The sequence below is a fragment of the Bradyrhizobium betae genome (genome assembly GCF_050632175.1).
Taxonomy (GTDB): Bacteria; Pseudomonadota; Alphaproteobacteria; order Rhizobiales; family Xanthobacteraceae; genus Bradyrhizobium; species Bradyrhizobium betae_B.
In genome coordinates this window covers 2,207,773-2,262,897 of record NZ_CP192576.1, presented here as the reverse complement: position 1 = coordinate 2,262,897, position 55,125 = coordinate 2,207,773, and the positions used below count along the sequence as shown (strand labels likewise).

Genomic DNA, 55,125 nt, shown 5'->3' with positions numbered 1-55,125 from the left:
CTGCACAAATCAATGACAGACCTTCCAAGAGAGGGGCTGCGGCATCACCGCAGCCCTTTTTCGTTGGAGGCAGGTGCGGACGGGAAGCGGTTTCCCGATGCCGCAAAACACTTTATGGTGGTCCAAAGCCTCTGGCTGTTGACTAGTAATTTCATAAAATCAAAGGCTTACCGATCTGGCTCAGGCCCGGCCGGCCTTTGGAGGGCAGTTTGACTCGTTATATCTCGACCCGGGGCGAGGCCCCCGAACTCGGTTTCTGCGACGTGATGCTGACCGGGCTTGCCCGCGATGGCGGCCTGTATGTGCCGGCCAGCTGGCCACAGCTCTCGGCCGACACCATCGCCGGCTTCTTTGGCCGCCCGTATTGGGAGGTCGCGGTCGATGTGATCCGCCCCTTCGCCGGCGGCGAGATTTCGGACGCCGAGCTCGGCCGCATGGCCAACGAGGCCTATGCCACCTTCCGCCACCCCGCGGTGGTGCCGCTGCGCCAGATGTCGCCGCACCAGTTCGTGCTGGAGCTGTTTCACGGTCCGACGCTCGCCTTCAAGGACGTCGCGATGCAGCTGATCTCGCGGCTGATGGACCACGTGCTCGCCAAGCGCGGCCAGCGTACGACCATCGTGGTCGCGACCTCAGGCGACACCGGCGGCGCTGCTGTCGATGCGTTTGCCGGGCTGGAGAACGTCGATCTCATCGTGCTGTTCCCGCACGGCCGCATCTCCGAGGTGCAGCGGCGCATGATGACGACGGCGGGCGCAACGAACGTCCATGCGCTCGCCATCGAAGGCAATTTCGACGACTGCCAGGCGCTCGTGAAAGGGATGTTCAACAACCATCGCTTCCGCGATGCGACCTCGCTCTCCGGCGTCAATTCCATCAACTGGGCACGCATCGTCGCGCAGGTCGTCTACTACTTCACCTCGGCCGTTGCCGTCGGTGCGCCGGCGCGCGCGGTGGATTTCGTCGTGCCGACGGGCAATTTCGGCGACATCTTCGCAGGCTATGTCGCAAAGCGCATGGGTCTTCCGATCCGCACCCTGCGCATCGCCGCCAACGTCAACGACATCCTGGCGCGGACGCTCAAGACCGGGATCTACGAGGTGCGCGAGGTGCACGCCACGGCGTCGCCGTCCATGGACATCCAGATTTCCTCAAATTTCGAACGGCTGATGTTCGAGGCCGGCCGGCGTGACGCCGCCGGAGTGCGCCGCCTGATGGATTCTCTGAAGCAGTCCGGACGGTTCGTGCTACCCGACGCGACGCTGGCCGCGATCCGCGAGGAGTTCGACGCAGGTCGCGCCGACGAGACCGAGACCGCGGCTGCGATCCGCGCCGCCTGGCGCGAGGCGGGCGAACTGGTCGATCCACATACGGCCGTCGCGCTCGCGGTCGCCGACCGCGACACCACGGACACGACGGTGCCCAGCATCGTGCTCTCGACGGCCCATCCGGCCAAATTCCCCGATGCGGTCGAGGCGGCCTGCGGTCAGCGGCCGCAATTGCCGGCCTGGCTCGACGGTCTCATGACCAAATCCGAACACATGAAGGTGATGAAGAACGAGCAGGGCGAGGTCGAGCGGTTCGTGCTGTCGGTCAGCCGCGCCGCGAAACAGGGAGTTGCCGGATGAGCGTCGAGATTTCCAAGCTTGCGTCCGGCCTGACCGTCGTCACCGACAAAATGCCCCATCTCGAGACCGCGGCGCTCGGCGTCTGGGCCGGCGTCGGCGGACGCGACGAGAAGCCGAACGAGCACGGCATCTCGCATCTGCTCGAACACATGGCGTTCAAGGGCACGACCAAGCGCTCCTCGCGCGAGATCGTCGAGGAGATCGAGGCGGTGGGCGGCGACCTCAATGCCGGCACCTCGACCGAAACCACGTCCTATTATGCGCGGGTGCTGAAGGCCGACGTGCCGCTTGCACTCGACGTGCTCGCCGACATCCTGGCCAATCCAGCCTTCGAGCCAGACGAGCTGGAGCGCGAGAAGAACGTCATCGTGCAGGAGATCGGTGCCGCGCAGGACACGCCCGACGACGTCGTGTTCGAACACCTCAACGAGCTCTGCTATCCCGACCAGCCGATGGGCCGCTCGCTGCTCGGCACCGCCAAGACCTTGGGTGCCTTCAACCGCGACATGCTGCGCGGCTATCTCTCGACACATTACCGCGGGCCCGACATGGTGGTGGCTGCGGCCGGCGCCGTCGATCACAAGCAGGTGGTCGCCGAGGTCGAGCGGCGGTTTGCGAGTTTCGAGGGGACGGCGGGGCCAAAGCCGCAATCTGCCATGTTCGGCAAGGGCGGCGCCAAGGTGGTGCATCGCGAGCTCGAGCAGGCGCATCTGACGCTGGCGCTGGAAGGCGTGCCGCAGAGCGATCTGTCGCTGTTCTCGCTCCAGGTCTTCACCAACATCCTCGGCGGCGGAATGTCGTCGCGGCTGTTCCAGGAGGTCCGCGAGAAGCGCGGCCTCTGCTACTCGATCTACAGTTTCCACGCGCCCTATAGCGACACCGGCTTCTTCGGCCTCTACACCGGCACCGATCCCGCCGACGCGCCGGAGATGATGGAGGTCGTGGTCGACATCATGAACGATTCGGTGGAGACGCTGACCGAGGCCGAGATCGCACGGGCCAAGGCGCAGATGAAGGCCGGCCTCCTGATGGCGCTGGAGAGCTGCTCGTCCCGCGCCGAGCAGCTTGCCCGCCATGTGCTGGCCTACGGCCGGCCGCAGACGGTGGAGGAGCTGGTGGCCCGGATCGACGCCGTCAGCGTCGAATCGACCCGGGACGCCGCGCGCGCACTGCTTTCGCGGAGCCGCCCTGCGGTTGTCGCATTAGGCAGTGGCAGGGGTCTGGACACGGCGGTGTCTTTTGCGGAAGGATTGACCCGGGCACGTGCCAAGGCGCGGCTGCATTAGGAGCCGCGCGCACGGGCTGATCTGCCCCGGGGAAGCATCACCATGGCCCTGTTTCGCCTGCCATCCAGTGGACCCGCCGCCCTCGCGCCGCGCGGTAACGGACTTCTGCTGCGCGCCCCGCAGATGTCGGACTTCCTGCAATGGGCGCATCTGCGCGAGTCCAGCCGTGATTATCTGACCCCCTGGGAGCCGATCTGGCCGTCGGACGACCTCACCCGGTCCGGCTTCCGCCGCCGTCTGCGCCGCTATTCCGAAGACATCGCCGCGGACCGCTCCTATCCCTTCCTGATCTTCCGCGAGCTCGACGGCGCCATGATCGGCGGCATCACGCTGGCCAATGTCCGCCGCGGCATCGTCCAGGCCGGCACCATCGGCTACTGGGTCGGCAAGCCCAATGCCCATCGCGGCTACATGACGGCGGCGCTCCGGGTGCTGCTGCCCACGCTGTTCGGCGAGCTCAATCTGCACCGGGTCGAGGCCGCCTGCATCCCCACCAATGCGCCATCGATCCGGGTGCTGGAGAAGTGCGGTTTCACCCGCGAGGGCTGGCGCGCCGCTATTTGTGCATCAACGGGGTCTGGCAGGATCATCTGTTGTTCGGCCTGCTGCACGAGGATTTCCGCGGCTGAGCCCGCTGTCCATCGGGCCAAAGTCTCCCGGGGGCTGCCTTATTTTACTTGCCTTGGGTTCGCCGATTTTGGCGATATAAACCGCTGGCCGGCCGGCGATCGGCCGGAGGATTGTCGCCGGAAGAATGTCATGGAGTACGGGCGTTGATGGTGAAGCAGCTTCGATCATTGCGGCATGTGCTGCGGCAGGGCCCGGTGATCGCACTGGCGTTCTCGGTGTCGCTTGCGACCGTCTCGCCGGCCTCGGCGCAGTCGCTGACCGACCGCTTCAAGGGTCTGTTTGGCGGCAAGTCCGACGAGCCGGCCCAGCCCAAGCCGGCACCTGCGCCCGGCCAGCCGGCCGATGACGACGTCGATTGCCCGCAGGTCACGGTGCGCGCCGGAGCCTCCACCTATGCGGTCGGAGCCGCGGGCAAGCCGGCCGTCGGTAACGAGGTCCGCTTCCAGGCCACCATCACCAAGATGGCGCGTGAATGCTTCCGCAGCGGCGGCGACATCACGGCCCGGGTCGGCATCCAGGGACGCGTCATCGCCGGTCCCGCCGGTGCGCCAGCGACGGTCGATGTGCCCTTGCGCATCGCCGTGGTGCAGGGCGGCGTCGGCGAGAAGGTGATCGCCTCGAAGGCCTATCGGACCACGGTCGAGATGGCGGAAGGCGGCAGCGTGCCCTTCACCTTCGTCGCCGAGGATCTGGCCTATCCGGTGCCTTCGGCCGCGATCGCGGATTCTTATATCTTCTATGTCGGCTTCGACCCGCAGGCGCTCGCGCCTGAGCCGAAGGCGCGAAAGAAGAAGTAGCTGTAGGGGCCGTGCCCCGGCTGTGCGGAGCAGCGCTGTACGCTGCACCGCGTCCGGGACACGAGAGCCGCGACCAACAAAAAAGCCGGCGCTCATCGCGCCGGCTTTTTGATGGGTGAGGCGTTCGTCCTCAGTTCAGCTTCTGCCGGACTTCGGTGATGCCCTTCGCGAGCAGATCGTCGGCGACCTGACCCTTGACCGACTGCGACAGGATCGTGGAAGCGGCCTGGATGGCGGCGTCGGCGGCCGCGGCCCGGACATCGGCCAGCGCCTGGGCCTCCGCGAGGGCGATCTTGCTCTCCGCGGTCTTGGTTCTGCGGGCGACGAAGTCTTCCATCTTCGCCTTGGCATCAGTCGCGATGCGCTCGGCTTCGGACCTGGCGTTGGCAATGATGTCGGCAGCTTCGCGTTCGGCCGACGCGGTGCGTGCCTTGTAGTCGGCGAGCACCTTGGCCGCCTCCTGCTTGAGGCGCATCGCGTCGTCCAGTTCGGCCTTGATGCGGTCGGCGCGATGGTCGAGCGCAGTCATCGCTTTCTTGAAGACGCCGAGATAGCCGAACAGGACCATCAGGATCACGAAGGCGATGGCGACCCAGGTTTCAGGATCGAAGAACATATCGACTAACCCTTCAAGGACGCGTCAACGGCGGCATTGACCGACGCTGCATCCGGAACGACGCCCGTGAGTTGCTGCACGATCTGGCCTGCCGAATCGGCAGCGATCGCGCGGACATTGCTCATGGCGCTGGCGCGGGTCGACGCGATGGTCTTCTCCGCCCCAGCGAGCTTGGCCGCCAGCTGTTCTTCCAGCGCCTTGCGCTCGGCGTCCGCCTGCGCATTCGCCTTGTCGCGGGATTCATTGCCGATCGCCTGCGCACGCGCGCGCGCCGAAGCGAGCTCGTTTTCGTAGGCCTTCAGCGCCGCTTCGGACTGATCCTTCAGCTTCTGCGCTTCGGCGAGGTCGCCCTCGATCTTGTTCTGACGCGCCTCGATCGCACCGCCGACCTTCGGCAGAGCGAGCTTGGACACGACCACGTAAAGCACGACGAAGAAGACCGCGAGCGACACCAGCTGCGAAGCATAGGTGCTGCTCTCGAATGGCGGAAAGCCGCCACCGTGGTGACCACCGTCAGCCTCGGTATGGGCGCCCGCCGCTGGACCCTTCGCCCCGCCATGACTCTCAGCCATGGAGTACTCCTGTTGCTGTCAGCCGCGCCGCTTCGGTCGAAGCGGCGCGAAGAACGTCGTCCTCAGAGCGGAACGAACAGCAGCAGCAGCGCGATCAGCAGCGAGAAAATGCCGAGCGCTTCGGTCACGGCGAAGCCGAAGATCAGGTTGCCGAACTGGCCCTGAGCGGCCGAGGGGTTGCGAACGGCCGCGGCGAGGTAGTTGCCGAAGATCACGCCGACGCCGACGCCCGCGCCGCCCATGCCGATGCATGCGATGCCCGCGCCGATAAGTTTTGCTGCTGCCGGATCCATTTTAGACTCCTTGGAAGAAAGATTGGGTTTTGGGTGGAAATTCCCCGGACTGCTCAGTGTCCCGGATGAATGGCGTCGTTGAGGTAGATACAGGTCAGGATCGCAAACACGTAGGCTTGCAGGAAGGCGACCAGAATCTCGAGGGCGTACAGCGCGACCGTGAGCGCGAGCGGCAGGACGCCGCCGACCCAGCCGAGGGCGCCGAGCGAGAAGCCGAGCATGGCGACGAAGCCCGCGAACACCTTCAGCGCGATGTGGCCGGCCAGCATGTTGGCGAACAGACGGACGCTGTGGGAGACCGGCCGCAGGAAGAACGACAGGACCTCGATGAACATCACCAGCGGCAGGATGTAGCCGGGGACGCCGTGAGGCACGAAGATCGAGAAGAATTTCATGCCGTTCTTGGCAACGCCGTAGATCAGGACGGTGAAGAAGACCAGGAGCGCCAGGGCCGCCGTCACGATCAGATGGCTCGAAATCGTGAAGGTGTACGGAATGATGCCGATCAGGTTCGAGACGCAGATGAACATGAACAGCGAGAAGATCAGCGGGAAGAACTTCATGCCTTCCGAGCCGGCGGTCGAGCGGATGGTCGAGGCCACGAACTCGTAGGAGATCTCGGCGACCGACTGCAGGCGTCCCGGAACCAGCTGGGTGCCGCTCGCCAGCATCAGGAGCGAGATGATCGCCACGGCGATCAGCATGTAGAGCGATGAATTGGTAAAGGCGATCGTATGATTGCCGATATGGCCCAGGGTGAAGAGAGGCTCGATGTTGAACTGGTGGATCGGGTCGATTTTCATCAGCGCGGCATCTCTTGGTCTGCCGGGCAATGCCGGCGGGTCTCGGTCTCCGGCCGGGCCGGCCCGTACCGGCGAGGCCGGTACGATCATTCCTCTCCTGTGCGGATCGCTTAAGAACCACCGCGCCTGTTTTGACCCGCGCCTGCCGTTCTCACCACATTCACCACGCCGGCCACGAAGCCCAGCAGCAGGAACACGATAAACCCGAAAGGCGACGTCGACAGCAAGCGGTCGAACCCCCAGCCAATCCCCGCTCCGACAACGACCCCGGCGACCAACTCGGAGGATAACCGGAACCCAAGCGCCATCGCCGAAGCTCTGGCCGCTCTGTCTCCATCGTCACCTGCGGGTTGCTCGGTCTTGACGTGGCGGTCGCGAAGTTCGGACAACCGCTGGTCAAGATTTCCGAGCCGTTCGGAAAGCGCAGCTTCCTCGGACGATCTATCGCGATCTCCATTCCCGCCGTGTCCCGTGCCCTGTGTCATGCAACGAAGACCCGAAACGCCACGGCTGAATGGAAATTACGCCCGCCACCCTCAAAAGCCGCGCGGACCATACTGATGGCCCATAATCAAGTCAAGCCAAGTCACGATTGCGTCGCCTTCTCTTATGTGACTGATTTTCTTGAGGATATTGCTATGTGTGGCAGCGCTGCACACAGCGTGACGCCGCACCGCAGCAGCTCTTCCCACGATCGGCGAGGGTCGTCGCTATTTTGCCGCGCTGCCGGGATCAAAGCGGCCGCGGCGATCGTTGATTCAAGCTACGCGTTTTTGGCGGCGGTTGGCCTCGCCCGGGTGTAGAATTGGGGATGTGCCACCCGCGCGTCGTGGCGGAGAGTGCGATGAGACCTGCAACATCGTCCACAGTATCATGGCTTGCGGCAGCCGCGCTTGCCGCGTTGATGGCAACCAGCGGCGGTCTCGTCGCCGCGCAATCGGCCCCCGATAGCGACAACGGCCGCTACAGCATGACGCCCATCCCCGAAGGCGTGCTGCGGCTCGACACCCGCACAGGCACGGTGTCGACCTGTACCAGGAGCGGCGCCGGCTGGGCCTGCTATGCCGTGCCAGACGAGCGTACCGCGCTCGACGCCGAGATCGGACGGCTCCAGACCGAGGTGGAGAAGTTGAAAGGGCAACTCGCGGCGGGACCGACCGTGTCCGGCAAGGTCGATGAGGCGCTACCGAAATCCGACCCGCTGAAGAAGGCTGAACCGAACGTCGCCGAGGGCGATCGCAAGATCGAGATTCCGCTGCCGAGCGACCAGGACGTCGATCGCGTGATGTCGTTCCTGGAAAAGGCCTGGCGCCGGCTGATCGACATGGCCAATCGCGTGCAGAAGGACGTGTCGGGAAAGATTTGAGAGCTCGAATGAGACCCGAGAAACACCTGACGCGCTCGGCGCCGTCGACTGTGCAGGCCACCACCATCGCATCGTCCCTGCTCACCGTGCAGACACCGGGTCGTGGCTTCACCGATCTCACCAGCGAGTCCACAAAATTCATCCAGGACGTTCACGCGCGCGACGGCGCGCTGACGCTGTTCATCCGTCACACCTCGGCTTCACTGACGATCCAGGAGAACGCCGATCCGTCCGTGCTCGTCGATCTCACCACGGCGCTGTCACGGCTCGCGCCGGAGAATGCCGGCTGGACGCACGACACCGAAGGACCGGACGACATGCCGGGCCACGTCAAGACCATGCTGACGGGGACCTCGCTTCAGATCCCGGTGCTGCATGGCAAGCTTGGACTCGGGACATGGCAGGCGATCTATTTGATCGAGCACCGCATGCGCCCGCACCGGCGCGAGGTGGTGCTGCAGTTCATCGGCAGCAATCAGTAATGTTTCTCTGTTGCCCAAAACGAAACCGGCCGCGGAGACCGCGGCCGGTTGGGTTGTCGATCGTTGCTGTCGATCAGGTCGCCTTGATGTCGACGTCCTTGGTCTCGGGCAGCAGGAAGAAGCCGATCACGACCGTGATGGACGCGAAGATGACCGGATACCAGAGACCCGCGTAGATATCGCCGGTGGAGGCCACGATGGCGAAGGCGGTCGCGGGCAAGAGGCCGCCGAACCAGCCGTTGCCGATGTGGTAGGGCAGCGACATCGAGGTGTAGCGGATGCGGGTCGGGAACAGTTCGACCAGCATCGCGGCGATCGGGCCGTAAACCATGGTGACGAAGAGCACCAGGACGAACAGCAGTCCGACGACCGCCGCCACCTGCGGACGGAAGATGTCGAACGGGTGCGACATCTTCACGATGCCGGCGTCGCCGGCCTTCGGATAGCCGGCGGCCTGCACGGCGGCCAGCACTGCCGGGTTGCCGTCCTTGGCGTTGGCGTAGGCGACTTCCTTGTCATTGACCATCACCTTGACGCCCGAGCCCGCTGCGCCTGACTTGGTCGAGTATTTGACCGACGATTGGGCGAGGAAGGCGCGTGCGGTGTCGCAAGGCGCAGTGAACACGCGGGTGCCGACCGGGTTGAACAGGTCGCCGCAGACCGCGGGATCCGCCACCACCTCGACCTTGACCGACTCGATCGCCTTTTCAAGCGCCGGGTTGGCGTTGGTGGTGATCATCTTGAAGATCGGGAAGAAGGTCAGCGCCGCAATCAGGCAGCCGCCGAGGATGATCGGCTTGCGGCCGATCTTGTCGGAGAGCATGCCGAACACGATGAAGAAGCCGGTGCCGAGCAGCAGCGACCATGCGATCAGGAGGTTGGCGGTATAGCCGTCGACCTTCAGGATCGATTGCAGGAAGAACAGCGCGTAGAACTGGCCGGTGTACCAGACCACGCCCTGGCCCATCACGCCGCCGAGCAGCGCGAGCAGCACAAGCTTGCCGTTCTGCCAGTTGCCGAAGGCTTCCGTCAGCGGGGCCTTCGAGCTCTTCCCCTCGTCCTTCATCTTCTGGAAGATCGGCGATTCGTTCAGCCGCAGCCGGATCCAGACCGAGACGCCGAGCAGCAGCACCGAGACCAGGAACGGAATGCGCCAGCCCCAGGCCGCGAACTCGGTTTCGCCGAGCGCGCTGCGGGTGAACAGGATCACCAGCAGCGACAGGAACAGGCCGAGCGTGGCGGTCGTCTGAATGAAGGAGGTGTAATAGCCGCGCTTGCCGTTCGGCGCGTGCTCCGCGACGTAAGTCGCCGCACCGCCGTATTCACCGCCGAGCGCCAGGCCCTGGGCGAGGCGCAGCGCGATCAGGATGATCGGAGCCGCGATGCCGATCGTTGCCGCGTTGGGCAGCAGGCCGACGATGAAGGTCGACAGACCCATGATCAGGATGGTGACGAGGAAGGTGTATTTGCGGCCGACGATGTCGCCGACACGGCCGAAAACGATCGCGCCGAACGGGCGGACCAGGAAGCCGGCAGCAAAGGCCAGCAGCGCGAAGATGTCGCGGGTCGCCGGCGGATAGGCCGAGAAGAACTGCGCGCCGATGATGCCGGCCAGCGAACCGTAGAGATAGAAGTCGTACCACTCGAAGACGGTACCGAGCGAGGAGGCGAGAATGACGAACCGTTCGTCCTTCGTCATACCTCCCGCGCGTGTTTCAGACACTGCAATTGTCGACATATTGAGTCGCTCCCCGAAAGATCGTTTCCTCGCGCCCCAGATGTCCGGGCGTGCCGGATCAACCTGGGTCTTGACCGCAAAGTAACATCGGCGTGAAACCCTCCCCAATACGACTTTCGGCCTTGCGCACTGACGCGCACCTGAACGTGTGGTATCGGGCGCTGGCGCTGATTCCGAAGGCTGGGGATTAACCCCTTTGCTGCAAAGGGATAATGTGTACTTGCATGCCACGGCCGGTCAGGGAAGAATTGACACACCGCGGCAGCGACTCGCCGGCTGGTCGCGAACCACAGCAAGAGAACGATGAACGCTCCTTCGACCCATCTCGTCATTGCCGATGATCATCCCCTGTTCCGTGACGCATTGCGGCAGGCGGTGGCGGGCGTCCTGACCTCGGCCAGGATCGATGAGGCCGGATCGTTCGAGGATCTGACCAAGCTGCTGGAACAAACATCCGACGTCGATCTGATCCTGCTCGACCTCTCGATGCCCGGCATCTCCGGCTTTTCCGGCCTGATCTATCTGCGTGCGCAATATCCTGCGATCCCGGTGGTGATCGTCTCTGCTTCCGACGACGGCGCCACGATCCGTCGCTCGCTCGACTTCGGCGCCTCCGGCTTCATTCCCAAGCGCTACGGCGTCGAGACGCTGCGCGACGCCATTCTCAAGGTGATGGACGGTGACGTCTGGGTTCCCGCCGACATCGACCTCACGGCAGCTGCCGACCCTGATATGACCCGCCTGCGCGACCGCCTGGTCACGCTGACGCCGCAGCAGGTGCGGGTCCTGATGATGCTGTCGGAGGGTCTCCTCAACAAGCAGATCGCCTACGAGCTCGGTGTCTCCGAGGCCACCATCAAGGCGCACGTCTCCGCGATCCTGCAAAAGCTCGGCGTCGAGAGCCGGACGCAAGCCGTGATCGCCGCCGCGAAGATCGCCGGCGGCCAATGGAAGCAGGGCACCCCGACGGGGTGAGAAGCCATTCGCATTGTCTACGGTGATCGTTCTTGCCGTGGTTATCGTCGTCATTCTGCTGACCTGCGTGCCGTATCTGGCCACGATCGTCTCGGCGCAGACGCCGGCCGAAAGCACCGCCGCCAACGCCTCGCCGATCTTCGGCGTCGCGATTCCCGCGGGCTACAAGCAATGGGAGCTGATCGCACCGTCGGAGGAGGCCCCGCCGCTCGACGAGCTTCGCGCCATCGTCGGCAACCAGACCGCAATCGATGCCTACCAGGCTGGAAAACTTCCGTTCCCGGATGGCACCATTCTGGTCAAGCGCGCCTGGAAGCGGAAGCAATCACCGGAATTTGCGTCCGCGACGATCCCCGGTGCTGCTACGACGGTCCAGGTGATGGTCAAGGATTCCAAGAAATACGCCTCCACCGGGGGCTGGGGCTTTGGCCGCTTTATCAACGGCAAGCCGGTCAACGAAGCACAGCACCGTACCTGCTGGGGCTGTCACGAAGCCCGCGCCAAGAGCCATGATTTCGTTTTCACCCGGTTGGCGCCCTGAGAGTATGCGGAGATCGGCATGAAGACCTGGTTCATCAGCGGCAGCTCGCGCGGACTTGGACGCGCTATCACGGAAGCCGTGCTCGTTGCGGGCGACCGGGTGGTTGCCACGGCCCGGAATCTCGATGCGCTCGAACCGCTGCGGGAGCGTTTCGGGGAACGATTGCGGCTCGCAACGCTCGACGTGACCGACGAGGCTGCCGCGCAGGCGGCGATCGGCCTCGCGGTGGAGGCATTCGGCGGTCTCGACGTCGTCGTGAACAATGCCGGCTATGGTGATCTCGGCTCGGTCGAGGACACCAGCCTCGCCTCGTTTCGTCAGCAGATCGAGGCCAATCTGATCGGCACCATCATCGTCACCAAGGCGGCGATCCCGGTGCTGCGCCAGCAGCGCCGCGGGCACATCATGCAGGTCTCGTCGGTCGGCGGGCGGATCGGCGCACCGGCCCGCGCGCCCTATTCGGCGGCGAAATGGGGCATCGAAGGTTTTTCGGAATCGCTGGCGCGCGAGATGGCGCTGATCGGCGTGCGCGTCACGATCGTCGAGCCCGGCGGCTTCCGGACCGGCTTTGCCCAAGCCTCGCATGAAACCGACGAAGGACGTCCGGAATACGACGCAGTGGTCGGCGCTGCCGTCAGGATGCAGCGCGATTACGACGGCCGCCAGCCCGGCGATCCCACCAAGGCGGCCGATGTGGTGCTGAAGCTTGCGAACATGGAGCGCCCGCCGCTGCGGATCGCGCTCGGCAGCGATGCCGTCAACGCCATCGCGGCGACGGACCGGCAGCGTCTCGACGAACTGGAGAAATGGCGCGCGCTCAGCGTCTCGACCGACTACTGACCGCGTCTTATTCGGCAGCGACCATCTGCTGCGTCCGCCATTGCCCGAGCAGAGCGCGCAGCGAGGCTGGCTTCACCGGCTTGTTAAGCACGGCGATCCTCTCATCGCGCGCGGCGACCTGGACGGCGGGGCTGCGATCGGCGGTGATCAGGATCGCGGGGATGGTGTCGCCGAAGCGGCGGCGGATGTCCCGGATCGCGGCGATGCCGTTGCCGCGGTCGAGATGGTAGTCGACGAGCAGGCCGGTGACGCGGCGGCCGGCGGCCTCCATGGCCGCGATCGCGCCCTCGGGATCCGTGACCGCGATCACCTCGGCGTCCCAGGCTTTCATCAGCGTGCGCATGCCGTCGAGGATCGCGGCGTCGTTCTCGATGCAGACGATCAGGGCGCCCGAGATCGGCGTGCGGGCCAGCGGCGTCGCGCTGGTCACCGCGGCGGTGTGGGTGATCGCCTTTGCCGTCGGCACCGTCACCGAGAAGACCGAGCCGCCGCCGGCATTGGAGTCGATGGCGATGCCGTGGTTGAGCACCCGCGCCAGCCGCTCGACGATTGAAAGCCCGAGGCCGAGCCCGCGCGCGATCCGCGCGCCCTGCTCGAGGCGATGGAATTCCTTGAAGATCTCGCCGCGCTTGACCAGGGGGATGCCGACGCCGGTGTCGTAGACGCAGATCTTGAGCGAGGGACCCTGGCGGCGGCAGCCGACCAGCACGCGGCCGCGCGGGGTGTATTTGATCGCGTTGGAGATCAGGTTCTGCAGCAGTCGCCGCAGCAGCAGGCGATCGGACGCGACCGGCAGCGAGCAGGGCACGAAGGCGAGCTCCAGATTCTTGGCGCGTGCGATCGGCGCGAACTCGATTTCCAGCGAGCGCATCAGATCGGCCATCTTGAAGCTCGAGATCGAGGTCGTCATCGCGCCGGCGTCGAGCCGCGAGATGTCGAGCAGCGCGCCCAAGATCTCCTCGATCGCCTGCAGCGATTCGTCGATGTTCTCGACCAGCCGTGTCTCCTCGCCGCTGTGCTGGCGCTCGACCAGGCTCGTGACGTAGAGCCGCGCTGCGTTCAGCGGCTGGAGAATGTCGTGGCTGGCGGCGGCGAGGAAGCGCGTCTTGGAGATGCTGGCGTCCTCCGCGGCGCTCTTGGCCAAAGCGAGCTCGGAGTTCAGCCGCGTCAGCTCCTCGGTGCGGTCGCGCACGCGCTTTTCCAGCGTTGCGTTGGCGCGTTCCAGCGCTTCCGCGGCCTCGAAGGTGGGCGTGACGTCGGTGAAGGTGATGACGAAGCCGCTTCCGGGCATGCGGTTGGTGAGCACCTCGATCACCATATGGCGTTCCGGCAGGCGTTCGAGATAGGGCTCGCCCTCGGTGGTGTAGGCGCCGAGCCGCCGTTCGATCATCGCTTCGCGCCCGGCCGGATCGTCCGGATCGCTCACGCCCATGAATTCCAGGATTTCGCGCAAGGGCGTGCCGAACTGGATGAAATGCGGGGGCACGTTGAGCAGGTCGCCGAACTGCCGGTTGGAGCAGATCAGCTGCAGATCGGCGTCGAACACCGCGATGCCCTGGCGCACGTGGTTGAGCGCGGTCTGGAGGATCTCTCGGTTGAAGTGCAGCGCCGCATGGGAATCGTCGAGCAGTTTCAGTGCGGCTTTTGCCGAGACCGTTCGCTTGCGCAGCAGCAGCGACATCACGAGGCGCGAGGACGCAGCTCCGATCGACGAGGCGATCAGGTGCTCGGCGTGCTGCAGCAGCTCGAAATCGGCGGGTGCCCCGGGCTCGAGCCGTACGTTGCGTCGCGCCGAGAAGGCCTCGAACGAATGCCGCGCGCGGTCGGGCCCGAGATATTGCGCGACCGTGGTCTGGATGTCCTGCACCGTCACGGTGGTGCGCCAGCGCCGGAAGCTCGGCGAGATCGGCGCGAGCGTGTTGGGCACGAACAGATCGGCCTGTACCAGCTCGATCGATGACGGCCGGCGCGCCAGCGACAACAAGACATAGGTGAGGACATTGAGCGACAGCGACCAGATCACGCCGTGCATCAGCGGCGGCAGATCGGCGCCGAACAGCGCCTGCGGCCGCAGTGCCTCGATCCCGAACGGGCCGTGCTGGAGCAGCAGGATGCCCGACGTCGAGGTGTCCATGAAACTCGGGATGAACAGCGTGTAGAGCCACACCGCGAAGCCGACCAGCATGCCCCCGATGGCGCCGCGCGCAGTCGCCCGCCGCCACAGCAGCCCGCCGAAGAAGCTCGGTGCAAGCTGCGCGATGGCGGCAAAGGAGAGCAGGCCGATCGCCGCAAGCTGGGTGTTGCCGAGCGCGCGGTAGTAGAAATAGGCCATCACCATGATGGCGAAGATCGCAAGCCGCCGCGAGCGCAGCAGGAAGTCGCTGAAATCGGCGCCGCCGGTGCGGCCCTCCGGCCGCCGCTGCAGCACCAGCGGCACGATGAGGTCGTTCGAGACCATGATGGAGAGCGCGACGCATTCGACGATCACCATCGCGGTCGCCGCCGACAGGCCGCCGACGAACACGGCGACGCTGAGCAGATCCGCGCCGCCTTCCATCGGCAAGGCCAGCACGTACATGTCGGGGTCCGCCGCGCCGAACGGAAAGCTGACGAGGCCGGCGATCGCGATCGGGATCACGAACAGGTTGATGGCAACGAGATAGAGCGGAAACAGCCAGCGCGCGCGGCCCACCTCGGCGTCGCTGGAATTCTCGACGACGCTGACGTGGAACTGGCGCGGCAGCAGCATGATCGCGCACAGCGACAGCAGCGTCATGGTCAGGAAATTGCCGATCGACGGCGTGTAGTTGATGGCGCGCACCGCCTCCGGCGTCTTCATCGCGCGCTCGATCAGCTCGTGCGGCGAGAACATCCAGAAGGTGACGAAGATGCCGGCGGCGAGGAAGGCGACCAGCTTGATGATGGATTCGGTCGCGACCGCCAGCATCAGGCCGTGCTGGTGCTCGGTGGCGTCGGTCTGCCTTGTGCCGAACAGCACGGCGAAGGCTGCCATCGCCAGCGTCACCATCAATGCGACGTCGCCGACGATCGGGATGTGGGAGAAGGCCTGGTCCTCGCTCAGGATGGTTTCGAGCGAGGACGCGACCGCTTTCAGCTGGAGCGCGATGTAGGGCACCGAGCCGATGATCGCGATCAGCGCGACGGTCGCCGCCACCGCCTGGCTCTTGCCGTAGCGCGCGCCGATGAAGTCGGCGATCGAGGTGATGTTGTGGGCCTTGGCGAGCTGGATCACGCGGCGGAGCACGCCGGCGCCGAGCCCGATCATCAGGATCGGGCCGAGATAGATCGCCAGGAAGTCGGTCGAGGTGCGGGTGGCGAAGCCGACCGAGCCGAAGAAGGTCCAGGAGGTGCAGTAGATCGCCAGCGACAGCGGATAGATCAGCCCGGACGCACGGCCTCGCCCGGCCGGCGAGCGGCGGTCGCCATGGCTCGCCACCAGGAACAGGAAGCCGATATAGCCGAAGGCGGCGGCGATCACGCCCCAGTCGTGCAGCATGGCGAGCGTGCTTCTCCCAGGGCGCGACGGCGCCCGATCTCATTTTCCCTGCAAATCTAGCGCGTTGGGCAGGTGGAGGCGACAGCGAAATGCCGTGGCGGGGGCGGGAATCGGGGTTGTCGTTAAACGGCGAGTGGGTCGCCGGGCCTGCCGAGTGAGTCCCCGCGTGGCACCCCTCACTCTGCCCCTCGCCCACAAGGGGGCAGGGAACGGAGAGAGCGTCGTTCGTGGCGATAAAGATGTGACCGGCCGCGCGTCAGGTATTTGCACATCGATCGATGTAAGGCAGGCACACTCTCTCGCTCCCTCCCCCTTGTGGCGGAGGGTCGGGGAGAGGGGTAGCTCCGGAGACGGTGAAAGCTAGATCAAAGGAGAAGGCGAAAGAAAAACCTACTCCGCCGCCATCGACTTCTCGCGCAGCGGCAGGCCGAGGCGGTCCCACACTTGCAGCAGGGCGTCGGCGAGCCGATCGATCAGGCCGTCGTCGTGATAGGGCGAAGGCGTGATGCGCAGCCGTTCGGTGCCCTTGGCGACCGTCGGATAATTGATCGGCTGGATGTAGATGCCGTACTCTTCGAGCAGCAGGTCGGAGGCCTGCTTGCACTTCTCGGCATCGCCGATGAACAGCGGTACGATGTGGGTGTCGCTCGACATCACCGGCAGGCCGGCGGCGTTGAGGATCGCCTTGACGCGCGCGGCGCGGTCCTGGTGGCGCTCGCGCTCCCAGCTCGAGGTCTTCAGGTGCTTGATCGCCGCGGTCGCGGCCGAGCAGATCGCCGGCGGCAGCGCGGTGGTGAAGATGAAGCCCGGCGCATAGGAGCGCACGGCGTCGATGATCTGGCCGTTGGCGGCGATGTAGCCGCCGAGGCAGCCGAACGCCTTGGCCAGCGTGCCCTCGAGAATGTCGATGCGATGCATGACGCCGTCACGCTCGGCGATGCCGCCGCCGCGCGGCCCGTACATGCCGACGGCATGAACTTCGTCGACATAGGTCATCGCGTTGTACTTCTCGGCGAGATCGCAGATCTTCGCGAGCGGGGCGACGTCGCCGTCCATGGAATAGAGGCTCTCGCAGGCGATCAGCTTCGGCCGGTTCGCACCCGCAGCCTTCAGTTTCTCCTCGAGGTCGGCGAGGTCGTTGTGGCGGAACACGACGCGCTCGCAGCCGGACTGGCGGATGCCTTCGATCATCGAATTGTGGTTGAGCTCGTCCGACACGATCAGACAGTTCGGAATGAGCTTTGCGATGGTCGCGATGCCGGTCTGGTTCGAGACATAGCCCGAGGTGAACAGCAGCGCGGCTTCCTTGCCGTGGAGATCGGCCAGCTCGGCCTCGAGCTGCACCAGCGGATGATGCGTGCCGGCGATGTTGCGGGTGCCGCCTGCGCCGGTGCCGACGCGCGTCGCGGTCTCGACCATGGCGCCGACCACCTTCGGGTGCTGGCCCATGCCGAGATAATCATTGGAGCACCAGATCACGACATCGCGCTTGCCCTTGGGCGAATGCCAGAGCGCATGCGGAAACCGTCCGGCCAGGCGCTCCAGGTCGGCGAACACGCGGTAGCGCCGTTCGGAGTGGAGACGATCGAGGGCGGAATTGAAGAACTGGGCGTAATCCATCGGCGAAACCTGCAGCGGAACCGGGCCAAAGGGCCGCATCTTTCTAGAGCGTTTCCAGCTCCAATGTCTATGCGCTATCCCACATTTGGCCGTGAGGGGCATCTGGCCAAAATGCCCTATCGTGCGATTTGAAACTTGATCCGGATCAAGTTCGCGCGCGATGCGTGATGCTGCTCTGCACCATCCGTCTCCCTCTTCCGCATTCCTACGGAGAGGCAAAGGCTCACGTCGTCCGGAACTGCAGCACGCCGTCCTTCGTCTCCGCCGTCAGCCGGCCCTCGACGATCATGTAGTTGACGTGGGCGACGAGCTCGCCGGCGGCAAAGCCCATCTGGTGCTCGTCCAGCACGTGCTTGTTGAACACGACAGGCACGAGCGCGCGGGACGTCTGAGGTACTTCACGGCAGGCTTCCGCGATCAGGTGGCAGCGCTCCTCGTGATGATCGGCGAGCTGCTTGATGCGGGTCTTCAGGCCGTAGAACGGCACGCCGTGGCCGGGCAGCACCAGCAGATCATAGGGCAGGGTGGTGGTGAGGCTTGCGAGCGAGGCCAGATATTCGCCGAGCGAGTTCTGGTCGGGCTCGACCGCCCACACACTGACATTCGGCGAGATCTTGCTGAGCACCTGATCGGCGGACAGGAAAAGCTTGTCGTCCGCGCAATACAGCATCACCTGGTCGAGCGCGTGTCCGCCGCCGGTGATCACCTTGAAGCGGCGCGTGCCGATCACGACCTCGTCGCCATGCGAGATGCGGCGGTAGGACGGCGGCAGCACCGAGACACGCTTGAGATAATCCTGGCCGCGGCCGAGGAGCTTTTCGGTGAGCGACTCGTCCATGCCGTGGCGGCGGAAGAACCGCCTCTGGGCTTCCTTTCGCTCCTCGGTGCCGCGGTTCTGGTGATAGACCGATTGCAGATATTCGACCTGCGACATCACCAGCGGGCAATTGAAGCGCTCGACGATCCAGCCAGCAAGGCCGACATGATCAGGGTGCGAGTGGGTGACGATCAGGCGCGTGATGTTGACGCCCTTCAGCGGTCCCTCGAACAGCCTGGTCCAGGCCTCGATGGTCTCCTCGTTGCCGAAGCCGGCGTCGATCATCGCGTAGCCGTCGCCATCGGCGAGCAGGTAGATGTTCACGTGGTTGAGGCGGAACGGCAATTTCAGCCGCGCCCACAGCACGCCGGGCCTGACCTCCACGATCTCTTCGTGGCCGGGATGCTGGTCCCAGGGGTAACGCAGGGCCTCGCCCGAGGACGGCACGGTGTCGGTTTTCGTGTTCATGTTATCGGCTTAAACCCGGCGCGGGCGGGGCGCCAGCCGAAAAAGGATGCTGGCATGCCCTCGCATAGCGGACATTCCGGGTGGTTTTCCGCAGCCCGGATGGAGCTGAGCGCAATCCGGGATTCGTGCCTCGAGCGAAACCGCCCCGGATTACGCTTGCGCTCCGTCCGGACTACGGGACAGCGCCCTTACGCCGCCCGCATGTTGTTGAGGAACGCGTCGATCTCCCCACGCAGCAGGTCGGCTTCGCGGCGGAGTGCGTCGGAGGCGCCCAGCACCTGGCTCGCCGCCGTACCGGCCTCGGCCGATGCCGTGGAGACGCCCACGATGTTGCTCGAAACCTCGCTGGTGCCGCCGGCGGCGTGCTGGATGTTGCGGGCGATCTCGCGGGTGGCTGCGCCCTGTTCCTCGACCGCGGCCGCGATGGTCGTCGTGACATCGTTGATCTCGCCGATGATCCGGCCGATGCCCTGGATGGCGCCGACCGCCGAGGTCGTGACCGACTGCATGCTGGCGATCTGGGTGCGGATCTCTTCGGTTGCCTTCGCGGTCTGGCTTGCGAGGCTCTTCACCTCGGACGCGACCACCGCGAAACCGCGGCCGGCCTCGCCCGCGCGCGCCGCCTCGATGGTGGCGTTGAGTGCGAGCAGATTGGTCTGCGAGGCGATGGTCTGGATCAGGTCGACGACAACGCTGATGCGGCTCGCGCCGTCGGCAAGGCTCTGAACCGTGGCGTCGGTCGCGCCGGCCTCGTCGACCGCCTTCTTGGCGATTGCAGCCGAGGTGACGACCTGCTTGCTGATCTCCTCGATCGAGGACGAGAGCTGCTCGGTGCCTGATGACACGGTCTGCACGTTGACCGAGGTCTCCTCCGCGGCGGAAGCGACCGCGTTCACCAATGCGTTGGACTGGTCTGCGGTATTCGACATGCTCTGCGCGGTCGACTGCATCGAATTGGCCGACTGCGCGAGATTGTCGAGCGCATTGCGCACCGTGCTCTCGAACTCTGCGATCCTGGCTTCCATGCGCGCGGCACGCTCGGCCTTGGCCGCGCGGTCCTTGTCCTGCTCGCTGGACATCGCGCGGGCCTCGATCATGCTCTCGCGGAACACCTGCAGCGTGTTTGCCATCACCGAGATTTCGTCGTTGTGGTTCATGGAGCGGTAGGTTTCGGTCTCGAGGTCGCCGTTCGCGAGGAGCTGCATGGATTGATGCAGCGCGCCGATCCGGCGCAGGATGTTGCGCCCGACATAAAGCCAGACGAACAGTGCCGAGCCGACCAGCATCAAGGCGCCCAGCGCCAGCATCGCGGTGGTGGCGAGCGAAATTTCCTGGCGCGCCTGGAAGGTCGACGCGTTGGTCTCCTTCTGCACACCCTCGACGAGTTGCTGCACGCTGATGCCGAGGCCGACATTGAGCTTGCGGGTCTCATCCAGGATGGTCTGGCCGTAGTCGATGGCGTCGAGCTCCTTCTGGCGGATCTTGAACACGCCGGTCTTGCCTTCGCCGAAGGCAAACAGCTTCTGCACGGCGTCACGCATCGCCTGCATCGAGGCCACCTTGGGCAGGTCCTCGAGGTTCGACTTGACGCGGTCGCGCGTCGCCTTGAATTCCTTCTCGATCACTTCCAGCGTGTCGCTGTTGTTGGCCGAGAGCGCCGCCATCATGTCGGCGGCCATCAGATTGCCGTTGGCGGAGACCATCGAGATCTGGGCGACGGTGCGGGCGGCCTCGGTCGCATCGTCAGCGGAGACTTCCGCCGCGCCGAGGATCGCGTTGAGGCGCGTCTGGGCGTCCAGCATCGCCGGACCGGCCGCGCCGACAAAGGCGAGTTGGGCCTTGCGCAGCGCTTCATATTGCTTGTCGTGCACCGCGCCGGTGTCGAGCCGTTCGCGGGCCGCCGAGACCAGGCTCTGGGTCGCCTCGTCGATGCTCTTGGCGGTCTCTTGCAGCGCGGTCGCAGTCTGCTTGTCGGCGCCGAGCTCGATGATCTCGCCGAGCTTGGCCATGGCGAGCTGCTGGATGTCCTTCACGCTCTTGGTGCGCTCTTTCAGCGACTCATCGGATGGTGATGCCAGCAGGCCCGGGCCCTGGGCTGCGAGCGTTGCGCTCTGCGAGGCGAGCTGGAGGCTGGCGGAGAGGCGCGGGATGTCGCGGCCGCTCAGATCCATCATGGTCGCGCCGAGATGATTGAAGACGAAACCGGCGCCGGCTGCGATCACGAGGCCCATGCCCGCGATCAACGCGAAAGCGGCGAACAGGCTGCCGCGCACGCCCCACCTTGGCATCTTGAAACGAGGCTTGAGACGGCCAAGAAGGCCACCAATACGGATCGCCATCGGAATTCCCCCACTCGTGATCTTTATATTTTCGCGGCGGAGTATCCTCAGCTCGGGTTAAAAAATCGCAAGTTGCACAATCGGTTGCGCCTGTTCCGCACAGCGAAAAGGAAAGGGCCGGCAGAACTGCCGGCCCTTGATGATGCAAGAGATTTTCTTCAGACGCGATCAGTAGCGCGCGACCGCCGAGTTGGCCCAGTTGAAGCGGTAGTTCAGGCCAGCCTTGATGGTGTGGTCGTCCGTGGTGAAGTTGCCGGTGCCCGCCAGCGGGCCCGCGGTGAAGTGCGCGTCGCCGAAATTGTAGTACTGGTACTCGGCCTTGGCCGACCAGTTCGGCGCGAACATGTATTCGAGGCCGGCGCCGACGGTGTAGCCGTTGCGGTGGTCGCCATCGATGATGAAGCCGGTCGGCACGCCGCCGACGGTCACCTTCTCGTTGTTGTCCGAATAAGCGTAGCCGCCCTTCACGTAGAGCAGGCCGGGACCCCAGGTGTAGCCGACGCGGCCGGTGATCGAGCCGAGGCCACGCTGGTCGTTGGTGTAGGCGACGCCGCCCGGGAACACCGCGCCGACGCTGCCGGAAAGCCAGGAATACTGGCCTTCGACGCCGACCACGAAGTTCGGGTTGAACTGCCAGTCCGCACCGACCTGCACGCCGCCGAGGAAGCGGCCGTTGCCGTTGTTGCCGGTGGAGAGGCCGTTGAAATTGTTGTCGCTGGAGAACGCACCGCCGAGATGCGCACCGAGGTAGAAGCCGGTCCAGTTGTAGATCGGCGCGGCATAGGCCGGCGCGGGCGCCTTGTAGTAGTTGCGGTTGCCGAGATCGGCACCGACGGCCGGTGCAGCAGCGCCCGCCACGAGCAGCGCGACGGTCGCAAACAGAATCTTCTTCATGGTCTTGAACTCCAACACTTAGGTCCCCGGCAGGCGCTGTCCGCGCCGCGTTGGTTTTGCAGATAGCTCGCTTTTGACGAAAATGCTGTCACACTCATGGCACAGCGACAGCCAACCTAACTTATTGGGCCGTAAATGATTTTCGTGCTTAATGGCGGCTTAAGAAGTGGTGAAGGAAGGCTTAATTTCGCGCGGCTCGAGTAACCTGCGCGCGCCTTTCGTTAACCAAGACGCCGGCGCGCCTCGTCGCGCATCTGCTCGCGAAAGGCTGCGCGCCTGGCGGGCCGGTCTTCCTCGCGCACGTCGTGACGATCGAAGATGTCGAACTTCTCCAGGATCGGATAGCGCTCGCTCGCCATGGCCAGCACGCGCAACACCTTGGTTGCCTCCAAGGTCGGACCGCTCACCTCCCAGCGCCGGATGGTGTCGGCGCCTCCTTTTTCCGGCAATCCGCAAAGCCTGGCCATGTCGATTGCGGTGAGCTGGCGCCCGAGGGCATCGGAGAGGTCGTTGCGAAGTTGCTTCAGTTCGGGGCCGGTCATGTCGATCGCATTCGGAGGAGTGTTGGAGCCAATGCACTAATGCTGATTCGGGTCCATCCGAAGGCGGGCATGACCGTGCTAGTCTCGCGCTGCCGGTTCAGCGTCAGCGAGGGGATATCCCATGCCCGTGTTCAAGCTGCCCTTGTCGGGGGACGTCGTGCAGTCCATCAACCCGATCACGTCGTTCTTCAGCCCGGCCGGCGGCCAGTTCGGTCTCGTCAACATCACAGTCGGGCAATCCTCGGCGCCTGATGTCGAGAAGGATTTGCTGTCCGATGTCGGCAGCTATGGCAAGCAGATCGGCCAGATCGGAGATGCGCTGTTGGTGGTCATCGAGCATCTGGAAGCGCACGGTGACGGCGCGCTCGGCGAGGACAAGGCGATCGCGGCCTTCAAGGAGCTGATGCATTCGGTGGCGACCGTGAAGGAGCGGCACGGCCGCACGGCCTGCCGCCCCCGGCGGCGTTGATCCCGCAATATCCCTGCGCTCCGGCACATTTCGACGCATACGGAGTTGTAAGCCTGTTGCGTATTGAAACTTTCCGGCCAATGACGACCTTTAGGACGGGGCGCGCAAGGAGAGGTTCAACCATGACAAGAAGCAGACAAGCCCTTGCCGTACTCCTCACCATCGGACTGGCGGCGGCGCCCTTCGCGGCTCAAGCGAAGAAACACCGGTCCGGCAGGTACCACAACACGCGCGTCGTGGACCCGATCTATGGGAGCGCCGGATCATCGGCAACGCAAACCAGGACTTACGGGAGTTCGGGGCAGTCGATCGGGACGGTCACTGCGCCCTCGATCGGAACGTACAATTGGCCCTCGGTCGGTGTGACCAACGCGGTGCCGACCTGGAGTAACACTAACCCGCCGGTCAGGTAGAGGGCGATTGCGTCTTGATCTCAGGCGCGCCGGCCATCCTGTTTGCCGAACACGCAGCGCCATCAAGCCAGGCGCTCGGCCGGATGCTGGTTCATCCATTCGGCGAGCTGCGGCGCGCCCGTCAGGCAGGACTGCATCGAGACGTTCGCGATGTCCGATGTGGTGACGATCTGCTCGTGACAATTCGCCGGCGAGGAAAGGCTGCAGAGCATTGCGATGATCTTGATCACGCCAGATTTCCCACATCGCCGCCGCCCGCGCGGCCGATCGATGCCGTATCCTGGCGCGTGTCGGCCGGCGGAAAGATGCTGTCATAGATCGCGCGTGCCTCCTCGATGAGGCGAATACGCTCGCGTTCGGACTTCGAGACAAACTGAATAACCCGGCCCATGTCGGCTCCAATAGATCAGCAGATCCATCATCAAATGATGGAAATCATTTTATCCGATGTGGGGTGCGAGCTTCGCGTTTGCCGCTGCTCAGGCAGTCACAAGGGATAAAATGCCCGTGACCGTACGACTACGGGTGGAACCAGCACCGCGCAAATGGCCACCTGGTGCGGCCCGTGCGTGCCTTTGCGGCACCGTAACGGAGTGTTGAGATCTACCGCCATGCCTCGATGCGGCACATTCTCGCCTGTGTGACGTTATTGAAAGGCTCATTGCTCGAGCTCGTTCGACAACTGATCGGCCGACGCAATCGGGGACCGCCTCGAAAGGACCAGCCATGACGAGAACGAAACGTTCCATTGCCGTACTCATCGCCATCGGATTGGCGGCATCACCGTTCGCCGCAAGCGCGCAGACGTCTGCGACGGGCGCGCAAACCAGCACGCACAGCACCCCGGGAGCACCGGTACAGCAAGGTACGATTGGAAGCTCCGGGCAGACTGTTGGAACGGTGACGGCGCCGTCGGTCGGAACGTCTACCCAGCCCTCTGTCGGCGTGACCAACTCGGTCCCCACCTGGAACAGCACGAACCCTCCGGCCAAGAAGTAATCGCGGCAGCGCTGCTTCACGCCGCCGGCGCGCGCTCCTTGCGTCCCGGCACCGCGGCTAGCAGTTCGCGCGTATAGGCGTGCTCCGGCGCGGCGAACAGCTGGGCGGTCGGCTTCAGCTCGACGATGACACCGCGCTGCATCACCGCGATGCGGTCGCAGATTTGGGCGGCGACGCGCAGATCATGGGTGATGAACAGCATCGACAGGCCGAGGCGCGCCTTGAGATCCTCGAGTAGCCGCAACACCTGCGCCTGCACGGAGACATCGAGCGCGGAGACGGCTTCGTCGGCGACGATGATCTCAGGCTCGAGCGCGAGAGCGCGCGCAATGCCGATGCGCTGGCGCTGGCCGCCGGAGAATTCGTGCGGGTAGCGGTCGAGCGCGCCGGCGTCCAGGCCAACCATCTTCAGGAGGTCGCGGGCGCGGTCGAAGGCGACCTTCGGGTCGGTGCCGGCCGCGATCGGACCGTCGGCGATGATGTGACCGACCTTGCGCCGCGGGTTGAGCGAGGCGAACGGGTCCTGGAAGATCATCTGGATGCGATGGCGCTCGGCGCGCAGCGCCTTGCCCGAGAGCGCGGTGAGATCGGTCTCGCCGATCCGCACCGTGCCGCGGTCGGCCTCGATCAGCCGCATCACCAGGCGCGCGACCGACGATTTGCCGGAACCGGATTCACCGACGAGGCCGAGCGTTTCGCCCTTGAAGATGCTAAAATTGACCTCGCGCGCGGCATCGACGCGGCGGTCCTCGCGAAACCAGCCGCCTGAGGTGACGTAGGTCTTGTCCAGCCCGATGACCTCGACGGCCCTGGCCTGGTCATCGAGCGGCTGGCGTGCCGGCGGGTCTATCGACGGCACGGCGGAGAGGAGCGCCTTGGTATAGTCGTGCTGCGGATTGTTGAAGACGGTCGCGGCGGGGCCTTCCTCCACGACCTTGCCATGGCGAAGCACCACGACCTGGTCGGCGATGTCGGCGACGACGCCGAAATCATGGGTGATGAACATGACCGCCATGTTGCGGTCGCGCTGGAGGTTGCGGATCAGCTTGAGGATCTGCGCCTGGGTGGTGACGTCGAGCGCGGTGGTCGGCTCGTCCGCAACCAGCACGGCCGGCTCCAGCGCGAGCGCCATCGCGATCATGGCACGCTGGCGCTGACCGCCGGAGAGCTGGTGCGGATAGGCGCGCACGATGCGCTCAGGGTCGGGCAGGCCGACCTCGCGCGCCAGCGACAGCGCCTTGGCACGCCGCTCTCCCGGCGTCAGCAGGCCGTGGGCCTCGAACATCTCCGCCATCTGGTCGCCGATCCGCATCAACGGATTGAGCGCGGTCATCGGCTCCTGGAAGATCATCGCGAGCCTGCGGCCGCGCAAATCGCGCCAGCCGTCCTCGTCGAGCTTGAGCAGGTCGCGGCCCTCGAACATGATCTCGCCGGAGGTGGTGGAGACCGTGTCGGGCAACAGGCCCATCAGCGCATGCGCGCACATCGATTTGCCGGAGCCGGACTCGCCGACGACGCAGACGATCTTGCCGGCCCTCAGGTCGAGCGAGATGCCGTCGACCGCGAACGGACGTTCGGCACCCCTGGGCAGCGCGATCTGCAGGTTCTTGATGGAAACGGTAGCTGGCGCGGTCATGGTCAACGCCCCTCGCGCGACATGCGCGGATTCAGCGCGTCGTTGAGGCCTTCGCCGATCAGGTTGAGGCCGAGCACCGAGATCAGGATCGCGACACCGGGAAACACCGTGATCCACCAGGCCTGCCGGATCACGGTGCGGCCGGCGCCGACCATGTAGCCCCAGGAGATCAGATTGGGATCGCCGAGGCCGAGGAAGGCCAGCGAAGATTCCAGCAGGATTGCGGTCGCGACCATCAGCGAGGCCAGCACGATCACCGGCGACAGCGCGTTGGGCAGGATCTCGCGCATGATGATCCAGGTATTGCTCTGGCCGGTGACGACTGCGGCCTGGACGTATTCGCGCGTGCGTAGCGAGAGCACCTCGCCGCGGACGAGGCGGGCGACCGGAGGCCAGCTCACCACCGCGATCGAGGCGACGATGGAGTAGATCGAGGGCTGCAGGATCGCGACCAGCACGATCGCGAGCGCGAAGCTCGGAATGGTCTGGAAGAACTCGGTGAAGCGCATCAGGGCATCGTCGACCTTGCCGCCGAAATAGCCGGCCATGGCGCCGATCGGCACGCCGACGACCAGCGCGACCAGCGTCGAGACTAGGCCCACGAGCAGCGAAACGCGTGCGCCGAAAATCATGCCGGCGAACACGTCGCGGCCGAGTGCGTCGGTGCCGAGCGGCACGGTCGAAAGCGTGAAGGGCGGCAGGAACGGCCGCTGCACCATGCGCCAGGGCGAGTTCGGGAACAGCATCGGCCCGAACACCGCGACCGAGATCGCGAGAATGAGGATGATGAGCCCGACGACGCCGCTCGGGCTGCGCAACATCGATTTCCAGAACTGTTTCATGAGGCAAATTCGATGCGCGGATCGACCAGGCGGTAGACGAGGTCGGTGATGAGGTTGAAGATCAGGACCATGGCCGAGCAGATCACGAAGACGCCGAGTAGCAGATTGTAGTCCCGCTGCAGCAGTGCGTCGTACATCAGGCGCCCGATGCCGGGCCAGGCGAATACGGTCTCGGTGATGACGGCGCCGCCGATCAGCGTACCCGAATGCACGCCGGCAAGCGTCACGACGGGCAGCAGCGCGTTGCGGAGCACGTGGCGGCGCTGGATCACGGCATCGGTGAGGCCCTTTGCGCGCGCGGTCTTGACGAAGTCGAGCCGCTTCACCTCCAGCATCGAGGCGCGCGTCATGCGGGTGTAGGTCGCCATGAAGAACAGGCCGAGCGTCATCGCCGGCATGATCAGGTGCGCGCCGACGTCGAGCGCGTGCGCGAAGCCGGTGAAGTTGGCGCCGACGGTCTCGTAGCCGAAGCTCGGCAGCCAGTCCATCGTGACCGAGAACAGCAGGATTCCCATCAGCGCCACCCAGAAGATCGGCATGGCGTAGAAGATCAGCGCAAAGACGGTGATGGCGGTATCGAGAAACGTTCCGGCAAAGCGCGCGGCAAAAGTGCCGAACAGCACGCCCAGCATCAGCGAGATCGCGAAGGCCGTCAGCGTCAGCAGCAGTGTCGCCGGCAGTCGCTCGGCGATCAGCTTCACGACCGGCGCCTGCTGACGGAAGGAGAAGCCGAGGTCGAGGGTGACGACGCCCTTGACGTAGATGAAGAGCTGCTCGGGCAGCGGCTTGTCGAGGCCGAACTTTTCCCGGAGCTGCTTGACGAAGACCTGGTCACTGGCTCCGGCCTCGCCGGCCATCACGACTGCGGGGTCGCCTGGCGCAAGGCGGATCAGGAAGAAATTGAGGACGATGATCGCGAGCAGGACGATCACGCCCTTCACGACACGCTGAGCAACGAAGGAGAGCATATCAGGGAGTCATCTTGGTAAGGTGACTTGTAGTCACGGAGACAGTGCACCTCCCTCGCCCCGCTTGCGGGGAGAGGGTTGGGGTGAGGGGAGTCTCCGCGAGGGTATCAGCAGTTGGACTCGCGGAGACTCCTCACCCGAATGTGCGCTATGCGCACATTCGACCTCTCCCCGCACGCGGGGAGAGGTGAAAGAAAAACTCACTTGTCGAGCCATGCGTCCTTGAAGCCGTCATTGACCCCGATCGCGGTGGTGATCAGGTTCTTGACCTTGCAGCGGGTGATGGTCGGGAATTGCAGTTCAAGCATCCAGGCCACCGGCACGTCCTCGACCAGGATCTTCTGCGCCTTCTCGTAGATCTCCTTGCGCTTGGAGTCCGGCGTCGCGACGGCGCCATCGGCAAAGAGCTTGTCGATCTCGGGGTTGGAGTAGCCCTCGACGTTGTTGAACACCTGGCCCTTGGCGATGTTGCTGGAGATGTAGTTGCGGCCGACGCCGAGTGCGGGGTCGCCGTACTGGTAGAGATAGGTGAAGGCGATGTCGTAGTCCCAGTCGCCGATCTTCTGGTTGCCGCCGGCAACGTCGGTGGCGATGGTCTCGATGTTCATGCCGACGTCCATGAGGTTCTGCTTCACGGCTTCACCCCAGCGCTGCCAGGTCTCGCCATAGGCGAGCGGCAACAGGCGGATCTTCTCGCCCTTGTAGCCGGCTTCCTTCAGCAGCGCCTTGGCCTTTGCCGGATCGTACGGATATTTCTTCACGTCGTCGGTGTAGTATTTGATGGCCGAGGACGACGGGCCGGTGGCGACCTTGCCGAGCCCGTTCCAGATCACGTCCTTGGCGAAGTCGCGGTCGATCGCATACATGATCGCCTGCCGCACCCGCTTGTCGGCGAGCGGACCCTGGCGGTTGTTCAGCCACAGCCAGGCCAGCGGCGAGAAGAACTCCCAGCCGGCGCCGGTGACGCAGGTGTCCTTCAGCTTGGACAGGCGCGGCACGTCGAAATTCTCGACCGAGCCGCCGGGCAGCACGTCGACCTTGCCGGTTTCATACGCCACCGAGCGCGCGGCGGCGTCGGGGATGATCTGCCAGTAGATCTCGTCGATATAGGGCTTGCCCTTTTCGTAATAGTTCGGGTTCTTGACCAGGCGGATGAACGAGCCCTTCTGCCATTCCTTGAACATGAAGGGGCCGGTGCCGACCGGCGCGTTGTTGTAGGGGTTGGTCTTCCAGTCGGTGCCTTCGTAGAGATGCTTCGGCACCATCGGCATCGAGCCGACCTCGAAGATGCCGAGGAACGGGCCGAACGGCTGCTTCAGTTTGAAGACCACCGTGTAATCGTCGGGCGCCTCGATCTTGTCGACCTGCGCGAGGTTGGTGCGGGCGCGGGCGTGGGTCTGCTTCAGCATCTCGATCGAGAACAGCACGTCGGCGGCGGTGAAGGGCTTGCCGTCATGCCAGGTGACGCCCTTCCGGAGCTTGAAGGTGTAGGTCTTGGCGTCTTCGCTGACGGTCCAGCTCTCGGCGAGCTCCGGCAGCGGCTCGAGCTTGGGGCTGTAGCGCAACAGGCCCTCGAAGATGTTGCCCGAGACCATCTGGGTCGGACCGTTCTGGATCATCGCAAGCATCAGGCCGGGCGGCTCGGGCTGGATCACCGCGTTGATCACACCGCCTGATTTCGGCTCTTGCGCAAGAACTGGTCCAAGTGCCGAGGCCGCGAGGCCGCAAGCCAGAAGGACACCAAGCAACACTCGTTTTGACATGTCGTATCTTTCTCAAGCGAGACCAGCCGAAAACGCTTCGCACGTCATGGCGCGCAAAGCTACGGCAGGCCCATCCCAGTCCCCATCCGATATCGAGGCTCACACAGTCTCGTTCGGCGCCGCAAGATGAAAGTCTCGACAGCGTTCGCACAAAAAATGTACAGCGCGTCCTGTTTTCACTTGATTCATGATCTTGCCGCGGAGACAAGTCGGCCATGGACAATGCCACACGCTCCGAACGGTCCCGCAACGCCGCGCTCGAGGCGGCGATCGCGATCATCGCGCGTGATGGGCCCGGCAGGTTGACGCTCGATGCGATCGCGCGCGAGAGCGGCCTGAGCAAGGGCGGCGTGATGCATCAGTTCCGCACCAAGGAGGCGGTGCTCAAGGCGTTGCTCGATCGGCAGATGGCGCATTTCGAGGAGTTTTCGAACGATTATCACGCCAAAGTGGGCGCGACGTCTGTGAACCCCGAACTTGCCACCCAGCTTGCGACCGTGCGGGAAGCCGCCAGTGCGCCGAATTCGGCGGCGCTGGCGCTGGTCGCGGCCATGGTCGAAAATCCGGAATTGATGTCGCTGCCGCGCGAGCGCGAAATGAAGCGTGTGGAGGCGATCAAGGCCGAGGCTGCCGATCCGGATCTTGCGCTGTTGCGCTGGGCGGCGGCGAGGGGCCTGCTGCTGAGCGGCCTGTTCGGCATGTCTCCACTCAGCAAGGCAGAGCATGATCGGCTGTTCGCGCGCCTGCTCGACGACAAGCAGTGGACCGGCCTCGAGCAGCCGGCCGACCCGCGCTCCGCAAAATCCGGCGCAGCGAAGGCCGCGACCCCGCGCAAGCGCAGCTGATGTATCGTTAACGAAGTCCTGCCTGCGACTGCCCAAATCCGCGCCTGCGGCCAAATGCGCGGGGCCATTTTTCCTACTCTACAAACCGTCTAGTCGGTTTATAGACGGAGACGCTGAGACGGCCCGAGGCTTCTGACATTGCCCCGGACGACGCCTTGGGCCGGCGTTGGTGAGCGCCGCAGCCGCGTCTGGTCCCTGAACGCGGTTGCGGTCGCCATCGCCTGCCCCCAACGCCGCAAAGAGGAGTCTGGAATGGATCGCTCGATCGCCCTGCGCGGTCTGGGAGCGCTGCTGCTTTGCCTGGCCGCAGCCGGCTGCGCCTCGGTCGCGCCCGTGCCCTATGCCGAGCTGGCGTCCTCGGCCTACATGGCCCCGGACAAGTCCGACGCCTCCGGCCGCGTGCCCTACCGCTATTCCACGCCGGTCGACTGGCGCGCCTATCATAAGGTGATCCTCGATCCGGTCGTGGTCTATCGCGGCAAGGATCATCAGTTTGGCGACATGTCCGACCAGGACAAGGCGACGCTGGCTGCCACTATGCAGACCAGTTTCGCCGAGCGGCTGCGCGGCCGCTTCGCGCTGGTGCGTGAGCGCGGGCCGGAGACGCTGCGGATCAGGCTGACGCTGACCGGGGCCGTCGCCAATACGCCGGTGCTCGGCACGCTCTCGCGCTTCGATGTCGCCGGCGCCGTCTACAACGGCGTTCAGGCCGCGCGCGACGGCGAGGGCACCATGACCGGCTCGGTCATCTACAGCGTCGAGATCTTCGACGCCGCCACCTCGCGGCTGCTCTCGGCCTACGTCACCAAGCAATATCCTGCTGCCTACGACATCAAGGCCAGTGTCGGCGCGCTCGCGGCCGCCAATGCAGGCATTGACAGGGGCGCCGATGCACTCATGGCGCAACTGAACTGACGCCGCGACTCAACCAACGAAAGGTGCTGCCCGTGAACATTCTCCTTCGCTTTCTGCTGCGCGTCGCGATCACGATCGTGATGATGGTTCTGGGAGGGCGCGCCGGCGTGGGCGCGCAGGCCGATCCCAGCGGCACCTGGCTCGTCGAGGACGGCCGCGCCCGCATCCGGCTCGAGCGCTGCGGGCCGTCGCGCGACCGCATCTGCGGCTTCATCGTCTGGATGAAGGAGCCGGCCGACAAGCGCGGCCAGCCGCTGCGCGACAAGGAGAACCCCGATCCCGACAAGCGGGCCCGCACGCTGCTCGGCCATCAACTCATCATGGGCCTGCAGGCGACGCCCGACGGACGCTTTGCCGGCGAAATCTACAATGCCGAGGACGGCAAGCTGTATTCGGTCTCGCTGTGGCGCGACTCCGCCGACCGCCTCAAGCTCAAGGGCTGCCTGATCAAGCTGCTGTGCCAGACCCAGACCTGGCAGCAGACCCTGGACGTCCAGCCCGGCCAGCTCGTCGGCCTGACCGGCGATCTCAACGGCCCGCGCGCGGACAGGGAATGGGCCGCCGTGCCGGCCCCGAAGCCGTTGCAGGCGAAAGCGAAATAGGGCGCGGCTTCAGGACGTCCGCAGCGCTTGCTGCAATTCGGCAAGCGCCTCGACGAGTTGCTCACGGTGCGCGATGTCGTCCTTGGGGAGGGCGGCGACGCTGCCCGCGAGCTCGCGCAGGATGCCGGCGAGCAGGCCGAAATTGAGATGCAGATGCACCGATTTGCGCTCCTCTGCTGCGCCCGGGTGCTGCAGCACCAGCGCAACGCCGCTGCCGTCGAGATGCGCCTCGAACCGGGATGAATGCTCGAACGTGCCGACATAGAACTTGTCGGGATATTCGAGCGCGATCTCTGCCTTGTCGGGAACCGGCTTGGACATGTCAGCCTCATCACTGTCGGACTATTCTGGCGGGGAATGAGCCGGGCCGCCTTGCGATAGGTCAGAGGCGGTTTCGCTACGAATTTGATCCGGATCAAAGCCTGGCCGCCGCTGCTGCGATCTGATGATGAAGCGCGTCAGGCTTCGCGTTCCGGTCAAGTGCGAGTGCGTCGGCGATGGATGTCCTTTCCAGCCTCCCCGAAACGGATTCAGACTCAGACGACCTCGCCATCCCTCCCGCGGACGAGGCCGCGGCGCGTTGCGTGCAACTGCTTCGCGATGCGGGCCTCCGGCCCACCCGTCATCGTCTGGCGCTCGCCCGGATGCTGCTGCTCGGCGGTCACCGTCACGTCACCGCGGAAGGCCTCTATGACGAGGCGACGGCCGCCAACCTGCGACTGTCGCTCGCGACGGTCTACAACACGCTGAACCAGTTCACCGAGGCAGGTCTGCTGCGCCGGATCGCCGCTGACGGGATCAAGTCGTTCTTCGACACCGATACATCGGTGCATCCGCACTTCTATCTGGAGGGTGAGGATATCCTGGTCGACGTCGCCGGCGGGCTCGCCTTCACCAAGGTGCCGGCTGCGCTTCCCGGACACGAGATCACGCGGCTCGACGTCATCGTCCATTTGCGGCGGAAGCGCCTGATGTAGCCGGGGCATGACGGTCGTCTACCGCAACCCCGCGCGCCGGAACCCCTCCAGATAGTGCTCGCGATCGGCTTCATTGGCCCACGGCAGCTGCGTCGCGATCCAGTGCAGCGAGATGTTGGGCTGGGTGCGACGGAGTTCGCCCAGCGCCGTCTCTGCGAGCAGGCTGTCGCCGGTCATGCCGGCGGACACCGCAAGCACGCGATAGGCGCCGGTGAGGTCGCCGCGGTGGCGGATCGCCTCGCGCGCCTGCACGATCGCTTCGAGGTAGCGCTGCTCGGTGAAGCGCGCATAGCCGGCGATGCCGTGATAGATCGCCAGCGACGGATCGCGCGGCGAGAGCCTGATCGCCCGTTGTGCCGCCTCGAACGATTCTGCGGATCGTCCGGCATAGGACAGCGCCAGCGCGTAATAGCCCTGCGCCAGCGAGAAGTTCGGGTTGAGCGCGAGCGCCTGCTCGAACTCGGAGAGCGCGTCCGCAAGCCTTCGCGTCGAAAAGCAGACGCTGCCGAGCGCGGCATGCGCCCAGGCATCCTCGTGGTCGCAGCGGACCGCGGCGAGCGCTGCGGCCTCCGCCACGGGCGCGACCGCGGCAAGCTCGGCCCAGCCGAGGTGCACGCCGAACATGTGATTCGCCGCCAGCACCGCCAGCGCCTGGCCGTAGTCCGGATCGATCGCGATGGCGTGCTCGAGCAGCGCTTGCGCAGCTCCATGATCCTGCCGGGTGACGCGCCAATAGTGCGACAGCGCGCGCATCAGCAGGTCCCAGGCGTCGAGGCTCGCGGGCGGCTTGCGTCGGCTGCGGAAATTCTCCGCCGCATGGATCTGCGGCTCGATGGCCGCGGCGATCGCGTTGGTGATCTCGTCCTGCACGGCGAAGACGTCGACGAGCTCGCGGTCGTAGCGTTCGGCCCAGAGATGGCCGCCGGTGGTGGCGTCGTTGAGCTGCGCGGTGATGCGCACGCGGTTGTCGGCCTTGCGCACGCTGCCCTCGACGACGTAGCGGACACCGAGCTCATCGGCGATCTGCCTGATGTGGACCGCGCGTCCCTTGTAGGTGAAGGACGAGTTGCGGGCGATCACCATGAACCAGCGCTGCTTCGACAGTGCGGTGAGGATGTCTTCGCTGATCCCGTCGCCGAAATAGTCCTGCGCGGGATCGCCGCTCATGTTCTCGAAGGCGAGCACTGCGATTCCCGGGCGGTCCGCCGCGATGCGCGCCGGGGCAGGGGCGGGTTCGGCCGGCGCAAGCGTGCCTGCCGCTTCTTCCCGGACGTCGCCGACGAAACGAAAGCCCTTGCGCGGGACGGTCTTGATCAGCCGCTGAGTCGCGCCGTCGTCGCCGAGCGCCTTGCGCGCGGCGTTGATCCGGCTGTTCAACGCTGAATCCGAGACGATGCGATCGCTCCAGATCTGGCTGATCAGGTCATCCTTGCTGACCACTCGGGCGCGTTGCGCGACGAGATAGAGCAGGAGATCGAACACTTGCGGCTGCAACGGCACGGCTGCGCCGCCGCAGGTGAGCTCCCGCAGGTCGCCGTCGAGGACGTTGTTTTCAAAGACAAATCGCACGTTTCTGTCGTCTCAAGCAAAAATCAAAGTCGTCTCAGGCGAAAATCAACCGTCCGCGAAAGTCTGGGGACGTCCGTTCCGGCATGGTGCGAAGACCAAACAGTGCCGATGCCTCGGCACAACGGAGCGTCTTATGACCCAACTTGATCACCATGTTCATTCCATCGGCCCGGAGGTTGCGGGCTCTCGCATTTTCAAGTTCATCGCCTTTCTGTACGGAATTGCGGCATATCTCGTGTTTTTCGTCACCATTCTCTACGCCATCGGCTTCGTCATGGGGCTGGTGGTGCCGAAGACCATCGACACCGGAACCGACACGCCGGCGGCTGAAGCCGTCATCGTCAATCTGCTGCTGATGACGCTGTTCGCCGTTCAGCACAGCGTGATGGCGCGCCAGCGCTTCAAGGCGTGGTGGACGCAGTTCGTGCCCAAGCCGGTCGAGCGGAGCACCTATGTGCTGTTCGCGAGCCTGTCATTGCTGCTCCTGTTCTGGCAGTGGCGCCCGATGCCCACAGTCATATGGGATGTCGGAAACCCCGATCTCGCCGTGACGCTGGTCACGCTATCCTTCGCGGGCTGGGTGCTGGTGTTCACCTCGTCCTACATGATCAACCACTTCGAGTTGTTCGGCCTGCATCAGGTGACCAACCATCTCATCGGCAAGGAGGCGGCGCCGACGCGCTTCAAGACGCCGATGCTCTACAATTTCGTGCGTCACCCGATCTATCTCGGCTTCATCATCGCGTTCTGGGCGGCGCCGGTCATGACGGTGGGCCATCTGCTGTTCGCGGCCGTGACCACGATCTACATCTTCGTCGGCATCGCGCTGGAGGAGCACGACCTCGTCGAACTCTTCGGCGACGAATACCGGCAGTACAAACAACGGGTGTCGATGCTTATTCCCTGGCGCAGGTCGGTATAGTTCGCGCGTCTTTCCGTCGCGTCCGCCGAAAGGATGACGCGCGGCGGCGTTGAGGCGCGTAACTGATCTTGCCGGACTCCTCCTCCATCGTTTCTCGGGGTGATTCCCCTCACCCCGAAGCCTCTCCCCGCATCCGTCTTCGCCGCGATTTCGGCGAACAGGAGCGGGGAGAGGAATTCCAATCTTCATCAACGGAGACGACCAAATGAAACACGTCGGAAACTGCTTCTGCGGCGCGGTCACGATCGAGGTCACGGGCGAGCCGGCGGCGATGGGCTATTGCCATTGCCGTTCCTGCCGTTCGTGGTCGGGCGGACCGGTGAACGCCTTCAGCCTGTGGAAGCCCGAAGCCGTGCGCATCACCGAGGGCGCCCAGCACGTCGAGACTTTCTCCAAGACGCCGCTCAGCCAGCGCAAATACTGCAAGAAGTGCGGCGGTCATCTCATGACCAACCATCCGCCGCTCGACCTGGTCGACGTCTTCACCGCGGCGATTCCGACGCTGGCCTTCGCGCCCGGCGTCCACGTCAACTATTCCGAGACGGTGCTGCCGATGCGCGACGGCCTGCCCAAGCTGAAGGATTTTCCCGCCGAGTTCGGCGGCAGCGGCGAGATGATGCAGGAGTAGAGCAAAGATCTTCCCTTCTCCCTTTTGGGAGAAGGGCCTTCGCTCCTTCCGCCGTCATTGCGAGCGTGGAGGCGTCAGCGCTCCTATCTCCCGCTCGCGCGCCTACGTCATCCCCGCGCGCCGAAACCCTTCCAGATAATGCTCGCGATCTTCCGCCCGCAGCATCGGTAACTCGCGCGTCAGCCAGGCCAGCGAGAGGCCGGGCTGGGTGCGGTGCAGGCCCTGCAGCGCGGATGCCGCGAGCTGAGCATCGCCCAGCATGCCGGCGGCGGCGGTCAGCACGCGATGGGCGCCGACGAAATCGGCGCGCTGCCGCATCGACTCCCGTGCCAACTGGATCGACGCCTCGTAATTACGGCCGATGAACTGCGCATAGGCCGCAACACCGCAATAGATCGCCGCGAGCGGATCGCGCGGGCTCAGCCGCAATGCGCGCCGCGCGGCGACATCGCCGTCCTGCCATCGTCCCGCGTAGCACAGCGTCACGCCATAGAAGGCGTGCGCCATCGCAAAGTTCGGATTGAGCGTCAGCGTCAGCTCGAACTCCGCCAGCGCGTCGTCGAAGCGGCGGCGGAATAGATAGGTATAGGCCAGGCCGTGATGGGCCCAGGCGTCCTCGCGATCGGCCTCTACCGCCGCAAGCGCTGCCCGTTCGGCGACCGGTACGGTCGCGGCCATGTCGGCCCAGCCCATATGCGCGCCGAAGATATGGCTGGTCGCGAGCAGGCCCAGCGCCTTGCCATAGGCGGAATCGAGTGCGGTTGCCTGTTCGAGCAATGCTTGCGCGGCGGTATTGTCCTCGCGGGTGATACGCCAGTAATGCGACAGCGCACGCATCACCAGGTCCCAGGCGTCGAGGCTGCCCGGCGGCTTCTGCTGGGCGCGGAAGTTTTCCGCGGCGTAGAGCTGCGGCTCGATCGCGGCGACGATGGCTTCCGTGATTTCGTCCTGTACGGCGAAGATGTCGGCGAGCTCGCGGTCGTAGCGCTCGGCCCAGAGATGGCTGCCGGTCGAGACGTCGTTGAGTTGGGCCGAGATTCGTACGCGATCGCCGCTCCGTCGCACGCTGCCTTCGAGTACGTAGCGAACGCCGAGCTCGCGCGCGACCTCGTGGATGTGCACCGCGCGCCCCTTGTAGACGAAGGAGGAGTTGCGCGCGACGACGAAGAACCAGCGCAGCTTCGACAGCGCGGTGATGATGTCCTCGCTGATGCCGTCGGAGAAATAGTCCTGATCGCGGTCGCCGCTCATGTTGGTGAAGGGCAGCACCGCGATCGCAGGCCGGTCCGGCAGCGCGAGCGCCTGCGGCGCCTGGGCGAGGCGGCCGAGTTCGGGGGGCACCGCGCCGAGCTGCGTCCGGACATCGCCGACGAAGCGAAAGCCCTTGCGTGCAATGGTGCGGATCAGCGCCTGGTTCGCGCCGTTGTCGCCGATCGCCTTGCGCGCCGCGTTGATCCGGCTGGTGAGGGTGGATTCCGAGACGCTGCGTCCGTGCCAGATCTTGTCGATCAGCTCGTCCTTGCTGACCACCCGGTCGCGGTTTTCCATGAGGTGGACGACCAGGTCGAAAACCTGCGGCTCTACGGCCACGGGAACCTGCTCGCGGCTCAGCTCGCGCCGATCGGTATCGAGAAGGTGGTCCTGGAACATGAACTGCACGTCGAAAACTCAGTCCTCACAGCGACATCAGGCAATAATGAAATCAAAATGGTCTTTTGCTCGAAGTCTGTGAGTCCATTGAACGGTCGATCGGGTTCACCACGATTGCGTGATGGCAGCCATGCTGTTTCGCGGAGGAATACAACCTCGGCGTGAATGCGGCGATGTGAGGCGGATTATTTGCCCCGTCATTCCGGGCTCGGGCCAAATGGCGCGCCCCGGAATGATGGGAGTAACGGGCTTTGTCCATTGCCGAACACCGCCGCCTGCGTAAACTGCGCCCACACAAAACGCCAACCACAAAGAAACGCCCATGCCCGCCTTTCCCGCCTCGACCACCGTGATCGACTCCATGCTGTTCCGCGATGCCTTCGGCACGCCCCAGATGCGCGCGGTGTTTTCCGACGTCGCGCTGGTCGGGCGCTATGCCGAGGTCGAGGTGGCATTGGCCAAGGCGGAGGCAAAGTGCGGTGTGATCCCGCAGGAGGCCGCCGAGCAGATCGCGGCGCGCACGGACGTCACCGCGCTCGATTTCGACCTGTTGCGGCAGGAGACCGACATCGTCGGCTATCCGATCCTTCCCTTGGTGCATCAGATGGTGAAGCAATGCGGCGAGGCCGGCCGCTACGTACATTGGGGCGCGACCACGCAGGACATCATGGATACCGCTGTGGTCCTGCAATTGCGCGCGGGGCTCGAGCTCGTCGAGCGCGACATCAGCGAGCTTCGAAAAATCCTGGCGGACCTCTCGAAGCGCTATCGCGACACGCCGATGGCCGGCCGCACTCATCTTCAGCAGGCGCTGCCGGTGACCTTCGGTTACAAGACCGCGATCTGGCTTGCGATGTTCGATCGCCACGCCGAGCGTCTGGCGCAATTGAAGCCGCGCGTCCTGGTCGGCCAGTTCGCCGGCGCGGCCGGTACGCTCGCCTCGCTCGGCAACAAGGGGTTCGAGGTGCAGGAGGCGCTCTGCGCCGAGCTGAAGCTCGGCGTCCCCGTCTCGACCTGGCACGTCGCCCGCGACGGCTTCGCCGAAGCGGTCAATTTTCTCGCGCTCGTCACCGGCTCGCTCGGCAAGATCGCGCTCGACATCATGATCATGGCCTCCACCGAGTTCGCCGAGGTCTACGAGCCCTTCGTCAAGGGCCGCGGCGCGTCCTCCACCATGCCGCAGAAGCGCAACCCGATCTCCTCAGAACTGATGCTCGCCGCATCCAAGGCGGTGCGGCAGCACGCCGGCCTGATGCTGGACGCCATGGTGCAGGATTTCGAGCGCGCAACCGGCCCCTGGCATGCCGAATGGATGGCGATCCCCGAAAGCTTCGTGCTCTCCGCCGGCGCGCTGCACCAGGCGAAGTTCGCGCTCGCCGGCCTCATCGTGGACGAGGCGAAGATGAACGACAACCTCGGCATCAGCCGCGGCCTGATCGTGGCCGAGGCGGTCATGATGGGGCTCGCGCCACAGATCGGGCGGCAGGAGGCGCATGACGTGGTCTATGATGCCTGCCGGCTCGCCAACGAGAATGGTCTGACGCTGGCGGACGCGCTCTCGTCCGACTCCCGCGTCTCGACCCGGATCGACCGCGCCACGATCGATGCGCTGACTTCACCGAAAAATTACCTCGGCCTTGCGCCCGCGATGGTCGATCGGGTGCTGAAATCGGCAACGCGTTGAAAACCAAATGCGTGAAATTGCGTATCTTTCACATGTCGCTGGGCGCTCGCGCACTTGTGCCTCGAGATGCTAGGCTTAGATTGAACGGAAGATTTTGGCAGAGGACCGCGTATGACTGACCACCGCAATTCCGCCACTCCCATTGACCCCGTGAAACTCGACCGGCTGGCCGAGGTGGCGGTGAAGGTGGGCCTGGGTTTGCGGCCGGGACAGGACCTTCTGCTGACGGCGCCCGCGATCGCGCTGCCGCTGGTGCGGCGAATCGCCGTCCATGCCTACAAGGCCGGCGCAGGCATCGTGACGCCGATCCTCTCGGATGAAGAGATGACACTGGCGCGCTATCGCCACGGTCACGACAACAGCTTCGATCGCGCTGCCAACTGGCTCTACGAGGGCATGGCGAAGGCGTTCTCGAACAATACCGCGCGGCTTGCGATCGTCGGCGACAATCCGATGCTGTTGTCGGGTGAAGATGCTTCCAAGGTCGCGCGCGCCAGCAAGGCAAATTCCATCGCCTATCAGCCGGCGTTGGAAAAGATCGTCAATTTCGACACCAACTGGAACATCATCGCCTATCCGAGCGCCGCGTGGTCCAAGCTGGTGTTTCCCAACGATCAGGAAGAGGTCGCGATCGGCAAGCTCGCGGACGCGATCTTCGCCGCGTCCCGGGTCGATCGCGAGGACGCCACGGCCAATTGGGCTAGTCACAATGCGGTGCTGCGCGAGCGCACCAACTGGCTCAACGGCCAGCGTTTCCGCGCGCTGCAGTATTCGGGACCGGGGACCGACCTCACCATCGGGCTCGCCGACGGCCACGAATGGGAAGGCGGCGCCTCGCTGGCCAAGAACGGTATCAGCTGCAACGCCAACATCCCGACCGAAGAGGTCTTCACCACGCCGCATTGTCGGCGCGTCTACGGTCATGTCGTGAGTTCGAAGCCGCTGTCCTACCAGGGCACGCTGATCGACAACATCGCGGTGCGCTTCGAGGACGGCAGGATCGTCGATGCCAAGGCCTCGCGCGGCGCGGAGGTGCTGAACAAGGTGCTCGACACCGACGAGGGCGCGCGGCGGCTCGGCGAAGTGGCGCTGGTGCCGCATTCCTCGCCGATCTCGCAGAGCGGGCTGTTGTTCTACAACACGTTGTTCGACGAGAACGCGGCCTCGCACATTGCGCTCGGTCAGTGCTACTCGAAGTGCTTCGTCAACGGTGCCCAGCTGACGCCGCAACAGATCGCGGCCCAAGGCGGCAACCAGAGCCTGATCCATATCGACTGGATGATCGGCTCGTCCGAGACCGACATCGACGGCATTCTGGCCGACGGCAGCAAGGTGCCGGTGTTCCGCAAGGGCGAGTGGGCAAAGTAGAACTCTCTCTCACGCCGCTGCGTTGCGCAGCATCGGATTGCTGTCGACGCTGAAGCGGTTGAACAGCGTCGTGAACGGGCAGCCGTCGGTCGCCCGCACGATGGCGTCGGACGCGGCGACCGCCTCGTAAAGCGCACGAACGGGATCGTCCGCCTCCGGCAGGTTGAGACCCCTGCGGATTTCCTCGCGGGCCTCGTTGACCTCGTCCTCGTCGTCGAGTGTCGCCTCCAGCGCATTCGCGGCGCGCCGCATTTCCTCGAGATCACCGCCGGCAGAGAATTTCAGGATATCCAGCCAATACGGGCGGGCTGCGACCAGTTGAACGAACGCCTCGAACGTATCGGCGATAATTCCCGCGCGGCCTTCCGATGAGACGTAGAGCACATTCTGCGACGGCAGCAGCACGAACGCGCCTCCGGCGCCGTCACCGCCGATCTGCCGGGGGCTTTCAACACCGTCGATGGTGAACCAGGGCTCGTCGTCCGGCGCGAACGAGACGTCGAGGCTGCCGAGCCAAGCAATGACCTCGCTGTTGGTTGTCAGAACCTCTGGTGTGAGGGGCATCAGCATGGCTCCTTCGATGGTCACTTTCGCGCACTTTGTCGCACCCCGGAAAAGATGGGTTCATGTGCGCGAATTTGCAGGCGAATCCCGACGTTAACCGCTTCGCGCCTGCAACTTGCGGCTGATTGTCGGGGCCTGCGTAAGAAAGAATTAAAAGCCGGCCACTAGCGTTCCCGAAATCTTTTCAACACTCCGGGCGGAGACCCGGTCGGTCATATTATTCCGGGGGAAGTAGATGTCTCGCGCATTGATTGAAATCGGTAGTTGCAATGTGGACCTCGAGCTACGGCCGATCGAGCCGTCCTGGATCATCGAGGGTAACCCGGTATCGCGCTCTCGGATCCTGTCCACCAGCGACGACGGCACCGCCTCGACCATCATCTGGCAGTGCACCGAGGGCCGCTTCAACTGGTATTACGACATCGACGAGACGATCATGATCATGGAAGGCTCGATCGTGCTCGAGAAGCGACGGCATGCCGCCGAAGCGCTACGGACCCGGCGACGTCATTTTCTTCCGCGACGGCGCGCATGCCAAATGGCATGTCGAAGGCCACGTCAAGAAGATCGCTTTCTGCCGCAAGACGAATCCCGTCATGATCGGCTTCGTGATCCGCGTCGTCAACAGGCTCAAGCGGATGTTCGTCTCCACCGGCGAGCGCCGCCCGGCCTCGCTGCTTGGTGCGGGCTAGTCAGTTTCAGGTTTCAAGGACGCTTCCCAGCGGGCTACGACGAAGAGGGGTCGGGATCAACATCCCGGCCCCTCTTCTCGTCATGACGGCAAGTCTTGTTCCGACATCAAGTCCCGTCACGACGGCAAGTCGAGCCGGTAGACTTCGATCGCGGTCTGCGAGAACAGCGCGGTCTTCTCGGCTTCGCTCAGGGGCGCGGCGATGCGCTTGAAGGCGTTGAAGATCACCTGGTAGCTGCACTGGCCCTTGTCCGGCGGGAAATTGCTTTCGAACATCGCCCGCTTGGGGCCGAAGGCCTCGATGCAGGTCTCGATATAGGGCCGCCAGGCGGCGGCAAGCTGTTCCGATGACGGCGGCGTCTTGCGCAAATGAAAGTCGTAGCCGAGCAGGCACATCGCGAGCCCTCCGAGCTTGACGACGACGTTCTCGCATTTCGCGATCTCCTGGATCGACGCGCGCCACTGCGGAAACACCTCGTCGCGCCGCCCTGCAAAGCGGCCGATTCCGGCCGGGCCGCCGCAATGGTCGAGCACGATTTTGGTGTCGGGAAAGGCGCGCGCGAGCTCGGTCAGCTCGCCGATCTGCGGATGGAACAGCCAGGCATCGAAGCTGAGATTCAGCGGCGCAAGGCAGGCAAAGCCCTTGCGGAAGGTCGGGTCGCCCAACAATCCCCTTGGCCGGCTCGCGTACATGCCGGCGACGGCAGGATCTTCGTCCCAGGCCGAGGAATGCCTGATGCCGCGGAAGCGGCCGTTGCCGGCCGCGATCTCCGCCTCCAGCACCGGCCTGGCGGCGTCGCCCAATAGCAGATTCGCGTGGCTGACGATGCCGGCGCAGATCGCGGCCGAGCCGTAACCGCCGCTCGCGCTCATCGCGGCAACGCCGTTGGCGAACTCGACCTCGCCGACGGGCCGGAATGCCTCGGGGCCGTGCGCGCGGTACATCGAGCGGCAGTCGACATACACGGTAGCGATGATGTTGTGGCCGGAAGCGATGTCGGCCGCCATCTCCTCGATCAGGTAGCGGTGCCCGCGATTCCAGAGATGGTGATGGGGATCGACGATCCGCCGTGCCGGATCGACGATCTCCTCCTGATGTTGCGCGAGCCAGTCCTCGCGCGGCTCGACGAATAGCCCGCTGGTGTTGGCAGGCAGACCGCTTGCAGCCATCGGTGTTCGCTCCCTCCTGTTTTTTGTGGCGGGAGCCTAGCATTTGATGTCTCCACGCAGCAGCGCGCGTTGCGCAACCGCGCCCGTCATCGCAAGCGTATCGGCGCTGTCGTCAGTCCGTGCGCCGCCTCGCCCTGACATCGACCGTCAGCCGCCAATCGGTTGCGGCGGCGGGCTTGACCTCGCCGAGCCAGTGGAAGGAATCATCGGCGATCTCGACAAAACTCCAGCGCGTGAGGTCGCCGGCCTCGGTCGTGCCCTCCTGCACGATGTCCTCGCCGCGCGGGCGGCCGATCTGCTGGCGAAACATACCGCGGCCGGGATCGAACCAGGAAATCCGCCACGCGGAAATGGTGGGATCGTAGACCCGGAGCGTCGTGCCGTACCAATTGCCGGCGATCGGGAAGGCCGGGCTGCCTGCGGCGCGAGGAATGATCCAGACGTCCTGCACGGCGCGGCCCTCCAGCACCCAGCCGAAATGGATTTCGCCGGGTGCAGTGTGCTTCGTTCCGTCCGTTCCATGGGCCGTGATTTCAGCGTCCCAGTCCCCGACGAAGCGGCCATAGAGCTGCAGCGCCGCTGCGTGTTCGGGGTTCGGTCCGTCCGCGTGCAGCAATCTTGCAAAGTCGGTCATGTCGATCTCCTGTCGCAAGGAGACCAGCACGAAGGAGCCGCAAGCGACTTGGAGAAAATTGCGCGTCAGACGCCGTCGAGAACGATCACCGTCGGCGTCGTCGGCAGCGCATCGCGCGACATCCGGAAGGAACGCTCGCTGCGGCGGTCGATCTCGAACTGCTGGCCGATGCCGCGCAGGAAATCGTCGAGCGGGGTCGCGAAGCGGTGCATCGGCAGCACCACGGACGCACGCAGCCGCTTGGTGATTTCGGCGACGCCGCCCAGCGACATGGTGTAGGTGCCGTCGATAGGCACCATCACGATGTCGAGCCGCCCGATCTGGGCGAAGTGGCTGTCGTCGAGCTTGTGGTGGAGATGGCCGAGATGTCCGATGCAGAGGCCCGCAACCTCGAAGATGAAGATCGAATTGCCGTCGCGGATCATGTCGGCGCCGGAATCGTCGCCGAAATAGCGGCGGATATCGGTCGTGACGTTACGGACGAAGGTGTCGCCGATGCGCTCCGACACGATGGCCGGCTTGCCGTCCTCGCTCCAGCCATGCAGCACATGGGGAATTCGCTTGTCGGGAAAGAGCGTGTAGTGGGTGCTGTGCGCGCGGTTCATCGTGGCGACATCGGGCAGCCGGCCGACCTGATGGGCGCCGCTATAGTCGGTGGCGATGCGCAGGCCGCCGGGCGTGTCGATGTAATAGGTGGAATGGCCGGCATAGGTGATCTGGACCTCGGCCGCGGCTGCCGCCTGCCGGAAGGCGACCGGCATGATGCGAGGCGCGGCGTTGGCCATCGCCAGGCATTCGCTGCGCTGGGGCTGCTGGGCGAGGGCAGGCGAGAGGAAAGCGCCAAGGAAAGCAACGATCGTAGGAATCAATCGAGACATACGGAATTGCCCATCGCCATGCACCGAGGCAGTGTAGCGTTGAATCTCCGCGACGTCATGCATGGCTATGGCAGCCGCGCCAATCCGCCGCTTGCCTCGATTAGCCTCACGGCTTTCTTGTCGAATGAAACGAAGGTCTCGGCGCCAAGCCAATAGCCTTCATGAGCAATTGCGCCATCGGAAAAATCCCCGCCAGCATCGAGCAGCGCCAATCCAGCCTCAGCCAGAGGCCGGTTGACGACCACATTGGAGGCGCTGATGAACTGCCGAATGGACGCCGCGATATTCTCGGAAGAGGTTTTGTAACCTCTTGAGAGGACCCAGGCCAACTCGCACAGTGCGGGGATCGAGATGGCTACTACATCTGCCTTCTTGAGAACGGCTTCGGCCGCCTTGCTCTGTTCGGCATCGTCCCCGACCAGAACCCGTGCCAGGACATTGGTGTCCGGTGTTATCTTCATCGCTTGCCGGCCCAGCCTTCAGCGATGATCTCGTTCATATCTTCGATCGACAGTGATTGACCGTTCGTTTTTCCTTTCAGGAAGCCGAAGGCATCGGAAATCTCTCCGGTGGGCCGAACTGCCCTCACCTCAACTCGACCCCCAGGAAGCTTTTCTATCGAAATCTTGTCGCCGGGATGCACACCCAGGTGCTCCAGGAGGTCCTTCCGCAACGTAACCTGTCCCTTCGCTGTGACAGTGAGCGTGCTCATTAGATCCTCCAACGCCTGAGACTGTCCATAAGTAAGGCATTTTCCCCTTACTTTCAAGGAGCCTACTACTCACGCCTTGGGCTGAACTTCCACGTGATGGCCACGAGGCCCGCCGTGATCAGGCCGCTGATGAGGCCGGCCAGCGGCAGCGCCAGCACCAGTGCGGCGGTGGCGGCCCAGCCGATCGAGGAGAAGGCTTCGGCAAAGGTCGCGAGCCGCGACGAGGTCTGGCGGCGGCGGAATTGGCTGCGCCTTGCCTGCACCCGGAACCAGAGCTGGATCGCGGTCGCGGAGGCCGCGCTGATGATGACGGCACAGGCGCTGACGGCAGCCTGGAACGGCGACGCGAATGCCAGGGCGGCAATCAGCGGGCAGAAGATCACGGCGATTGCCATGAGCACCACCTCGATCTTGGCGCGGATGACGCTGGATGGTGTCAGCGGCGCGGTTGCGACCAGATCGGGCGCATCCTCGCCCGAGATCGTCAGCCAGGCGAGCCCGCCGGCGAGTTGTCCCGCCGCCATGACGATCACAGGCGTGATCAATGTCACCGCAGCGGAGCTGTCGGCGAAGCTGCGCCACAGCAGCAGCGCCGGCGGCACCAGATAGAGTAGCTGCATCAGGGTTTGCGAGACCAGCCAGGGATCGCGCCACAACAGCGTGAATTCCTTGCGGCGCAGCGCCGTTTGCCGCGTTCCGCTTCGGAATGGGCGTTCCTTTGCGCGCTTGCTGCCGGATCTGCCGTAGGCGGCCGCATCGATCGCGGTGTTGGCGAAGCGGCCCGAGAACATCGCCATGACGCTTCCGAGCAGCACGAGGCCGAGCGCGAGGAGCAGCAGTAGCGCCTCGGTGTCGCCCATGGCTGCGCGCGCCGGCCACCACCAGATGCTGTCGACATCAGGAGCGTGTTCGGCAAAGGTGCCTGATGTCAGGATGGTGATGCGCGACAGCGTGCCATAGGACATGATCGCGGCGACCTGTAGCGCAATCACGAAGCCGGCGCCGATGATGGCGGCGAGGATCTGGGCCACGAAGCGCGTCCGCGCCGGGCCGATCAGGCGGAACATCAGGATGGTGACGGCGATCGCGACCGCAGCGGCCGACAGGCCCATGGCGACGACGACGCCGAACGCCGCAAGCCAGCGCGCGCCGCCGCCGAACACGAGCACGTCGATGAAAGGTGTCGAGAACAGCAGCGCCAGCACCGTGACGGTGAGTGCGATCGCGGCGATGCGCACCGAGAACAGATTGGCCAGCGTCGCCGGCGAGGACATGATGAGGTCGAGATCGGCGCGGGCGTAAAACACCCGCGTCACAGATTCGATGGCCTGCGACAGCATCAGCGTCCAGGCCAGGAAGATCGTCGCCGTGATCACGATCAGCGAGGATTTGTCGAGCGGCAGTTGCAGGTCGGCGAAGCGGCCGATCACGGCCCAGGCGGGCAGATGCAGCAGGGCCGCGAAGCACAGCAGGCCGATCACGGCAGCGCGCGCCCGCTTGCGCCGGCCGCCGGTCATCATCGCGAACCATTCGCGCCAGGCGAGGCGCAATTCGTGGCGCGCAAACCAGGAGAGCGCGGTCGCCGAGCTCATGCGGCTTCCTGGAGCGTCACCAGCGCGATGAAGAGATCTTCAAGGCTGGTGTCGGCATGGCCGTTCTGCTGGCGCAATTCGGTGAGCGTTCCTTCGGCGACCAGGCGGCCCGAGGCGATCACGCCGATGCGGTCGGCCATGCGTTCGGCAACTTCGAGAATATGCGTCGTCATGATGATGGTGCAGCCCGCCTGAACGCGCTCGCTCAGGAGACCCTTCACGTGACGGGCAGAGACCGCATCGAGTCCGGTCAGCGGCTCGTCGAGGATGATCAGGCGGGGATCGTGCACCAGCGCGCCGGCGAGAGCGACCTTCTGGCGCATGCCCTTGGAGAAGCCCTCGCAGCGTTCGTGCCGGTGCGGCTCGAGCCCGAGCGAGTTGAGCAGCTCCTGCGCGACCGGCTCCGAGATGGATGGCGCGATGCCCCAGAGGCCGGCGACGAATTCGAGATATTCGAGCGGCGTGAGCTTGTCGTAGATCATCGGCTCGTCGGAGACCCACGCCATCACCTGCTTGGCGGCGACGGGATTTGCGAGCGCGTCGATGCCGAAGATCGAGACCGCGCCGGCATCGGGCCTGAGCAGGCCTGCAACCATGCGCAAAGTGGTGGTCTTGCCGGCACCGTTGGGGCCGACCAGCGCGTAGAATTCACCGGCGTGGATGGTGAGATCAAGGCTATCGACCGCCAAACGGTCAAAACGCTTCGTTAACCCTCGGACTTCGAGCGCCGAGTTGTCCGGCTTCATGTCGGCCACACCTTGCGGTTTTGCATCGCTCGCGACCATGCCCTGAAGATGTTTCGGCACCGTGAATCGTGCTGCTGCAAATTCCGCCATCCGCCTTGGACTAAAGGCAAGTCGCCCTAACAAGTCACCGTTTGTTGACAGCGCGTGGCGGTTCAGGCTGAATTGCGCTGGGACAAATGGAGCTAACGCGGCGAAACGACCGCGTAGCGACTGGACACAAGATGCGGCAAGGCGGTCACGAAGAACCGCTGGTTGCATCGGGAGGATGCGCGGCAATGCTGGATTTCGTTCAGCAGCTGGTCAGCGGAGTTGCGCTCGGCTGCGTTTACGGCCTGATCGCGCTCGGCTTCGTGCTCGTCTACAAGGCCACCGAGGTCGTCAATTTCGCCCAGGGCGATCTGATGATGCTGGGCGGCTTCTTCGCCTTCACCTTCATCGGCATGATGGGCCTGAACTACTGGATCGGCTTTGCCGGTGCCGTGGCGGCGATGGCGCTGTTCGGCATGCTGGCCGAGCGCGTGGTGGTGCGGCCGATCCTCGGCTATCCGCAGTTTTCCATCATCATGGCGACCATCGGGCTCGGCTACTTCCTGCGCTCGATCGCCGGCATGATCTGGGGCACCGACGATCTCAAGATCGAGACGCCGTTCAGCCAGGGCGTACTGCGCATCGGCTCGCTGGTGCTGGCCTATGACAAGCTCTCGGTGATCGCGGCGACGATGATCCTGTGCACGCTGCTCTGGCTGTTCTTCAACAAGACCACGCTCGGCACCGCGATGCGCGCCAGTTCCGAGAACATGCTGGCGGCCTATTACATGGGCATTCCGGTCAAGCGGGTGGTGTCGATCGTCTGGGCGATCAGCGCGGCGGTGGCGACCTGCGCCGGCGTGCTGCTGGCGCCGATCACCTTCATCCACTCCAACGTGGGTCTCGTGCTCGGCCTGAAGGCGTTTCCGGCAGCGGTGCTCGGCGGCTTCGGCTCGATCCCCGGTGCGGTCGTCGGCGGCGTCCTGATCGGCGTGATCGAGAGCATGGCCGGCTTCTACCTCGCCGAGGGCTGGAAGGACGTCGCGCCCTATATCGTGCTGCTCGCCGTGCTCTTGCTCAAGCCCGAGGGCCTGTTCGGCCTTCACGTCCGCAAGAAGGTCTGAACCGCCATGCGCTTCCTGTTCAAGACCGACTATGAGGACGACATCAGGCTGTTTCCGCATTCGGGCTACATCGTCTCCTACGGCGTCCTGCTGGCCGTGTTGCTGATCGCGCCCTACGTGCTCTCCAGCTATCTGATGAGCCAGCTCGTCTTCGTCTGCATCTATGCGACCGTCGGCGTGGGGCTGATGATCCTGACCGGCTTCACCGGGCAGGCTTCGCTGGGTCATGCCGCGTTTCTGGCGATCGGCGCCTACACGGCGGCCTATCTGCAGAAATACAACGTGCCCTTTCCGCTCTACTTCCTCGCCGCAGGCGCCCTGACCGGCCTGATCGGTGCGATGGTCGGTTTCCCCGCACTCCGGCTCCAGGGCATCTATCTCGTCATCGCCACCATCTCCTTTGCCTTGATCGTCGAAGAAATCCTGGCGCGCTGGGAGAGCGCCACCAACGGCAACGAGGGCATGCGGGTCAAGACGCTGTCGCTGCTCGGCGTCGCGGTGCCGCGCGACAGCCCGACCTTCTATTTCCTCTGCCTCGCCGTGCTGGTGCTGACCATCGTCGGTACGCTCAATCTGCTGCGCTCGCCGACGGGACGCGCCTTCGTCGCGATCCGCGATTCCGAGACGGCCGCGCGCAGCATGGGCGTCAACGTCGCGCTCTACAAAGTGAAGTCGTTCGCGATCTCGGCGGCGATCACCGGCTTTGCCGGCGTGCTGTTCGCGCACAAGCTCTCCTTCATCTCGCCGGAGATGTTCACGCTGCAGCTCTCGATCGAGTTCATCATCGTGATCCTGATCGGAGGCTCCTTCAGCCTGCACGGCGCGGTGCTGGGCGCGATCTTCATCGTGATGATCGACCCGTTCCTGACCTATTTGAAGGACGACATGCCCGGTATCATCGCCGGCATCGCCGCGACGTTCGGGGCCGGGGCGGCGACTGCGGGCAACATCCAGTCCAAGGTCGCGGCCTTCGCCTCGCTCAACGGCCTCAAGGGCGCGATCTACGGCATCATCATCGTGCTGTTCGTGCTGTTCGAGCCGCTCGGGCTCTACGGCCGCTGGCTGAAGATCAAACTCTTCTTTCAGCTGTTCCCGCTCTACAAGCGCGCCACCTTCAAGCGGCAGAAGATCTACGTGAAGTCGGAGCGGAACAGATGAGCTATTTCCGCGCCGAAAACCTGTCGCTGCATTTCGGCGGCCTCAAGGCGGTCGACGCGGTGTCCTTCGCGGTCGAGCGGGGCGAGATCCTGTCGATCATCGGTCCCAACGGCGCCGGCAAGAGCTCGATCTTCAACCTGATCTCGCGGATCTACCGGCCGACCTCGGGCCGTATCTTCTTCGAAGACCAGGACATCACGGAGCAGCCGCCCTACGATATCGCCAGGCTCGGCATCGCCCGCACCTTCCAGAACATCGAGCTGTTCGAGAATGCCACCGTGCTGTCGAACCTCCTGGTCGGCCGCCACAGGCATTCGACCACGCAGCTCTGGCAGGAGGTGCTGTTCCTGCCGAGCGTGCGCGCCAACGAGAAGATACACCGCCGCCGCGTCGAGCAGGTGATCGAGTTCCTCGATCTCGAAGCTTACCGCGACAAGCTGATCTCGGGCCTTCCCTACGGCGTACGCAAGGTGATCGAGCTCGCGCGCGCTGTGCTCGGAGCCGAAGTTGATCCTGCTTGACGAGCCGTCCTCCGGCCTCAATGTCGAGGAAACCAAAGACATGTCGTTCTGGATCCGCGACATGAAGAGCGAGCTCGGCGTCACCGTGCTGATGGTCGAGCATGACATGTCGCTGGTGAACCGCGTCTCCGATCGCGTCATCGCACTGAACTACGGCCGGGTGCTGGCGATGGGCTCGCCCGCTGACGTTCAGCAGCACCCCGACGTCGTCGCCGCGTATCTGGGAGCCTGAGGCATGGACGCCGCCGTGACGCCGGACATCATCCTGAAACTCTCCAACATCGAGAGCTATTACGGGCCGATCATGGCGATCCGCGGCATTTCGCTGGAGGTGCCGCGCGGCCGCATCGTCACGCTGCTGGGCGCCAACGGCGCCGGCAAGACCACGGTGCTGAAGACCATCTCCGGAATTCTCGATCCGCAGAAGGGCTCGATCGATTTCATGGGAAAGCCGATCCAGCGCATGGAGGCGGACCGCATCGTGCGCCTCGGCCTCAGCCATGTGCCCGAGGGACGCGAGGTGTTTCCGTTCCTCTCGGTGCGAGAGAACCTGATGATGGGGGCCTACCCGCGCAAGGACCGTGACGGCGTCGCGGAGGATCTGGAGCGCGTCTACGGCTATTTCCCGCGGCTGAAGGAGCGTATCAACCAGCCGGCCGGCCAGCTCTCCGGCGGCGAGCAGCAGATGCTCGCGATCGGCCGCGCGCTGATGAACCGGCCGACGCTGCTGCTGCTCGACGAACCCTCGCTCGGCCTCTCGCCGCTGCTGGTGAAGGAGATCTTCACCATCATCCGCCGCGTCAACGAGGAGCAGGGCATGTCGATCCTGCTGGTCGAGCAGAATGCCAAGGTCGCGCTGGAGACGGCGCATTATGGCTATGTGCTCGAGATCGGACGCGTCGTGATGAACGACACCTGCGACCGCTTGATGCATTCCCAGGACATCCAGGAATTCTACCTTGGCGCCAGGGAAGAGGGCGCGCGCGGCGAACGGCGCTGGAAAAAGAAGAAGACGTGGCGCTAGGGGAGTTCGTGGCGTTGAAGAGGAAGTGGCGTTAAATGAACCAGCCCATCCGCTAACATAGACCGCCGGCAAGGCAGGCAGTGGAGGGAAAGCGACAAGGAGGGAATGCGCATGGCCCGACGGGCGGTGCTGACGGTCGCTGATACGATCGCGAAGAGCTTTCTGCGCGCCGCGGAGACGCGGGGCGACAGGCCGGCCATTCGCGAAAAGAAATTCGGAATCTGGCAGCCGACGAGCTGGCGCGAATGGCTGGAGAGCTCGAAGGAGATCGCCTACGCGCTCCATGCGACGGGCTTCAAGCCCGGCGAGGTCGCCTCCATCGTTGCCAACGCCGTGCCGGAATGGGTTCATGCCGACATGGGCATCCTGTGCGCCGGCGGCGTCTCGTCCGGAATCTATCCGACCGATGCATCGTCCCAGGTCGAATATCTCGTCAACGATTCCCGGACGAAGGTGATCTTCGCCGAGGACGAGGAACAGCTCGACAAGATCCTCGCCTGCCGCGCGCGCTGCCCGTCCCTGCACAAGATCATCGTGTTCGACATGGAGGGTCTCAGCGGCTTCTCCGACGACATGGTGATGTCGCTCGACGAGTTTCGCGCGCTTGGCCGCAATCACATGGTCGGCCGCGAAGCACTTTGGCAGGAGATGATCGACAGCCGCGGCGCCGGCGATCTCGCCATTCTCGTCTACACATCGGGCACGACAGGGCCGCCCAAGGGCGCGATGCATGCCAACCGCAGCGTCACGCACCAGATGCGGCACGCCAACGACTTCATCCCGGCGCAGGAGGACGAGGACCGGCTGATCTTCCTGCCGCTTTGCCACGTCGCCGAACGCATCGGCGGCTACTACGTCTCGGTCGCGCTCGGTTCGGTGATGAATTTTGCCGAGAGCCCGGAGACCGTGCCGGACAATCTGCGCGAGGTGCAGCCGACCATCTTCCTCGCAGTGCCGCGCATCTGGGAGAAATTCTACTCCGCCATCACCATCGCGTTGCGGGACGCAACGCCGCTGCAGCAATGGGTCTACCGCCGCGCCATCGCGATCGGCTACCGCATGGTCGACTGCCGGATCGAGGGCAGGGCACCGCCGCTGGGCTTGCGCATCGCCAATGGCATCGCGTACCGGATCGCCTTCCGCAACATCCGCCGCATGATCGGGCTCGACCGCTGCCGCATCGCCTTCACCGGCGCGGCCCCGATCGCACCGGAGCTGATCCGCTGGTATCTCGCGCTCGGCATCGACGTCCATGAAGTCTACGGCCAGACCGAGAATTGCGGCGTCGCGACCATGATGCCCGCGGAGCGGATCAAGCTCGGCTCGGTCGGCACCGCGGTGTCGTGGGGCGAGGTCGCGCTGTCGCCCGATGGGGAGATCCTGATCAAGGGCGACTTCCTGTTCATGGGCTATCTGAACCAGCCGGAGAAGACCGCCGAAACCATCGATATCAGCGGCTGGCTGCACACCGGCGACGTCGGCACCATCGACAACGAGGGCTTCGTCCGCATCACCGACCGGATGAAGGACATCATCATCACCTCCGGCGGCAAGAATATCACCCCGTCCGAGATCGAGAACCAGTTGAAGTTCTCGCCCTACATTTCGGACGCCGTGGTGATCGGCGACCAGCGGCCGTATCTGACCTGCCTCGTGATGATCGACCAGGAGAACGTCGAGAAGTACGCCCAGGACCACGACATCCCCTTCACCAATTACGCGAGCCTGTGCCGGGCAACCGAGATCCAGCACCTGATCTGGCGCGAGATCGAAGGCGTCAACGGCAATTTCGCCCGCGTCGAGACCATCAAGCGGTTCTACCTGATCGAGCGGCAGCTCACCCCGGAGGACGAGGAGCTGACGCCGACCATGAAGCTGAAGCGCGGCTTCGTGAACAAGCGCTACGCCGCCGAGATCGACGCGATGTATCGCGAGCGCGCGGTGGCGTGACTCATATCGTTTGAAAAGAGCGAAGGAGCGATGGCCCCCGCCCTTCGCACGATACGGGCCCCAAGGAGAGGAGACGTCAATGTCGAGATCGTTCAACGCGTTCGGCCTTGCTATAGGCGCCGTGGCGCTCAGCTGTCTGCCGGCCACAGCGCAAACCAAGGTCACCAATGAAGGCATCTCGGCCACCGAGATCGTCATCGGCACCCATCAGGACCTGTCGGGTCCGATCAAGGGCTGGGGCGTGCCGGTGTCCAACGGCATGAAGATGGCGGTCGAGGAGATCAACGCCGCCGGCGGCGTCCAGGGGCGCAAGATCAGGCTGGTGGTCGAGGACAGCGGCTACGATCCGAAAAAGGCTGTGCTGGCGTCGCAGAAGCTGATCGAGCGCGACAAGATCTTCGCGATGGTGGGACCGATGGGCTCCCCGACCGTGCTTGCCGCGCAGGATATCCTGCTCGATGCCGGCGTGCTCCAGCTCTTCCCGCTGACTGCGGCCGAATTCACCTTCAAGTTCGATCCCGCCAAGCCGCAGGAGCGGCTGAAGTTCAACAATCTGCTGCCTTACGTCGAGAGTACGCGGGCCGCGCTGAAATACATGATGGAGTGGAAGAACTTCAAGAAGCCCTGCATCATGCATCAGGACGACGAGTACGGAAAGAACGTGCTCGACGGCTTCAACCAGCAGCTCGGCGCCATGAAGGTGCAGCCGGCCTCGATCACGAGCTACAAGCGCGGCGCCTCCGACTTCAGCGCGCAGGTCGCCAAGATGAAGTCCGACGGCTGCGACCTCGTGGTGCTCGGCGCCGTGCTCCGCGAGCCCATCGGCGCGATGACGGAGGCGAAGAAACTCGGCTGGGACGTCACCTTCCTCGGCGCGACGCCGACCAACGTGATGGAGGTGCCGATGCTCGGCAAGGAAGCCGTCGAGGGCCTCTACGCGGCATCCGGGTTCGAGATTCCCTATGAGGATACTGCCAAGGGCAAGGTGAAGGACTGGCTGGTCAACTACAAGAAGATGTTCGGCACTGACGCCAACACCCAAGCCATCATCGGCTACAACGCGGTGATGACGTTTGCGTTCTACGCGGACAAGGCGGGCAAGGATCTGACGGGGCAGAAGATGCTCGATTCACTGGAGTCGGGCGACAAATTCCTCGACATCTTCAACTCGCCGCCGACCAAGTTCTCCAAGACCGACCACCTCGCCAACACCATCACCCAGGTGCAGCAGGTCAAGGGCGGCCGCTGGGTGCTGGTGAAGGACAATCTGATGTTTTGATCGGATCGCTCTCGCGGCGCTGACGGTGCACCCTCGCCCCC

Annotated in this window: 54 protein-coding genes and 3 pseudogenes; 28 read left to right on the top strand and 29 right to left on the bottom strand. The window is 64.5% G+C overall.

Annotated elements, in window-relative coordinates:
• Positions 1 to 209 precede the first annotated feature (209 nt).
• The 4 genes and pseudogenes from thrC (at position 210) to ACQ86E_RS11040 (ending at position 4,341) form a co-directional block, all read left to right on the top strand.
• The gene (thrC, locus tag ACQ86E_RS11055) at positions 210 to 1,628 is read left to right on the top strand and encodes a threonine synthase (RefSeq protein ID WP_431205412.1); all 1,419 of its coding nucleotides are present in this window, start codon (positions 210 to 212) and stop codon (positions 1,626 to 1,628) included.
• Positions 1,625 to 2,914: a M16 family metallopeptidase gene (locus ACQ86E_RS11050; protein ID WP_431205411.1), complete on the top strand. Its 1,290-nt coding sequence runs from the start codon at positions 1,625 to 1,627 to the stop codon at positions 2,912 to 2,914. Before thrC ends, ACQ86E_RS11050 begins: the two co-directional genes overlap by 4 nt.
• 42 nt (positions 2,915 to 2,956) lie before the next feature.
• A pseudogene (locus ACQ86E_RS11045) lies at positions 2,957 to 3,543 on the top strand (GNAT family N-acetyltransferase).
• 147 nt (positions 3,544 to 3,690) lie between these two features.
• Positions 3,691 to 4,341, top strand: a complete 651-nt coding sequence (locus ACQ86E_RS11040) for a hypothetical protein (RefSeq protein WP_431205410.1) — start codon at positions 3,691 to 3,693, stop codon at positions 4,339 to 4,341.
• Positions 4,342 to 4,471: 130 nt separating this feature from the next.
• On the opposite strand, the gene ACQ86E_RS11035 is transcribed toward ACQ86E_RS11040, so the two are convergent.
• The 5 genes from ACQ86E_RS11035 to ACQ86E_RS11015 all read right to left on the bottom strand — a co-directional run bounded on the left by ACQ86E_RS11035 (position 4,472) and on the right by ACQ86E_RS11015 (position 7,110).
• Positions 4,472 to 4,957 carry an ATP F0F1 synthase subunit B gene (locus tag ACQ86E_RS11035; protein ID WP_431205409.1) on the bottom strand — a complete coding sequence of 162 codons (486 nt, stop codon included), beginning with the start codon at positions 4,955 to 4,957 and terminating at the stop codon, positions 4,472 to 4,474.
• Positions 4,958 to 4,962: 5 nt separating this feature from the next.
• On the bottom strand, positions 4,963 to 5,529 hold the full coding sequence (locus ACQ86E_RS11030) for a F0F1 ATP synthase subunit B' (protein WP_431205408.1): 567 nt from the start codon (positions 5,527 to 5,529) through the stop codon (positions 4,963 to 4,965).
• A gap of 62 nt (positions 5,530 to 5,591) precedes the next feature.
• Entirely contained in the window at positions 5,592 to 5,822 is a 231-nt protein-coding gene (locus ACQ86E_RS11025; protein WP_007599451.1) for a F0F1 ATP synthase subunit C, read from the bottom strand.
• Positions 5,823 to 5,875: 53 nt separating this feature from the next.
• Positions 5,876 to 6,625 (bottom strand): F0F1 ATP synthase subunit A, encoded by a 750-nt coding sequence (locus tag ACQ86E_RS11020; protein WP_431205407.1) that lies wholly within the window; start codon positions 6,623 to 6,625, stop codon positions 5,876 to 5,878.
• Between the two features lie 110 nt (positions 6,626 to 6,735).
• Positions 6,736 to 7,110: an AtpZ/AtpI family protein gene (locus ACQ86E_RS11015; RefSeq protein ID WP_431205406.1), complete on the bottom strand. Its 375-nt coding sequence runs from the start codon at positions 7,108 to 7,110 to the stop codon at positions 6,736 to 6,738.
• On the opposite strand from ACQ86E_RS11015, the gene ACQ86E_RS11010 reads away from it, so the two are divergent.
• From ACQ86E_RS11010 to ACQ86E_RS11000, 3 genes are read left to right on the top strand one after another with little or no spacing between them, the layout of a single operon-like run.
• Positions 6,991 to 7,428: a hypothetical protein gene (locus tag ACQ86E_RS11010; RefSeq protein WP_431206663.1), complete on the top strand. Its 438-nt coding sequence runs from the start codon at positions 6,991 to 6,993 to the stop codon at positions 7,426 to 7,428. The genes ACQ86E_RS11015 and ACQ86E_RS11010 overlap by 120 nt on opposite strands.
• Before the next feature lie 41 nt (positions 7,429 to 7,469).
• Positions 7,470 to 7,991 (top strand): hypothetical protein, encoded by a 522-nt coding sequence (locus ACQ86E_RS11005; protein WP_431205405.1) that lies wholly within the window; start codon positions 7,470 to 7,472, stop codon positions 7,989 to 7,991.
• Between the two features lie 8 nt (positions 7,992 to 7,999).
• Complete coding sequence (locus tag ACQ86E_RS11000) at positions 8,000 to 8,473, top strand: secondary thiamine-phosphate synthase enzyme YjbQ (RefSeq protein WP_431205404.1); 474 nt, start codon at positions 8,000 to 8,002, stop codon at positions 8,471 to 8,473.
• 73 nt (positions 8,474 to 8,546) lie between these two features.
• Here ACQ86E_RS11000 and ACQ86E_RS10995 read toward each other — a convergent pair whose 3' ends face one another.
• Positions 8,547 to 10,172, bottom strand: coding sequence for an MFS transporter (locus tag ACQ86E_RS10995; protein WP_431205403.1), 1,626 nt, complete (start codon positions 10,170 to 10,172; stop codon positions 8,547 to 8,549).
• A 342-nt stretch (positions 10,173 to 10,514) separates the two neighbouring features.
• On the opposite strand from ACQ86E_RS10995, the gene ACQ86E_RS10990 reads away from it, so the two are divergent.
• From ACQ86E_RS10990 to ACQ86E_RS10980, 3 genes are read left to right on the top strand one after another with little or no spacing between them, the layout of a single operon-like run.
• Positions 10,515 to 11,186: a response regulator gene (locus ACQ86E_RS10990; RefSeq protein ID WP_431205402.1), complete on the top strand. Its 672-nt coding sequence runs from the start codon at positions 10,515 to 10,517 to the stop codon at positions 11,184 to 11,186.
• Positions 11,187 to 11,208: 22 nt separating this feature from the next.
• A complete protein-coding gene (locus ACQ86E_RS10985) occupies positions 11,209 to 11,727 on the top strand; it encodes a cytochrome P460 family protein (RefSeq protein WP_431206445.1) in 519 nt (172 codons plus the stop codon).
• A gap of 18 nt (positions 11,728 to 11,745) precedes the next feature.
• The gene (locus ACQ86E_RS10980) at positions 11,746 to 12,567 is read left to right on the top strand and encodes an SDR family NAD(P)-dependent oxidoreductase (RefSeq protein WP_431205401.1); all 822 of its coding nucleotides are present in this window, start codon (positions 11,746 to 11,748) and stop codon (positions 12,565 to 12,567) included.
• A 7-nt stretch (positions 12,568 to 12,574) separates the two neighbouring features.
• Here ACQ86E_RS10980 and ACQ86E_RS10975 read toward each other — a convergent pair whose 3' ends face one another.
• The 6 genes from ACQ86E_RS10975 to ACQ86E_RS10950 form a co-directional block, all read right to left on the bottom strand.
• Entirely contained in the window at positions 12,575 to 16,084 is a 3,510-nt protein-coding gene (locus ACQ86E_RS10975) for a PAS domain-containing hybrid sensor histidine kinase/response regulator (RefSeq protein WP_431205400.1), read from the bottom strand.
• Between the two features lie 390 nt (positions 16,085 to 16,474).
• Positions 16,475 to 17,704, bottom strand: a complete 1,230-nt coding sequence (hemA, locus tag ACQ86E_RS10970) for a 5-aminolevulinate synthase (RefSeq protein ID WP_431206444.1) — start codon at positions 17,702 to 17,704, stop codon at positions 16,475 to 16,477.
• A gap of 223 nt (positions 17,705 to 17,927) precedes the next feature.
• The gene (locus tag ACQ86E_RS10965; protein ID WP_431205399.1) at positions 17,928 to 18,989 is read right to left on the bottom strand and encodes an MBL fold metallo-hydrolase; all 1,062 of its coding nucleotides are present in this window, start codon (positions 18,987 to 18,989) and stop codon (positions 17,928 to 17,930) included.
• Between the two features lie 188 nt (positions 18,990 to 19,177).
• On the bottom strand, positions 19,178 to 21,328 hold the full coding sequence (locus tag ACQ86E_RS10960; RefSeq protein ID WP_431205398.1) for a methyl-accepting chemotaxis protein: 2,151 nt from the start codon (positions 21,326 to 21,328) through the stop codon (positions 19,178 to 19,180).
• 168 nt (positions 21,329 to 21,496) lie between these two features.
• A complete protein-coding gene (locus ACQ86E_RS10955) occupies positions 21,497 to 22,222 on the bottom strand; it encodes an outer membrane protein (protein WP_431205397.1) in 726 nt (241 codons plus the stop codon).
• 221 nt (positions 22,223 to 22,443) lie between these two features.
• Positions 22,444 to 22,764: a hypothetical protein gene (locus ACQ86E_RS10950; protein WP_431205396.1), complete on the bottom strand. Its 321-nt coding sequence runs from the start codon at positions 22,762 to 22,764 to the stop codon at positions 22,444 to 22,446.
• A gap of 121 nt (positions 22,765 to 22,885) precedes the next feature.
• Between ACQ86E_RS10950 and ACQ86E_RS10945 the strand changes: the two genes are divergently transcribed.
• Positions 22,886 to 23,233: a hypothetical protein gene (locus tag ACQ86E_RS10945; protein ID WP_431205395.1), complete on the top strand. Its 348-nt coding sequence runs from the start codon at positions 22,886 to 22,888 to the stop codon at positions 23,231 to 23,233.
• A gap of 122 nt (positions 23,234 to 23,355) precedes the next feature.
• Positions 23,356 to 23,646: a hypothetical protein gene (locus ACQ86E_RS10940; protein ID WP_431205394.1), complete on the top strand. Its 291-nt coding sequence runs from the start codon at positions 23,356 to 23,358 to the stop codon at positions 23,644 to 23,646.
• Between the two features lie 62 nt (positions 23,647 to 23,708).
• Here ACQ86E_RS10940 and ACQ86E_RS10935 read toward each other — a convergent pair whose 3' ends face one another.
• On the bottom strand, positions 23,709 to 23,876 hold the full coding sequence (locus ACQ86E_RS10935) for a hypothetical protein (protein WP_431205393.1): 168 nt from the start codon (positions 23,874 to 23,876) through the stop codon (positions 23,709 to 23,711).
• Entirely contained in the window at positions 23,873 to 24,037 is a 165-nt protein-coding gene (locus tag ACQ86E_RS10930; RefSeq protein WP_431205392.1) for a hypothetical protein, read from the bottom strand. Before ACQ86E_RS10930 ends, ACQ86E_RS10935 begins: the two co-directional genes overlap by 4 nt.
• A gap of 335 nt (positions 24,038 to 24,372) precedes the next feature.
• Between ACQ86E_RS10930 and ACQ86E_RS10925 the strand changes: the two genes are divergently transcribed.
• Positions 24,373 to 24,645 (top strand): hypothetical protein, encoded by a 273-nt coding sequence (locus ACQ86E_RS10925; protein WP_431205391.1) that lies wholly within the window; start codon positions 24,373 to 24,375, stop codon positions 24,643 to 24,645.
• A gap of 16 nt (positions 24,646 to 24,661) precedes the next feature.
• Here the strand turns inward: ACQ86E_RS10925 and ACQ86E_RS10920 are convergent, their stop codons facing one another.
• The 4 genes from ACQ86E_RS10920 to ACQ86E_RS10905 all read right to left on the bottom strand — a co-directional run bounded on the left by ACQ86E_RS10920 (position 24,662) and on the right by ACQ86E_RS10905 (position 29,854).
• Positions 24,662 to 26,281 (bottom strand): ABC transporter ATP-binding protein, encoded by a 1,620-nt coding sequence (locus ACQ86E_RS10920; RefSeq protein ID WP_431205390.1) that lies wholly within the window; start codon positions 26,279 to 26,281, stop codon positions 24,662 to 24,664.
• Between the two features lie 2 nt (positions 26,282 to 26,283).
• The gene (locus ACQ86E_RS10915) at positions 26,284 to 27,123 is read right to left on the bottom strand and encodes an ABC transporter permease (protein ID WP_431205389.1); all 840 of its coding nucleotides are present in this window, start codon (positions 27,121 to 27,123) and stop codon (positions 26,284 to 26,286) included.
• A complete protein-coding gene (locus tag ACQ86E_RS10910; RefSeq protein WP_431205388.1) occupies positions 27,120 to 28,091 on the bottom strand; it encodes an ABC transporter permease in 972 nt (323 codons plus the stop codon). The genes ACQ86E_RS10915 and ACQ86E_RS10910 overlap by 4 nt, the downstream gene beginning before the upstream one ends.
• 200 nt (positions 28,092 to 28,291) lie before the next feature.
• Entirely contained in the window at positions 28,292 to 29,854 is a 1,563-nt protein-coding gene (locus ACQ86E_RS10905) for an ABC transporter substrate-binding protein (RefSeq protein ID WP_431205387.1), read from the bottom strand.
• 215 nt (positions 29,855 to 30,069) lie between these two features.
• Between ACQ86E_RS10905 and ACQ86E_RS10900 the strand changes: the two genes are divergently transcribed.
• The 3 genes from ACQ86E_RS10900 to ACQ86E_RS10890 all read left to right on the top strand — a co-directional run bounded on the left by ACQ86E_RS10900 (position 30,070) and on the right by ACQ86E_RS10890 (position 32,216).
• Positions 30,070 to 30,699, top strand: a complete 630-nt coding sequence (locus tag ACQ86E_RS10900; protein ID WP_431205386.1) for a TetR/AcrR family transcriptional regulator — start codon at positions 30,070 to 30,072, stop codon at positions 30,697 to 30,699.
• Between the two features lie 252 nt (positions 30,700 to 30,951).
• The gene (locus ACQ86E_RS10895) at positions 30,952 to 31,614 is read left to right on the top strand and encodes a DUF3313 domain-containing protein (RefSeq protein ID WP_431205385.1); all 663 of its coding nucleotides are present in this window, start codon (positions 30,952 to 30,954) and stop codon (positions 31,612 to 31,614) included.
• A gap of 32 nt (positions 31,615 to 31,646) precedes the next feature.
• Positions 31,647 to 32,216, top strand: a complete 570-nt coding sequence (locus tag ACQ86E_RS10890) for a DUF2147 domain-containing protein (RefSeq protein ID WP_431205384.1) — start codon at positions 31,647 to 31,649, stop codon at positions 32,214 to 32,216.
• A 9-nt stretch (positions 32,217 to 32,225) separates the two neighbouring features.
• Here ACQ86E_RS10890 and ACQ86E_RS10885 read toward each other — a convergent pair whose 3' ends face one another.
• A complete protein-coding gene (locus tag ACQ86E_RS10885) occupies positions 32,226 to 32,537 on the bottom strand; it encodes a hypothetical protein (protein ID WP_431205383.1) in 312 nt (103 codons plus the stop codon).
• 176 nt (positions 32,538 to 32,713) lie between these two features.
• Between ACQ86E_RS10885 and irr the strand changes: the two genes are divergently transcribed.
• Positions 32,714 to 33,193, top strand: a complete 480-nt coding sequence (gene irr / locus ACQ86E_RS10880; protein ID WP_431205382.1) for a Fur family transcriptional regulator Irr — start codon at positions 32,714 to 32,716, stop codon at positions 33,191 to 33,193.
• Between the two features lie 18 nt (positions 33,194 to 33,211).
• Here irr and ACQ86E_RS10875 read toward each other — a convergent pair whose 3' ends face one another.
• The gene (locus ACQ86E_RS10875) at positions 33,212 to 34,762 is read right to left on the bottom strand and encodes a winged helix-turn-helix domain-containing protein (protein WP_431205381.1); all 1,551 of its coding nucleotides are present in this window, start codon (positions 34,760 to 34,762) and stop codon (positions 33,212 to 33,214) included.
• Between the two features lie 133 nt (positions 34,763 to 34,895).
• Here ACQ86E_RS10875 and mddA point away from each other — a divergent pair, with 133 nt between their 5' ends.
• Together mddA and ACQ86E_RS10865 are read left to right on the top strand one after the other, a co-directional pair.
• The gene (gene mddA, locus ACQ86E_RS10870; protein ID WP_431205380.1) at positions 34,896 to 35,684 is read left to right on the top strand and encodes a methanethiol S-methyltransferase; all 789 of its coding nucleotides are present in this window, start codon (positions 34,896 to 34,898) and stop codon (positions 35,682 to 35,684) included.
• A 205-nt stretch (positions 35,685 to 35,889) separates the two neighbouring features.
• A complete protein-coding gene (locus tag ACQ86E_RS10865) occupies positions 35,890 to 36,312 on the top strand; it encodes a GFA family protein (RefSeq protein ID WP_431205379.1) in 423 nt (140 codons plus the stop codon).
• Positions 36,313 to 36,414: 102 nt separating this feature from the next.
• Here the strand turns inward: ACQ86E_RS10865 and ACQ86E_RS10860 are convergent, their stop codons facing one another.
• On the bottom strand, positions 36,415 to 37,971 hold the full coding sequence (locus tag ACQ86E_RS10860; RefSeq protein ID WP_431205378.1) for a winged helix-turn-helix domain-containing protein: 1,557 nt from the start codon (positions 37,969 to 37,971) through the stop codon (positions 36,415 to 36,417).
• Between the two features lie 313 nt (positions 37,972 to 38,284).
• On the opposite strand from ACQ86E_RS10860, the gene ACQ86E_RS10855 reads away from it, so the two are divergent.
• Positions 38,285 to 39,646, top strand: a complete 1,362-nt coding sequence (locus tag ACQ86E_RS10855; RefSeq protein WP_431205377.1) for a class-II fumarase/aspartase family protein — start codon at positions 38,285 to 38,287, stop codon at positions 39,644 to 39,646.
• 111 nt (positions 39,647 to 39,757) lie between these two features.
• Entirely contained in the window at positions 39,758 to 41,014 is a 1,257-nt protein-coding gene (locus ACQ86E_RS10850) for an aminopeptidase (protein ID WP_431205376.1), read from the top strand.
• A 9-nt stretch (positions 41,015 to 41,023) separates the two neighbouring features.
• On the opposite strand, the gene ACQ86E_RS10845 is transcribed toward ACQ86E_RS10850, so the two are convergent.
• The gene (locus tag ACQ86E_RS10845) at positions 41,024 to 41,578 is read right to left on the bottom strand and encodes a hypothetical protein (protein WP_431205375.1); all 555 of its coding nucleotides are present in this window, start codon (positions 41,576 to 41,578) and stop codon (positions 41,024 to 41,026) included.
• 235 nt (positions 41,579 to 41,813) lie between these two features.
• Here ACQ86E_RS10845 and ACQ86E_RS10840 point away from each other — a divergent pair.
• Positions 41,814 to 42,270: pseudogene (locus ACQ86E_RS10840) on the top strand (cupin domain-containing protein).
• 116 nt (positions 42,271 to 42,386) lie between these two features.
• Here ACQ86E_RS10840 and ACQ86E_RS10835 read toward each other — a convergent pair.
• The 7 genes from ACQ86E_RS10835 to ACQ86E_RS10805 all read right to left on the bottom strand — a co-directional run bounded on the left by ACQ86E_RS10835 (position 42,387) and on the right by ACQ86E_RS10805 (position 48,001).
• Positions 42,387 to 43,439 carry an amidohydrolase family protein gene (locus tag ACQ86E_RS10835; RefSeq protein WP_431205374.1) on the bottom strand — a complete coding sequence of 351 codons (1,053 nt, stop codon included), beginning with the start codon at positions 43,437 to 43,439 and terminating at the stop codon, positions 42,387 to 42,389.
• A 112-nt stretch (positions 43,440 to 43,551) separates the two neighbouring features.
• Complete coding sequence (locus ACQ86E_RS10830) at positions 43,552 to 44,073, bottom strand: hypothetical protein (RefSeq protein WP_431205373.1); 522 nt, start codon at positions 44,071 to 44,073, stop codon at positions 43,552 to 43,554.
• Between the two features lie 65 nt (positions 44,074 to 44,138).
• Positions 44,139 to 44,951 carry an MBL fold metallo-hydrolase gene (locus ACQ86E_RS10825; RefSeq protein WP_431205372.1) on the bottom strand — a complete coding sequence of 271 codons (813 nt, stop codon included), beginning with the start codon at positions 44,949 to 44,951 and terminating at the stop codon, positions 44,139 to 44,141.
• A 65-nt stretch (positions 44,952 to 45,016) separates the two neighbouring features.
• On the bottom strand, positions 45,017 to 45,412 hold the full coding sequence (locus tag ACQ86E_RS10820) for a type II toxin-antitoxin system VapC family toxin (RefSeq protein ID WP_431205371.1): 396 nt from the start codon (positions 45,410 to 45,412) through the stop codon (positions 45,017 to 45,019).
• A complete protein-coding gene (locus tag ACQ86E_RS10815; RefSeq protein ID WP_431205370.1) occupies positions 45,409 to 45,663 on the bottom strand; it encodes an AbrB/MazE/SpoVT family DNA-binding domain-containing protein in 255 nt (84 codons plus the stop codon). The genes ACQ86E_RS10820 and ACQ86E_RS10815 overlap by 4 nt, the downstream gene beginning before the upstream one ends.
• A 65-nt stretch (positions 45,664 to 45,728) precedes the next feature.
• Positions 45,729 to 47,255: a permease gene (locus ACQ86E_RS10810; RefSeq protein ID WP_431205369.1), complete on the bottom strand. Its 1,527-nt coding sequence runs from the start codon at positions 47,253 to 47,255 to the stop codon at positions 45,729 to 45,731.
• Positions 47,252 to 48,001, bottom strand: a complete 750-nt coding sequence (locus tag ACQ86E_RS10805; RefSeq protein ID WP_431206443.1) for an ABC transporter ATP-binding protein — start codon at positions 47,999 to 48,001, stop codon at positions 47,252 to 47,254. The genes ACQ86E_RS10810 and ACQ86E_RS10805 overlap by 4 nt, the downstream gene beginning before the upstream one ends.
• Before the next feature lie 275 nt (positions 48,002 to 48,276).
• Here ACQ86E_RS10805 and ACQ86E_RS10800 point away from each other — a divergent pair, with 275 nt between their 5' ends.
• The 6 genes and pseudogenes from ACQ86E_RS10800 to ACQ86E_RS10775 all read left to right on the top strand — a co-directional run bounded on the left by ACQ86E_RS10800 (position 48,277) and on the right by ACQ86E_RS10775 (position 55,084).
• Positions 48,277 to 49,152, top strand: a complete 876-nt coding sequence (locus ACQ86E_RS10800) for a branched-chain amino acid ABC transporter permease (protein ID WP_014439479.1) — start codon at positions 48,277 to 48,279, stop codon at positions 49,150 to 49,152.
• Between the two features lie 6 nt (positions 49,153 to 49,158).
• Entirely contained in the window at positions 49,159 to 50,310 is a 1,152-nt protein-coding gene (locus tag ACQ86E_RS10795) for a branched-chain amino acid ABC transporter permease (RefSeq protein WP_431205368.1), read from the top strand.
• Positions 50,307 to 51,063 (top strand): annotated as a pseudogene (locus tag ACQ86E_RS10790) (ABC transporter ATP-binding protein). The gene ACQ86E_RS10795 and the pseudogene ACQ86E_RS10790 overlap by 4 nt, the downstream one beginning before the upstream one ends.
• A gap of 3 nt (positions 51,064 to 51,066) precedes the next feature.
• Positions 51,067 to 51,855, top strand: a complete 789-nt coding sequence (locus ACQ86E_RS10785; protein ID WP_431205367.1) for an ABC transporter ATP-binding protein — start codon at positions 51,067 to 51,069, stop codon at positions 51,853 to 51,855.
• Between the two features lie 111 nt (positions 51,856 to 51,966).
• Positions 51,967 to 53,805, top strand: coding sequence for an AMP-dependent synthetase/ligase (locus ACQ86E_RS10780; RefSeq protein WP_431205366.1), 1,839 nt, complete (start codon positions 51,967 to 51,969; stop codon positions 53,803 to 53,805).
• A 79-nt stretch (positions 53,806 to 53,884) separates the two neighbouring features.
• On the top strand, positions 53,885 to 55,084 hold the full coding sequence (locus ACQ86E_RS10775; protein ID WP_431205365.1) for an ABC transporter substrate-binding protein: 1,200 nt from the start codon (positions 53,885 to 53,887) through the stop codon (positions 55,082 to 55,084).
• The last annotated feature ends 41 nt before the right edge of the window (positions 55,085 to 55,125 follow it).

Bases quoted from the DNA above. Each gene is read 5' to 3' on its own strand.
- ACQ86E_RS10930 (WP_431205392.1), bottom strand. From the start codon at position 24,037: ATGGGCCGGGTTATTCAGTTTGTCTCGAAGTCCGAACGCGAGCGTATT.
- ACQ86E_RS10915 (WP_431205389.1), bottom strand. From the start codon at position 27,123: ATGAAACAGTTCTGGAAATCGATGTTGCGCAGCCCGAGCGGCGTCGTC.
- ACQ86E_RS10815 (WP_431205370.1), bottom strand. From the start codon at position 45,663: ATGAGCACGCTCACTGTCACAGCGAAGGGACAGGTTACGTTGCGGAAG.
- ACQ86E_RS10905 (WP_431205387.1), bottom strand. From the start codon at position 29,854: ATGTCAAAACGAGTGTTGCTTGGTGTCCTTCTGGCTTGCGGCCTCGCG.
- ACQ86E_RS10940 (WP_431205394.1), top strand. From the start codon at position 23,356: ATGACAAGAAGCAGACAAGCCCTTGCCGTACTCCTCACCATCGGACTG.
- ACQ86E_RS10780 (WP_431205366.1), top strand. From the start codon at position 51,967: ATGGCCCGACGGGCGGTGCTGACGGTCGCTGATACGATCGCGAAGAGC.
- irr (WP_431205382.1), top strand. From the start codon at position 32,714: ATGGATGTCCTTTCCAGCCTCCCCGAAACGGATTCAGACTCAGACGAC.
- ACQ86E_RS10845 (WP_431205375.1), bottom strand. From the start codon at position 41,578: ATGCCCCTCACACCAGAGGTTCTGACAACCAACAGCGAGGTCATTGCT.
- ACQ86E_RS10800 (WP_014439479.1), top strand. From the start codon at position 48,277: ATGCTGGATTTCGTTCAGCAGCTGGTCAGCGGAGTTGCGCTCGGCTGC.
- ACQ86E_RS11035 (WP_431205409.1), bottom strand. From the start codon at position 4,957: ATGTTCTTCGATCCTGAAACCTGGGTCGCCATCGCCTTCGTGATCCTG.
- ACQ86E_RS10945 (WP_431205395.1), top strand. From the start codon at position 22,886: ATGCCCGTGTTCAAGCTGCCCTTGTCGGGGGACGTCGTGCAGTCCATC.
- hemA (WP_431206444.1), bottom strand. From the start codon at position 17,704: ATGGATTACGCCCAGTTCTTCAATTCCGCCCTCGATCGTCTCCACTCC.
- ACQ86E_RS11005 (WP_431205405.1), top strand. From the start codon at position 7,470: ATGAGACCTGCAACATCGTCCACAGTATCATGGCTTGCGGCAGCCGCG.
- ACQ86E_RS10910 (WP_431205388.1), bottom strand. From the start codon at position 28,091: ATGCTCTCCTTCGTTGCTCAGCGTGTCGTGAAGGGCGTGATCGTCCTG.
- ACQ86E_RS10805 (WP_431206443.1), bottom strand. From the start codon at position 48,001: ATGAAGCCGGACAACTCGGCGCTCGAAGTCCGAGGGTTAACGAAGCGT.
- ACQ86E_RS10950 (WP_431205396.1), bottom strand. From the start codon at position 22,764: ATGACCGGCCCCGAACTGAAGCAACTTCGCAACGACCTCTCCGATGCC.
- ACQ86E_RS10955 (WP_431205397.1), bottom strand. From the start codon at position 22,222: ATGAAGAAGATTCTGTTTGCGACCGTCGCGCTGCTCGTGGCGGGCGCT.
- ACQ86E_RS11000 (WP_431205404.1), top strand. From the start codon at position 8,000: ATGAGACCCGAGAAACACCTGACGCGCTCGGCGCCGTCGACTGTGCAG.
- ACQ86E_RS10775 (WP_431205365.1), top strand. From the start codon at position 53,885: ATGTCGAGATCGTTCAACGCGTTCGGCCTTGCTATAGGCGCCGTGGCG.
- ACQ86E_RS10865 (WP_431205379.1), top strand. From the start codon at position 35,890: ATGAAACACGTCGGAAACTGCTTCTGCGGCGCGGTCACGATCGAGGTC.
- ACQ86E_RS11050 (WP_431205411.1), top strand. From the start codon at position 1,625: ATGAGCGTCGAGATTTCCAAGCTTGCGTCCGGCCTGACCGTCGTCACC.
- ACQ86E_RS10835 (WP_431205374.1), bottom strand. From the start codon at position 43,439: ATGGCTGCAAGCGGTCTGCCTGCCAACACCAGCGGGCTATTCGTCGAG.
- ACQ86E_RS10990 (WP_431205402.1), top strand. From the start codon at position 10,515: ATGAACGCTCCTTCGACCCATCTCGTCATTGCCGATGATCATCCCCTG.
- ACQ86E_RS10895 (WP_431205385.1), top strand. From the start codon at position 30,952: ATGGATCGCTCGATCGCCCTGCGCGGTCTGGGAGCGCTGCTGCTTTGC.
- ACQ86E_RS10855 (WP_431205377.1), top strand. From the start codon at position 38,285: ATGCCCGCCTTTCCCGCCTCGACCACCGTGATCGACTCCATGCTGTTC.
- ACQ86E_RS10810 (WP_431205369.1), bottom strand. From the start codon at position 47,255: ATGAGCTCGGCGACCGCGCTCTCCTGGTTTGCGCGCCACGAATTGCGC.
- ACQ86E_RS10980 (WP_431205401.1), top strand. From the start codon at position 11,746: ATGAAGACCTGGTTCATCAGCGGCAGCTCGCGCGGACTTGGACGCGCT.
- ACQ86E_RS10785 (WP_431205367.1), top strand. From the start codon at position 51,067: ATGGACGCCGCCGTGACGCCGGACATCATCCTGAAACTCTCCAACATC.
- ACQ86E_RS10900 (WP_431205386.1), top strand. From the start codon at position 30,070: ATGGACAATGCCACACGCTCCGAACGGTCCCGCAACGCCGCGCTCGAG.
- mddA (WP_431205380.1), top strand. From the start codon at position 34,896: ATGACCCAACTTGATCACCATGTTCATTCCATCGGCCCGGAGGTTGCG.
- ACQ86E_RS10850 (WP_431205376.1), top strand. From the start codon at position 39,758: ATGACTGACCACCGCAATTCCGCCACTCCCATTGACCCCGTGAAACTC.
- ACQ86E_RS10830 (WP_431205373.1), bottom strand. From the start codon at position 44,073: ATGACCGACTTTGCAAGATTGCTGCACGCGGACGGACCGAACCCCGAA.
- ACQ86E_RS11020 (WP_431205407.1), bottom strand. From the start codon at position 6,625: ATGAAAATCGACCCGATCCACCAGTTCAACATCGAGCCTCTCTTCACC.
- ACQ86E_RS11025 (WP_007599451.1), bottom strand. From the start codon at position 5,822: ATGGATCCGGCAGCAGCAAAACTTATCGGCGCGGGCATCGCATGCATC.
- ACQ86E_RS11015 (WP_431205406.1), bottom strand. From the start codon at position 7,110: ATGACACAGGGCACGGGACACGGCGGGAATGGAGATCGCGATAGATCG.
- ACQ86E_RS10820 (WP_431205371.1), bottom strand. From the start codon at position 45,412: ATGAAGATAACACCGGACACCAATGTCCTGGCACGGGTTCTGGTCGGG.
- ACQ86E_RS10965 (WP_431205399.1), bottom strand. From the start codon at position 18,989: ATGAACACGAAAACCGACACCGTGCCGTCCTCGGGCGAGGCCCTGCGT.
- ACQ86E_RS11030 (WP_431205408.1), bottom strand. From the start codon at position 5,529: ATGGCTGAGAGTCATGGCGGGGCGAAGGGTCCAGCGGCGGGCGCCCAT.
- ACQ86E_RS10960 (WP_431205398.1), bottom strand. From the start codon at position 21,328: ATGGCGATCCGTATTGGTGGCCTTCTTGGCCGTCTCAAGCCTCGTTTC.
- ACQ86E_RS11040 (WP_431205410.1), top strand. From the start codon at position 3,691: ATGGTGAAGCAGCTTCGATCATTGCGGCATGTGCTGCGGCAGGGCCCG.
- ACQ86E_RS10995 (WP_431205403.1), bottom strand. From the start codon at position 10,172: ATGACGAAGGACGAACGGTTCGTCATTCTCGCCTCCTCGCTCGGTACC.
- ACQ86E_RS10920 (WP_431205390.1), bottom strand. From the start codon at position 26,281: ATGACCGCGCCAGCTACCGTTTCCATCAAGAACCTGCAGATCGCGCTG.
- ACQ86E_RS10975 (WP_431205400.1), bottom strand. From the start codon at position 16,084: ATGCTGCACGACTGGGGCGTGATCGCCGCCGCCTTCGGCTATATCGGC.
- ACQ86E_RS10825 (WP_431205372.1), bottom strand. From the start codon at position 44,951: ATGTCTCGATTGATTCCTACGATCGTTGCTTTCCTTGGCGCTTTCCTC.
- ACQ86E_RS10925 (WP_431205391.1), top strand. From the start codon at position 24,373: ATGACGAGAACGAAACGTTCCATTGCCGTACTCATCGCCATCGGATTG.
- ACQ86E_RS10795 (WP_431205368.1), top strand. From the start codon at position 49,159: ATGCGCTTCCTGTTCAAGACCGACTATGAGGACGACATCAGGCTGTTT.
- ACQ86E_RS10885 (WP_431205383.1), bottom strand. From the start codon at position 32,537: ATGTCCAAGCCGGTTCCCGACAAGGCAGAGATCGCGCTCGAATATCCC.